This is a genomic window from Fibrobacter sp. UWR3 (genome assembly GCF_900143055.1).
Lineage (GTDB): Bacteria > Fibrobacterota > Fibrobacteria > Fibrobacterales > Fibrobacteraceae > Fibrobacter.
The window spans coordinates 345716-402904 of sequence record NZ_FRCW01000004.1 but is presented as its reverse complement, the minus strand read 5'-3'; the positions used below and the strand labels follow the sequence as shown (position 1 = coordinate 402904).

Genomic DNA, 57189 nt, shown 5'->3' with positions numbered 1-57189 from the left:
AAGGTTCTCTCCCCTGCAGAAAAGCAGGCGGGCTGGGGCGCGAAGGACCTGGATATCGTCATCCAAACAGAAGACTACGTCATCGTGAACAAGCCCTCGGGACTTGCGAGCCAGCCTGGTTCCGGTACGCGCCCGGGCGAGAGCCTTGTGGAATACCTGTGGGAATGGGGCCGCCGCGAAGGTCTCGATTTCAAGCCCACCATCGCGCACCGCCTGGACCAGGAAACATCGGGCATGCTGATTGCGGCCCTCCACGGCGACACGCTGCGCGACTTTACCCGTATGATTCGCGAACACGAGGTGGAAAAGTTCTACTTCGCGCTCGTGAAGGGCAACCTGAAAAAGGAAAAGGGAACGATTTCGGAATCGCTCACCCGCACCGATGCCGCAAAGGGCAGCAAGATGAAGGTCGGCGAGAGCGGCAAGGACGCGAAAGAGGCCGTAACGCACTACCGCGTGAAGCAGCACTACGAAGGCTACGACCTCGTGAAAATCAAGCTCGAGACCGGGCGCATGCACCAGATTCGCGCGCACTTCGCAAGCATCGGGCATCCGCTCCTGGGCGACACCCGCTACGGCGACTTCGCGCTCAACCGCGAAGTGAAAAAGACCCTCGGGCTCCACAGGCTATTCCTGCACAGCTGCAGGCTCGAATTCGTATGGCAGGGCGAACGCAAGGTATTCGATTGCCCGCTCCCGAAGGAACTGCAAAGCGTTATAGACAAACTAAAGCCCATGCGTTTCAGGCACGTAGGCGCCGACCCGCGCGGGGCAAGGAAATAAGACAGCATAGGAAATAAGGTAGCTCAGGAATCAAGATGCGCGCACTTATCCTCTCCGACATTCACGGTTCCGCCATCGCCGCAAGGCAGGCGCTTGCTTTTTTCGAGAAATTCAACTGCGACAAGATTTTTTTGCTGGGCGACACGCTCTATCACGGACCGCGCAACCCGCTCCCGGCGGGCCACGGCCCCATGGGGGTCGTCGATGCGCTTGCTCCCTACAAGGAGCGCATCGTCGCGGTCCGCGGGAACTGCGATGCAGATGTCGACCTGATGATGCTCGACATGCCCATCGAGGATGAATTTGCTGTCGTGAAAGATGACCGCGCAGGCGCTACGCCCGCAGAAAAGACGCTGTTCCTGAGCCACGGGCACATCTTTATGCCGGAATGCTTCCCCGCAGATGCGCTCCACACGCTCGCCCCGAACGACCTGGAACTGAACGGCAGAAGCGTCGACGCGTACGTCTACGGGCACACGCACATCTGGAAATGCGAAAAGAACTTCAAGGGAGTCCTGCTCGTGAATCCGGGTTCCACGAGCCTCCCCAAGGGCGGAAACCCGCCGACCTTCGCCCTCTACGAAAGCGCGACCGCAGCCTCCTCCGCCAAATTCAGCATCCACAGGCTCGATGACGGCAGCGAACTCGCCGCTGCCGAGATTTAACAAGCATCGCCACTAATTATTGTTTTTGCCCCTATCGCAGCAACTTACGGTCTTAGCCATTAACCATCGACCAATGACTAATGACCATTGACCAATGACCAACAACCACTTTTTACTTACATTTACATTATGGTCTTAAACATCATCTGGCTCATCTTCTTCTTTGGCGCGTTTATCGCTTGCATGGTGCAGTGGATCGCCTTCGGCGACACCCAAATCTTCAACAAAACTATCATGGGCGCGTTCGACATGTCGAAAACCGCGTTCGAAATCGCCCTCGGCCTCACGGGCATACTCAGCCTCTGGCTCGGCATCATGAAGATTGGCGAAAAGGCAGGCGCCGTCCAGATTCTCGCAAAAATCGTCTCCCCGCTGTTCAGCAGGCTCTTCCCCGAAGTTCCGAAAGACCACCCGGTCGTGGGCACGATGCTCATGAACATAAGCGCGAACATGCTCGGGCTCGATAATGCGGCCACCCCGATGGGCCTACAGGCGATGAAGCAACTGCAGGAACTCAACCCCAACGAAGACAAGACCGTCGCGAGCAATTCGCAGATTATGTTCCTCGTCTTGAATGCGAGCGGCCTTACGCTCATCCCGGTGAGCATCATGACGTACCGCGCCCAGATGGGAGCGGCAAACCCGAGCGACGTGTTCCTCCCTATCCTCCTCTCTACGTTCTTCAGCACCATCGCGGGCATCATCGCCATCAGCTTTTTCCAGAAAGTAAAACTCAAGGACCCGGTGACGGTTGCCTGGCTCGGCGGGCTTTCCGCCTGCGTCATCGCCATCATGGTCTACTTCAGCCACCTCACTGCCGAAGCCATCGGAACCACGAGCCTCTTCATCAGCGGCATCGTATTGCTCGGCCTGATTGTTGCATTCATGGCCCTCGCCGTGTACAAGAAGGTGCAGGCCTACGAGGCGTTTGTCGAAGGCGCTAAGGATGGTTTCCATACGGCAGTCATGGTCATCCCCTACCTGGTCGCCATCCTCGTGGGTGTCGCCGTGTTCCGCGCAAGCGGGGCGATGGACCTGGTCATGAACGGAATCTCGTGGGTTCTCGCCTGCTTCGGAATCGGCAACGACGTAGTTCCCGCTCTCCCCACAGCATTCATGAAGCCCCTGAGCGGAGGCGGTGCACGCGGCATGATGATTGACGCCATGAAGACCTTCGGTGCAGACAGCTTTGCAGGGCGCCTCAGCTGCATGTTCCAAGGCGCAACCGACACCACGTTCTACATCATCGCGGTTTATTTCGGTTCCGTGGGCATCAAGAAGACGCGCCACGCCCTCACCTGCGCACTCATTTCCGATGCGGTAGGCATCATCTCGGCAATCGCAATCGCGTACCTGTTCTTCCCGCCGGTCTAGAACACACAAGGCATCTTCGCGACCAGCCTCTTCTTCGGGAACAACATTAGTGACAGTTTTGTCGCAATCCAATCGCTAGCAATTTCGTGCGCGTTTCCGTTCCAGTGGGAATCTGTCCTCCAGAATATATCCTTGCCGGCCTTACGCGCCTTGAAGAACGGAACCGTCAGGTCAACGTTCTCGATGCCAGCAGAATCAAGCATATCGTAAAAGTCAAAGTAGTGCCTTGCATCGGGAGATACCAGCGGCAAGCCTGCAGGCAACAACCATTCATTCACATCGTCGCGCCAGAAAAGATTCCTGTTCGGAGCCATCACAAACAGGAGGCGCGCACCGAAGGTTTTTGCCAAGGAATCTAGGTCCTTCAGGTGTTCCACCACAGCCTTGTATTCTTCAGAATTCTTGTTGTAAAGGAGCACTCCGGCAGTATCTTCCGCAAAAGCAAGGAAAGGTTTCTCTTCGTGATAAACGCCAACCCCAGCCCAGCCCTCGTCCGCACCCGGATGCGTATCCTTGTAGAGCGAGTAGCGCCACGTATCCGTGAGTTCCCGCAGGGCGGCCACCGGCGGGAACCTGCGCAACTTAAAGTCGACCGTTCCCGGAGCCTCGAGGAAGGCTCGACGGCGGATGCGCTTGACTTTTGAGCCTAGGCCCTTGCCCTCGTTCCAGGGCGCCACGTCACCGTAATCAAATACCGCATTCGCACCGAAGTTCGCATATACATTGCGTTCAACACATTCCACTACGATAACTTTCGGAACGGGCTTCCCTTCCTTCGCGCGGGCAGCGGCAAGCGCAAACAGCGACTTCGGGGAACCCTGCAGGTCAATGTAATCCACCGCAGCAACCTTCCCGATTCTTTCCGCAGACAGTTTATCCGAAACTTCTTCGGGCAAGGGCTTGTGCCCGAACTGCACGCGGCTAAAACTGTCTCCCAGCCACCACACGATACCCGAATCGAGCGGCGCAGTATGCACGCTTTCGTCGGGATGGTACGGCTCGTCGACATCTTCCTTGAAATTCTTTACGGAAGTGAGCCTGAAGAGGTCTCCCCTGCCGGTAAACCACTGCGGGAACGCCCCGCTAAAGAAAATCCCGAGCAATGCAATGGAAAGCAGGCCGAGCCCGCGAACACACCAGAGAGCGATTTTAGTCTTTGTATCCACCGTCGCCCCCTAGAACTGGAAGTAAATGAAGCCCTGCCCGCTAAAGCGGCCGAGGAAAATGATTGCCAACAGGTAGACAAGGCACCATGTCCAGCGCCACGCACCCGGTTCATCGCCCACCACGCAACCGCGCGTTCCACCGCGAGTCACAAGCGAGCGGATTCCCCATATCAATAGGCCGATTAACACGCTAAATGCTGCAGGGACATGCAAAGCATCGTTATCGACACAGAAAAGCGAATGCACACATGCTCCACCGCACAACATAAGAGGACCATTCAAGTACGCATCGCCGTGAAGAACAATGTACGCTTGCGCCAGGTTTTCAAACGGTCCGAAATTAAATATGCCGACAATGTAGTTGAGCCACGTGCCAAAATCCGGTGCGCGGAACAGCGTGAAAAACAGCACGACAAGCGCAAAAGTCTTGATACGACCGAGCCACGGGTACTTTACCGGGAGCTTACGCCACGGGCGTTCCAGCACATACGCGACACCGTGACACACGCCCCACGCCACGAAAGTCCATGCCGCACCGTGCCAGAGCCCGCTCAAGAAAAATACGACAAGCACGTTCACGATAGCGCGCGGGCGTCCCTTGTGCGAACCGCCGAGGCTAAAGTAAACGTATTCGCGGAACCAGCTCGTAAGCGAGATATGCCAGCGTTTCCAGAAGTCGTAGATGCTTGTCGCAAGCAGCGGCGCATTGAAGTTTTCCATCAAGCGCACGCCAAAAATCCGCGCGATACCGATAGCGATATCCGAATAACCCGAGAAGTCGAAATAAATCTGGAAGGTAAAGAAAATGCCCGCAAGAATCAGTTCTACAGGAGACAGTTCCGACACGTGGCCCGCAGCAACACCATTGAACACGCCATCCACGAATACGCCCAGGTGGTCTGCCAGCACGGCCTTCTTGAAGAACCCCTGCAATATGCGGAACATGCCCGCCTGCAAGTCGCCCAAATCGAAGCGGTGCTCAAGCGCAAGTTGCGGCATCAAGTGCGGAGCGCGCTCGATAGGGCCCGCCACCAACTGCGGGAAGAACGTCACGTACAACGCGTACTGCGCGATGTTCCTGCACGCAGGGATCTTCCCGCGATAAACGTCAATCACGTAGCTCAGGCTCTGGAACGTATAGAACGATATCCCCATCGGGAGCAACAGTTTGGGCAAGTCCAAAGGCTTCCCCATCCACGGGGCGACAATCGCATTCCACGTTTCCTCAAAGAATCCCAGGTACTTGAACGCAAACAGAAGCCCGAGGTCAAAGCTCAGCGAAACAGCAAGCGCAATGCGCCGTTTAATATTCGCGACAGGCACGCCATCAACAGCACCATCCGCACTCCGGCCAAACCTTTCGATAAAGCGCGCCATCGTGTAATCCACGCCGATTGTCGCAAGGATAAGCGCAAGGTACTCGGGTCGCCACACCGCATAAAAGTAGAGGCTCGCAACGAGAATCAGTATGCGACGGAACTTGCCGCCCCAGGCATTTTCCCTGCCCACGGGAACCGCGTAGTATAGCCCTACGACAGCGACCGCAAACAGAATGAAATACCAGGAATGGAAAAGCACGCTACTTCAAGACTCCGGTCGCCTGCGCAATAAGCACGCCGATATAGCCCACGTAGGCAACGAGAAACACGGTACCTTCAAGGCGGTTGATGCGGCCAATGCGCTTGCCATCCGCACCGACTCTGCTCTTGCGGACAGGGAGCCCGAACAACAGCAGGAGAACAGTCAGCACGGCCATAACCGGCAGATCACGACTCAGGATAGAAGCGCTGAAGGAATGCATCGGCGCAATCATCGCTGCGATACCTACCACCATGAGCGTATTGAACAGGTTCGACCCGATAATGTTGCCAATGGCGAGGTCGTTCTCGCCCTTGCGGGCTGCCGCAATGGAACTCGCAAGTTCCGGGAGCGAGGTACCCACGGCGACAATCGTAAGGCCAATCAGCAGGTCACTCACGCCGAGAGCACGCGCAATTTCTACCGCGCCCCACACGAGTGCACGGGAACTTGCCACCAACAGAGCAAGCCCGAGCACAAGCCACAGGATAGACTTTCCAAGAGAAAGCTTTTCGCTCTCACCCGATTCCGATGCAACCGTTTCTTCCGCAGCCACACCCTTTTTCTGGCGAAGTTCGCTCACGACATTGAAGGTCATCACGCCCGCAAAAACGAGCAGCACGACAATGCCGTCGAGCCTGCTGATGGAGCCGTCCATCGCCTGGAATATGGCAACAGCCGTAACGGCAATCAACACGGGCAGGTCACGCACGAGAGCCTTCCGCACCACGATGACGGGCGAAATAATCGCTGTCACGCCGAGAATGAGGGCGATGTTTGCGATGTTGCTCCCGTAAGCGTTTCCAAGAGCAAGTTCAGGAGCATCCTGCATGGCAGAAATCGCCGAGACGACCATCTCCGGAGCGGAGGTGCCAAACCCGACAATAACCATACCGATAAGGAGCGTAGACATGCCGCAAAACTTGGCGACACCTACCGCTCCATCAACAAACTTGTCAGCACTCCATACCAGGACACCCAATCCCAGGACTATAGCGACAATCGGAAGAATCATAAACTATTAGAGGACGTAGAAGGAAATACCGAAGAGGAAGGTGTTCGAGGTGAGCTCGTTGATGCGCCAGCCGGGCACGCCGTCATAGGCATTGGAAATACCGCATTCGTAGCGGATATCGAACGAAAGGTAATTGTTCGCCTTGATGGAGAGACCGAGCAGGAGCGCGAAGTCCATGGAATTGCGGTAATCCAGGTCAATCATGTCGGCATTGCCGTTCACGGGAGTACCGTCAGCCTTCTCGTAGGAATACTTGAACGTATCCTGGACAGGCACGGAGACTTGCATACCAAAATCAAACGAGAAGTTCGAGTACATGGACTTGAGCATGAACAGGAGCGGGATAGTCACGCGGTCCATCTTGAACTTGACATGCGCTTCCTTGGAATAATCGCTACCGTAAGAGTAGGAGGCGCTAGCCTCACTATGGTCGAACAAGGCGCCAATCTTGAAGCCCATCGTGTATTCGTTCAACGGCACCACGGCAAACAAGCCGGCCTTCCATGCAATACCGTCATAGGATTCCTCGAAATCCCAGTTGTTGTCGAAGAGAGTGTTCATGCCGGCAAAGCCCTGCACACCGAAGGAGAACTTCATCGGAATGGGTTCAGCCTTGAGCCTATACACGCGGGTTTCGCGAACAGTAGTTTCGACCGGAGCGGTTGTCTGCGCGCCATACACGGGCTGCGATTCGGCATCTACGCCGCGGACAGCCTTCGGAGCAGGCATGTCGCCTTCGTCGGCAACAGGAGCGGGCTGCGGTTCAGGCTGCGGGGCCGGAGCGGCCGTCTCTACAGGAGCCGTTTCGGTTGCCGAGCCTGTCGAGGCATCCTGGGCAGGAGCAGGTTCCTGGGCAACAGCCTGGGGCGCTTCGGGTGCAGTTTCCGCCGCAGGTTCCGTCGCAGCGGCGGGTTCCTGTGCCGGAACGGCCGGGGCGGCCTCAGCAGGAGCCGCTTCCTGAACGGCGGCTGTTTCCGGTGCGGGTGCTGCAGCTTCCGCTACGGGAGCCGCTTCTTGAGCCATGGCAAAAGCTGTCAGAGCCAGAACAAAACCGAACGATTTCATTTTCGTGTTCATAATTACTCCATTTTGCATTATTTACTTTCTTTGTATCAAAATACAAAAGTTTTGCTATCTTTCCAAACATGAAGTTCAATATAATCGCCACAGAATCGCAAAAAGCGAACGCCTACGCCCTCTTTTTCGTAAAAAAATCAGTGCAGTTTTCCACTATCCTGTCGGAAAACGGCAAAAAGCAGGTCGAATCCGTTCTTAACGGCATGAAGGACGGCCCGTTCGAGGACCTCGAATTCCTTGAAATCGATGGCAAGCCGACGTTTTTCGTAGATGCGGCAAAGGAGCGCGGGCTTTCCGCACTCGACCACCTGCGCATGGCCGCCTACCGCCTGGCTGGCCGCGCCATGAAAAAGCAGGTTCCCAGCGTGAGCATCTTCCTCGCCGATGCGGCAGATGAGCAGTTCAAGGCAATTCTCCACGGGCTTAGCTACGCCGACTACAAGTTCGACGCATACAAGAGCAAGCAGGAGAAGAACTTCCAGGTAACATTCGAGATTGTCGCGGGCGAGCACGTCAAGGATTTCAAGAAGATTGCAGAAGATGTCGCTGTCGAGCAGAAGGCGGTAACGCTTGCAAGGAACCTCATCAACACCTGCGCCAGCGACCTCTACCCCGCTGAGTTTGTTCAAAATGCGAAGACCATCGCGAAATACACGCCGAGCCTCAGCATCAAGGTGCGCGACATGAAGCAACTCGAAAAGGAAGGCTTCATGGGCCACGTGACCGTCGGCAAGGGCAGTTCGCACGAACCGTACATGATTACGCTTTCGTACGACGGAACGAAGGGGGCCAAGCGCACCTCGAAGGACCACCTAGTATTCGTGGGCAAGGGTCTCACGTTCGATACCGGCGGGCTCTGCCTCAAGCCGCCCAAATCCATGCCCGAAATGATTAGCGACATGAGCGGGGCGGCGACCGTACTTGCCGCCATACAGGCTATCGCCACGCTCAAGCTCCCGATTCACGTGAGCGCCGTGTGCTGCCTCGCCGAAAACGCAATCGGCAACAAGTCCGTGCTCCCGGGCGACATCTTCAAGGCCAAGAACGGCAAGACCGTGATGGTCGACAACACCGATGCCGAAGGCCGCCTGGTGCTTAGCGACGGACTTGCAGAAGCAGGCGAAATCGGGGCAACGCACATCGTAGATCTCGCCACACTCACCGGTGCCATGGTCCGCGCACTCGGGTATGCCATCGCGGGCTTCTTCAGCAACGACGACGATCTCGGCCTGAAGGTTATCAACTGCGGCGAAGCGTGCTGCGAAAAGTTCTGGAGCATGCCGCTCGAAGAAGAATACGCCGACGCGCTCAAGGACAAGTTTGCCGACCTCAAGAACACGGGAACCGACGCGGGCGCAATTTCCGCGGCACTGTTCCTGCAGGAATTCGTTCCCGAAAATACCGCGTGGGCGCATTGCGACATCGCGGGTACGGCATTCGTCACCAAGAAGTGGAAGTACACCGAATACGGCGCCACCGGTTTCGGCGTGCAGACGCTTATCGAACTTGCAAGAGAATTTGCACAGGCATAAGGCAACCCAAAACGAGGACGCATAAAATGGCCTGCGCAAACTGCAAAATCCGTGCCCAGTACGACAAGAACCCCAAATCCCTCATCGGGCGGTTCTGGCGATTCCACATCAACTTCTGCCCCGGCTGGAAGGCTTACCTGAAAAGCCTTTCCGAAGAAGAGCGCGCCCAGCTCGCCGAGAAATACGGTCTGAAATAAGTCCGGATTGATAACGCATAAAACCGAGCAAACTATATATTAGCCCGAGCAGACTAAAATGGCCGCAAGCCCTCATTTAGTCTGCTAAAAATTACTTTATACGCAACGAAATCTGCTGTTTTTAGACTTTTGAGCAGACCTTTTCAGATATTTTCGTAAATTTGGTCTGCTGGAAAGCAAATTACTTGCACCTAAAAGTGATTTTTTAGGCCCGCTGGGCAGACCAAGCGGGCAGCACGCATGCATTTGGTCTGCTAGAAGCGTTTACTTGCTTTGCAAATTCTGGAAATAGCACTGCGCAAAATGAGACTCGCCCACTTTCGGCGGGATTTCCTGTGAGCGGCACTTGGCCTGCAGCTCGGCGGAAAGGCTCGCACACTTTTCGCAGCGGTCCGCAAATCGGCAGCCCTTCACAAAGTCGCGCGCATGCGGCACTGACCCCGGGATGGAGCGCAGGTTGCGCATGTCACTGTGGTTTTCGGGGATGGCGGCCAATAGCCCCTGCGTGTACGGGTGCATCGGGTTATCAATCACGTCGCGCACGGGCCCGCATTCTACGATGCGGCCGGCGTACATCACCGCCACGCGGTCCGCGTATTGCGAGACAATGCCCATGTTGTGGGTAATCAGCAGGACCGCGGTACCCGTGCGATTCGCCATATCTTTCAAGACCGCAAGGACCTGCGCCTGCACCGTCACGTCGAGTGCCGTAGTCGGTTCGTCGGCAATAATGAGCTTGGGTTTCGGGAGCAACGCCATCACGATACATACGCGCTGGAGCATGCCTCCCGATAGTTCATGCGGGTAGGCGTTCAGCACGCGGTCGGGGTCGTTAAAGCCCGCGAGAGTCAGCATCTCGCGAATTGCTGCCAGCGGGTCGGCGGCGCCATCCTTGCCCGCAGTTTTCGCGCCGTCCTTGCCCGCAGTTTTCGCGCCGTCCTTGCCCGCAGTTTTTGCGCCGTCCTTGCCCGACTCAGCCTTACCCGCGCCGTTTAAAGCCTTGCCGGTAGGCACAGCAGGCGAACGATAGGGTCCACCGCAGAACTTGAACACCTCGAGCAACTGCTTCTTGATGGTCACGACCGGGTTCAGGGCCTGCATCGGCTCCTGAAATATGCACGCAATCTCGGACCCGCGGATTTTCTGCAGTTCAGGGAGCGGGAGCTTCGCCAAATCAATCGGCGCGCAGTCTTTTTCCACAAGAGAACCCTCAGCGCAGTCCTTACCCGCATTCGAAGCACCCGCGCTGTACAGCACCGAGCCCTCGACAATCTGCGCGCCCGGCCACGGGAGCAGCCGCAGGATTCCCATCGCAGTCACACTCTTGCCGCAACCCGACTCGCCCACCAGCGCAAAGAACTCGCCCGCATTGATTTCGAACGAGACACGGTCCGTCACTTGCAACGGCTTGCGGCCTTCCACCGGCAAGCCTTTCTTATTGAACCCGAAGGCCACCGAGAGCCCGCGCACCTGCAAAACCGGCGAAGAACTAAACATACCTGTCCCCCGACTTCGGGTCCATGGCATCCCGCACGCCCTCGCCCACGAACGTGGTGAGGAGCAGCGTCACGAAGAGTGCGGCGACCGTGCTCACCGAAATCCACGGTGCATACAAATTATTGAGTCCCTGGCTCATGAGTTCGCCCCAGCTGGGCGTGGGCGGCTGCAGGCCGAATCCCAGAAAATCGAGCGAAGTAAGGCTCCCGATACCGCCAATCAGCGTGAACGGGAACAGCGTCACCACGGGCGTCATCGCATTCGGCAGAATTTCCTTGAAAAAGATATGCCTGTGCCCCATGCCCAGAACCTTCGCCGACTGCACGTAGGTCATGCCGCGCAGCTTGAGGAATTCCGCACGCATGTAGTAACTGAGCGAAATCCAGTTGAACGCCGCCATAATCAAGATGAGCAGCCAGAAACTGCGCCCGTAAATGCTCCCGATTAGAATCACCACATAGAGCATCGGGAGCGACGACCAAATTTCAATCATGCGCTGCATGCCGATATCCCAGAACTTGCCGAGGTAGCCCTGGATACCGCCGATGACAATCCCGAGGAACGTCCCGAGCACCGTCAAGAGCAGGCTAAAACTGATACAAATCCTGAACCCGTGAATCAGGCGCGCCAAAACGTCGCGGCCGTTGCTGTCGGTGCCAAGCCAATGCCTTGCACTCGGCGCAAACGGGGGCGCTCCGTCCTCGCTCAGGTCCGCCTTCAGCGGGTCGTGCGCAATCGGGGGCATAATGGCCCAAACCTCGGGGCATCCGCCCGCGCGGGTAAAGCCCTCGGCAGCATCTTCCTCGCACTCGCGAACAGCCTCGAAAAGCTTGCCATAATCGGCTTCCGTCTGGTATTCCCCGCCAAAATCCGCATCGCTGTACCGCACGAACGCCGGGAAATACGTCTTGCCCTCGTAACGCAGCACGAGCGGTTCGTCGTTCACCGTCCACGGGCTCGTGAGTGAAAGCAGGTACGCCACCACGAGCACCACCAGCGACCAGAACGCCCGCTTGTTCTTGCGGAAGCGCTTCAGCCGGTTCAAGGTTTCTGTGGATACGCGGAATTTCATCAGTGCGGAATATAGAAAAAACTCCCTGCAACAGGAAAATTTATTAGTTTAGTTCCATGCGCAAAGGAATAAACACCTTAAAATGCCTGGTCATGGCAGCTTTCGTCGCCCTGTGCGGGTGCAGCGACCCCAATGAGTTGAAAACAGCCAGCAGAGACTTTACCCCCTCCAACGACCTGCGCCTGGAAGACTATATCGACGCCGCGGATTCCATGGCCTTTTTTACATGCACCGAAAGCACACCCCTGCTCGATGAGCAGGCATCCTCGCCCCTCGCCTTCGCAGTGTACCAAACCCGACTAAAGAGGGACTTCGACGACTTGACGAAAGCCTTAGAATACAAGGACCGTAAAAAAAGGAGCGGCATACACTTCGACAAACAATGGAGCGCCTACTATGTAGAACTCTATAGGCAAGGCAAGCCCATCGATACCACTAACATCAATGCAACCTTCGAGACACAGGGATTCACAAAAAACGGGTATGTCTACTATTTCGCCGACAATGACAAAGTTGCAGAATTCTTCGAGTCCCGCAATATCAAGAAAATGCCCTGGGGGTGCTGGCCCGACAAGCGAGGCCCCCAGTCAAAGGCTTTTAAGCCCGCAAAACGCAAGGAACGCATTTCAGAACCGCAACCGATGGTTTTTAGACCCGGGTACCGCAGATACGAACGTTAAAATTTATTTACACAGTTCTACCGGCATTTTTCGCCCCCATACATTCCCCATTTAAGAGAATTTTTCAAAAAATTCCCGTTCTTTCACGCTCAATCTTTATATTTTTCTCTACGGATTTTTGCGCCACGGGTGTGGTACCACATGCCCGGGGTGTATATGATCAGATTTTTTCGAAAAAACCTAAAAATTGGAGACACACATGGCAAAAAAGATGATTGCGTGTGATGGTAACGAGGCCACCGCTAGCGTAGCATTTGCTGTTAGCGAAGTTGCGGCTATTTACCCGATTACACCGTCTAGTCCTATGGCTGAGCACGCCGACAACTGGAGTGCTGCAGGCAAGAAGAATATTTGGGGACAGGTTCCCCGCGTGTTTGAAATGCAGTCCGAAGGTGGCGCTGCCGGTACCGTTCACGGAGCGCTCCAGGCTGGTGCTTTGACCACGACCTTCACCGCTTCCCAGGGTCTTCTCTTGATGATCCCGAACATGTACAAGATTGCGGGCGAACTGACCCCCACGGTCTTCCATGTGACTGCCCGTGCCCTTGCCATGCAGGGCCTTTCTATTTTCGGTGACCATTCCGACGTGATGGCCTGCCGCCAGACCGGTTTCGCCATGCTCGCCTCCAGCTGCGTGCAGGAATGCCAGGACCTCGCTCTCGTGGCCCACGCTTCCACTCTCGAAAGCCGCGTTCCCTTCATGCACTTCTTCGACGGTTTCCGTACCTCTCACGAAGTGATGAAGATCGAAGCTCTCGAAGACGGCGTTATCCGTAACGTCATCGACGAAAAGTACGTGAAGGCATGCCGTGAACGTTGCCTCACTCCGGACCGCCCGACCATGCGCGGTACCGCCCAGAACCCGGACGTTTACTTCCAGGGCCGCGAAACGGTGAACCCGTTCTACCTGAAGGTTCCGGAAATTGTCCAGAAGTACATGGACAAGGTCGCAAGCTACACTGGCCGTCAGTACCACATCGTGGACTACGTCGGTGCACCCGATGCCGACCGCGTGATCATTTCCATGGGTTCTTCGACCTGCACCATCGGTGACACCGTCAAGTACCTCAACGGGAAGGGCGAAAAGGTCGGTCTCGTGAACATCCGCCTGTACCGTCCGTTCCCGATGGAAGCCGTGGTTGCAGCCCTCCCGAAGACCGTCAAGAAGATTGCCGTCCTCGACCGCTGCAAGGAACCGGGTTCCGCTGGCGAACCGCTCTTCCAGGACGCCCTGACCGCTATCTCCGAAGCCGTGATGGCAGGCAAGATGGCTATGCCGAAGATGATCGGCGGCCGCTACGGTCTCTCTTCCAAGGAATTCACCCCGGCCATGGTCAAGGCCATTTACGACGAACTCGCCAAGGCCGACCCGAAGGCTCGCTTCACCGTCGGTATCAACGACGACGTGTGCCACACGAGCCTCACCATCGACCCGAACTTCAAGCTGGAAAGCGACTTCTTCCAGGCCATGTTCTTCGGTCTCGGCTCTGACGGTACCGTGGGTGCCAACAAGAACTCCATCAAGATTATCGGTAACGAAACCGACAACTACGCCCAGGGCTACTTCGTCTATGACTCCAAGAAGTCCGGCTCCATGACCACCTCTCACCTCCGCTTTGGTAAGAGCATCATCGACGCCCCGTACCTGATTGGCGAAAACGAAGCCGACTTCGTGGCATGCCACCACACTCCGCACCTGGAATCCGTGAACATGCTGAAGTACGCGAAGGATGGCGCAACCTTCCTCGTGAATACTCCGCATTCCGCCGACACCGTGTGGGATACCTTCCCGCGTCCGGTGCAGGAAGAAATCATCAAGAAGCACCTCAAGGTGTACGTGATCGACGCCTACGCCGTTGCCGCGAAGACCGGCATGGGCCGCCGCATCAACACCGTGATGCAGACCTGCTTCTTCTCTAAGCTCGGTAACGTGCTCGATGCCGAAACCGCCATCAAGTACATCAAGAAGTACGCCGAAAAGACCTACGCCAAGAAGGGTCAGGAAGTGGTCCAGAAGAACTGGGACGCTATCGACGCCTCTCTTGCTAACCTGTTCGAAGTCAAGGTTCCTGCTACTGTCACCAGCACCAAGGAATTCCGCGCTCCGATCCACGGCAACGCTCCGAAGTTCGTGAACGAAGTCACCGCAGAAATCATCAAGGGCAACGGCGAACTTCTCCCCGTCTCCAAGATGCCTTGCGACGGCGTGTTCCCGACCGGTACCACCAAGTACGAAAAGCGCGACCTCGCCCTCAACATCCCGTCCTGGAATCCGGACGCTTGCGTGCAGTGCGGCAAGTGCGCCATGGTCTGCCCGCATGCAGCCATCCGCGTGAAGGTCGTTGACGAATCCGCAGTGAAGAACGCTCCGGAAGGCTTCAAGTACACCCCGGCCAAGGGCTTCAAGCTCGAAGGTTCCGACAAGCCGGTATTCGCGATTTCCGTGTCCAGCTACGACTGTACGGGTTGCGGCGTTTGTACGCAGGCCTGTATCGGTAAGGACAAGGCCGACGAAACCAAGAAGGCCATCAACATGGTGCCGCAGGAACCCATCAAGGTTCAGGAAGGCAAGTGCTGGGACTTCTTCGTCGATCTCCCGGAATTCGACCGCACCAAGGTCAACAAGAACCTCGTCAAGCAGGCCATGCTCCTCGAACCTCTGTTCGAATTCTCTGGCTCCTGCGCAGGCTGCGGCGAAACCGCTTACGTGCGTCTCGTTTCTCAGCTGTTCGGTGACCGCATGGTTGTCGCCAACGCTACGGGTTGCTCCTCCATTTACGGCGGTAACCTCCCGACCACTCCGTGGGCAAAGAACAAGGAAGGCCGCGGCCCCGCTTGGGCGAACTCCCTCTTCGAAGACAACGCTGAATTCGGTCTCGGTATGCGCCTCGCTATCACGAAGCATGCCAAGCAGGCTTTGAGCCTCCTCGAAGCCGTGAACGTTCCTGCCGAACTCAAGGAAAAGCTCACGACCCAGGAGCAGAATGACGAAGCCGGCATCAAGGCCCAGCGTGAAAACGTCGCCGCCCTGAAGGCTGCCCTCGCCGGTGCAACCGACGAAGCATCCGTCAGCCTCCGCGACGAATTCGCCGACTACCTCGTGAAGAAGTCCGTGTGGATCTTCGGTGGTGACGGTTGGGCATACGATATCGGTTACGGTGGTCTCGACCACGTGATGGCAACCGGCGAGAACGTGAACATCTGCGTCCTCGATACCGAAGTGTACTCCAACACCGGTGGACAGGCTTCCAAGGCCACGAACCGTGGCGCCGTCGCCCTCTTCGCTGCCGCTGGTAAGCGCGCTGGCAAGAAGGACCTGGGCCTTATCGCCATGAGCTACAAGAACGTTTACGTGGGCCGTATCGCCCTCGGTGCAAACGACGCTCAGGCCCTGAAGGTTCTCCAGGAAGCGGAAGCTCACAATGGTCCGTCGCTGATCATCTGCTACTGCCCCTGCATCAACCACGGTTTCGATCTCAACAGCCAGCTTCAGCACCAGAAGATGGCCGTGGATTCCGGTTACTGGACTCTGCTTCGCTACAACCCGGCTCTCGCCGCCGAAGGAAAGGCTCCGCTTATCCTCGACTCCAAGAAGCCGACGATCCCGGTCGCAGAATACATCTACACCGAAAACCGCTACAAGCAGCTCACCCGTAACAATCCGGAAGTGGCCAAGAAGCTCGCCGACGACCTCCAGAAGGAAGTGGACGCCCGCTACGCATTCTACGACGCCATGTCCAAGGATACCGAAGGGCTGATCAGCCTGTAATCGGAAATGTCATCCTGAGCGGAACGCCGCAAGGCGTGAAGTCGAAGGATCTCACACAAAAGACGAGTGATGGACAATCACCCGTCTTTTTTTGTGATGCCAACCGATTACAAGCAGTCTTTTCTCTAAATCCGAAATGACCTGGGCGTTCCCCGGCCCGGGCCATCTAGACAATTTCCCAAATTTTATATATTTTTATTTTTGGGAAATATAAATTCGGGAGTCGACAAATGAAACTGATTGAAAGAACAGAGTATTTGGACACATTGAAAAATGTCAGGGGTACACCCGACATCAAGGTGATAACCGGAATCCGTCGTTCCGGCAAATCAAAATTATTAGAATCCTTTGCAGAATGGATTGCAAAAAATGATAAAAAGGCAAACATCATCAAGATCAACTTCAACTTGACGAAGTTTGAAAAATTACAGAACTATTCCGCACTCGAAGAATATGCAGAACAGGCGTACAAGCCTAAAAAGACAAACTATCTGTTCATCGACGAAGTTCAACTTTGCAACTCGTTCGAAAAGGCATTGAACAGCCTTCACGCCACGGAAAAATTCGACATCTATGTAACCGGCTCAAATGCATTCCTGCTTAGTAGCGATCTGGCAACGCTCTTTACGGGTAGAACTTTTGAGATACCCGTCTTCCCGTTTTCGTTTGCGGAATACACAAAATACTACAAGCCGAAAAAAATGGAAGACTCGTTCGAATCCTACCTTAAAGAAGGGGGGATGGCGGGTTCCTTCTTATACAAGACTGAAAGCGAAAAGTTCCGTTACGTGAACGAAGATGTTTTCAACACGTTGGTTATCCGCGACATCGTCAAAAAATACAAGATTCGGAACAAGGTCTTTCTTGAAAAACTGATTGACTTTTTGATGGACAATGTCGGCAACATCACCTCCATCCGAAATGTCGCCAAGACAATCAGCACCACAGGCGACAAGACGAACCATAAAACCATAGGTTCTTACATCGATTATTTATGCAAGGCATTCGCCTTCTACAAAATCCGAAGATTCGACATTCGCGGAAAAAGATACTTGACCACGGAAGACAAATACTACTTGAGCGACCATTCGTTCCGCTACGCAAGACTCGGGACCCGCAACATGGACTACGGCCACGTGTACGAAAACATGGTTGCCATGGAATTACTTCGAAGGGGTTACCAACTTTACGTCGGAGTCCTATACAAGAAAGAAATCGACTTTGTAGCAATGAAACATGACGAAAAGCTGTATATCCAGGTATCGGACAACATCTCGGACAAGAAGACTTTTGAAAGGGAAACGGCCCCGCTGCTCGGAATAAAAGACGCATACCCCAAAATGCTCATCGCGAGAACAAACCACGAAACAACCCAGTACGAAGGAATCAGAATCGTCGATGTCTCAAGATGGCTTCTTGGCATGGATTAGCCTCCAACGGATTAAGCCCTTCCTTGGGCGTTCCCCGGCCAGGTCCCTGAGCCTGCCGAAGGGCCGGGTCGGGTGCTGCTCGCCTCTCGTCACCCCGGACCTGATCCGGGGTCGGCTCATCGAGCCTTGCCGCTCTGTCACCCTGGAGCGGAGCGATAGGGTCCACGGCAAGTCTCGCCACCGCGTGGCGGTGCGACGCCCCCTAACGCGATTCCAGTTTGGGGTGTGGTGGTCCTGAAATGGGCTAATTTCTCCGTATTTTTTGAGAAAATTAACCTATAAAGCCTAAAAAAATATATATTAATATTAAAGTCACTTGCATTCACACAGAATACATTTGTATATTTTGTAAGTACGGAGGTATGCCATGCAGAGCACATTGCTACAAGTCAGGGTGGACGAAAAGACCCGTTCCGCAGCAGGGAGTATTTTCGAAAGACTCGGTATAGACCTGCCGACAGCCGTCCGAATGTTCCTTGCCCGCACCATTCTCGAAAACGGCATTCCTTTCAGCATGAAACTCCGCCCGACCACACCCGACGATGTCCTTGAAGCCATGAAGCAGGCTTCGCAGTCCGCCGCCGATGCAGGAGTCGCCGACATGTCCCTTGAAGAAATCAACGCCGAAATCGCACAGGCGCGGGCAGGCAAATGAAGTGCTACGCCGTCATTGACACCAACGTGCTAGTTTCTGCGCTTTTGCGGTGGGATTCCGTCCCTGGGCAGGTCGTTCAACAGACCTACGCCCACGAGATTATTCCCGTTTTCAACGATTCCATTTTACAGGAATACGAAGAAGTCCTGTCGCGCAAGAAGTTTCATTTTCCAACAGAAACCGTCGATTTCTTGATTTCTCGCCTGAAATCCATCGGCGTGAACCTTGCTGCCGTTGAAACTCTCGTTGGCGATTTTCCCGATCCGAAAGACGTGGTGTTTTTCGAGGTCGCCATGGAGAAGAACAAGACCGATGAAACCTTTCTGGTCACGGGCAACCAGAAGCATTTTCCGCAACACCCGAAAGTCGTCACCCCTGCGGAAATGCTGAGAATTCTGGACAACCTGTAGTCTGCCTAATGTAAAAACAGGGCGTTCCCCGGCCCGGTCCCTGAGCCTGCCGAAGGGGGGCCGGGTCGGGTGCTGCTCGCCTCTCGTCACCCCGGACCTGATCCGGGGTCGGCTCATCGAGCCTTGCCGCTCTGTCACCCTGGACCCTGGAGCGAAGCGATAGGGGATAGGGTCCACGGCAAGTCTCGCCACCGCATGGCGGTGCGACGCCCCCTAACGCGATTCCAGTGTGAAATGTGAAGTGTGGGGTGTGGAATGACTATTTGACGGCAGCCATGAGTAGGCGAGGTTCGAGTTGTTCAATTTTGAAATTGTTCATTCCGCGATCGTATTTTTCTTGGTCTTATGTCATCCTTATTATGAATTCGTTAGTCAACCTTTACGCAGCGGACTGAAAAGCCATATGTCTTATATTGATCGGAACGAGAATTGCCCGTAGACGATTTTCCCTGTGACCCGGCAACAGCCCCCTCTTGTGCATAATTCTTTGATTCTTCAGGATAAAACCAATATGTGTAATCATTAAGATCCGAAAACTCATATGCCCAATTATATCCAGCGGCAATTAAACTATACCCTGTATAGTTAAGGCCGCCAAAACCCGTTGATCTAACACCTTTCACACCCGCATCATTTCCATCTGCGTGAACTACAATATAAAAATCATTGTATGTAAGCAAACGCCAACCACCTGGGCAAATTCCCTGATGATTCTCTTGAATCAAATGGGCACAACTCTTGGTATTACAACTATCGTTGAAGCCCATCATTTCAGCCCATTGGTAAAGTCCACCATACTTTAGGCATTTTGTGGTATCATTGTCATAGCAGTAGCGTTCAACTTTAGAGTTGTCAGATTGATTCTCAGAGCCATCAATCATTATACCAACATTCAAATTCTCTGCCATAACATTGATTGTTGCCGCTTTATTATTAGTATCTTTTCCTGTCACAGTCAGATACTTGTATATACGCTGTTCATATTCAAATTCACCATACGAAAAATTCGGGGGAAGATCGCCCCATCTTACAAAACTACTACTTGAAGCAACTGATGACGAAGAACGCTTCACGGAAGAACTGGACGGCTTTACGGAACTACTGCTTTGCTTTTCGCTTGAAGACAAATTCACCGACGAACTAGAGTTGTCCTTGTTGCTGCTGGATGAGTCATCGGACTTCACAGAACTGGAACTCTTGGAATCAGAAGAGACTTTTGTTTCATTTGTGGAACTGCTAGACTTATTCTCACTACTCGATGACTTGTCTTTTTCCATATTTTCGTCACTAGACCCATTCGACTCCGCTGACGCTCCGCTCAGGGTGACACTCGAATCAGGCGACTCTACAGACGAACTGGAAACACCTGTTTCGTCGGAACTAGCCGACGAAGAGTCATCGCAAGCCGAAAGGGCGAAGATTGCCGCGAGCACCGCCACCCACAAGAAACCAAGACCCTTGACACACTTCATACCATTATCTCCTGTAAAAATTTTCACCACCCACAAACCAAGCAATGTGAAATATGGAATGTGGAATTTATACCGCAAAATCCATCATCAGGCGGGGTTCGAGTTGTTCAAGTTTGTATTGATCAATACGGTTGTTCATATTTTCTCTCTGCTTGCGGTTCTTGTTTCTGGACATGCTTTACCTTCTAAAACAATTATTCTTGATTGGCCATCACACAGCGAATAGACAAGCCCCATAATTTGGAATCTGACCTTGCTGTATTGGGCGTAAGATCATCTTTGTTGTCATAAGAATATCCTACGCTCGCAAACACATTAGATCTATCGAATTCCTCGCTAGTGGATAATTTTTTATTTTTGTCAATTTCAGTGGGGTAATACCATCCAGCGATACCAAGTCGGCCTTCAAAACCTTTAGAACATCCGCTACACCGATACCCCGCACCTACTAAAGAAAAACCGGTATAATTGGAACCCTTAAAGGTATATTGCGAGCGAATGCCTAACGCCCCCTTATCAGTGCTCCAATAGATTAGTTCATAATCATCATAAGTCATCAACCGCCAACCATTAGGGCAAATGCCCTGATGATTACTCGGATTGCTTATTAAATTGGCACAACTTTTTGTATTGCATTCGCTAGGCAACCCCATCGCTTCCGCCCATTGATATAGTCCACCATACTCGTCGCACCTTATCCAATCATTTTCATAGCAGTATTTCTCAACTTTGTTATCATCGTTCTGATTTTCAGTTCCGTCTATTTGCACACCATAATTAAGGTTTTGAGCAAAAATCGTTACCGAGCCACGAGTTCCATCTTTACGCTTCCCGTTAATTGTCAAGTAATAATATTTTTGTCCATCACGGGAATCTTCATAAATTTTATAGGCACCAGAGCGAACACTATCCGCAAGAAGCGGTAAAGAATGATCAAATGGGATATACTCACCACTACTGCTAAAAATGGTCGAAGAAGATTGATTCACAGAAGAACTGCTACTTTGCTTTTCGCTTGAAGAAGACTTATCCTTGTTGCTGCTAGAAGAATCACCCGATTTCACAGAACTGGAGCTCTTGGAATCAGAAGAATTCTTTGTTTCTTTCGCGGAACTACTAGACATATTCTCACTACTCGATGACTTGTCTTTGGTTTCGTCACTAGACCCATTCGACTCCGCTGACTCCGGAGCCTGTCCTGAACTTGTCGAAGGACTCAGGGTGACACTCGAATCAGACGACTCTACAGACGAACTGGAAACACCTGTTTCATCGGAACTTGCCGACGACGAATCGTCGCAGGCCGAGAATGCGAGCATTGCCGCCAACAAGAAGATGGTTAGAGATTGCTTCCCCTGAAACAAGTTCAGGGTCGCAATGACACGCTGGAAAGACTTCTTCATAAAACATCCCCGTCTATAGTTTATCCTGTTAAATATAGGTAATGCCCCTGCCAAAGTCCATACCCCCCCCCATTGTAAAATTTAGGAAACACACGTCATCCCCATCGTCCCAAACTCCCCCATATGTCCCACAGCGGGATATACGGGAAAACGGGGGGCATTGGAACGGAGAATTACCTTTATATCAGCCTATCCTTCAAAGGAAAGGCTGACATATTCGGTGGCGTATTGAAGAATTTCATTAAGGTGCGGGTTATCGCTTCTTACAAGGAGAAAACTGATGTTACTGAACCCTTCGAATTGGATTGACAAGGGAACTATGGTCAGTTTGCCGTTGTTACAAAGTTTGAACCAGGAGTTATGCTCCGCAGATAGGAACATCCTGTAACGTCCCCTTTGACGACCGTCTACAGAGTCAAGGCTGAGCAGTATCGCCGCTTCAGGCTGATTTGAAAAGACCCTTGACAAGATATCCACGACGGTATTCCGCATTTTACCGCAAACCTTGTCATTATTCGCATTGTTGCGTTTTGCGATGTCAAGGCCGAACTCATACAGTTTTAGTTCCGTTGCCCCAAGAATGCTTCCCAAATCAGAAAAGGTAACGATATACTCGTTACCATAATCAGTGGTGAACCGGTAGCCGGAGTCTGTTTCTTCAAGACTATAACGGCTTGACAAGTCTAATGTTGTCATCTTTGAAATTCTCTACCGATCCATATTTCTTGATATGCGCTGAAAGTCTCCGCTTGGCGGAGATAATGTCTGGCAACCGTTCGACCAGTTTCTTTATATCATTTTTGATCGCTGTTTCCATAGGAGCACCTCACACATAAATATAACAAATTACCTACCCAAAGTCAACACTTGTTATTAGCATTCGCGTTAGGGATAGTGACCCCTTGGGGCGGAGACTTGCGGAGAGACCGAAGGGAACGCAGCAAGGCTCCGTTTTAACAGCGCTGCGGGCGGTTCGATAAGGCCGCCCGAAGTGCGTTAAAATATAGCCCGACCGCACATATATGTGCGGGAACGCCCAAATAGAAAATATCGGTAAGGACAAGACCGACGAAACCAAGAAGGCCATCAACATGGTGCCGCAGGAACCCATCAAGGTTCAGGAAGGCAAGTGCTGGGACTTCTTCGTCGATCTCCCGGAATTCGACCGTACCAAGGTCAACAAGAACCTGGTCAAGCAGGCCATGCTCCTCGAACCTCTGTTCGAATTCTCCGGCTCCTGCGCAGGCTGCGGCGAAACCGCTTACGTGCGTCTCGTTTCTCAGCTCCGTGAGCCGTAGGCGACTCGTCATAACGAGTCGTCGGAGGCGAGAGTGAGCGCCTACCAGAATACCTTACTAGAGTCTAGCGCGAACAGTCTCCATTGTGTGACCGCATGGTTGTCGCGAACGCTACGGGTTGCTCCTCCATTTACGGCGGTAACCTCCCGACCACTCCGTGGGCAAAGAACAAGGAAGGCCGCGGCCCCGCTTGGGCCAACAGCCTGTTCGAAGACAACGCCGAATTCGGTCTCGGTATGCGCCTCGCTATCACGAAGCATGCCAAGCAGGCTCTCAGCCTCCTCGAAGCCGTGAACGTTCCTGCCGAACTCAAGGAAAAGCTCACGACCCAGAAGCAGGACGACGAAGCCGGCATAAAAGACCGCACAAGTCAAATGCAAAAGGGAAATTCCGATAGACTTGTGCTCTCGCCTACGACGACAACTTGATAGTTGTCGCCTCCAGCTCACAAAGGCCCAGCGTGAAAACGTCGCCGCCCTGAAGGCAGCCCTCGCCGGTGCAACCGACGACGCTTCTGTAAGCCTCCGCGACGAATTCGCCGACTACCTCGTGAAGAAGTCCGTGTGGATCTTCTGTGAGCCGTAGGCGACTTGTCTTAACAAGTCGTCGGAAGCGAGAGTGAGCGCCGACCGGAGTGCCACGCAAGAATCTAGCGCGAACGGTCTTCATATTGTGACGGTTGGGCATACGACATCGGTTACGGTGGTCTCGACCACGTGATGGCAACCGGCGAAAACGTGAACATCTGCGTCCTCGATACCGAAGTGTACTCCAACACCGGTGGACAGGCTTCCAAGGCCACGAACCGTGGCGCAGTCGCCCTCTTCGCTGCCGCTGGTAAGCGCGCCGGCAAGAAGGACCTGGGCCTCATCGCCATGAGCTACAAGAACGTTTACGTGGGCCGCATCGCCCTCGGTGCAAACGACGCTCAGGCCCTGAAGGTTCTCCAGGAAGCAGAAGCACACAATGGTCCGTCTCTGATCATCTGCTACTGCCCCTGCATCAACCACGGTTTCGATCTCAACAGCCAGCTTCAGCACCAGAAGATGGCTGTGGATTCCGGTTACTGGACTCTGCTCCGCTACAACCCGGCTCTCGCCGCCGAAGGAAAGGCTCCGCTTATCCTCGACTCCAAGAAGCCGACGATCCCGGTTGCAGAATACATCTACACCGAAAACCGCTACAAGCAGCTCACCCGTAACAATCCGGAAGTGGCCAAGAAGCTCGCCGACGACCTCCAGAAGGAAGTCGATGCACGCTATGCATTCTACGATGCCATGTCCAAGGATACGGAAGGGTTGATCAGCCTGTAAGAGGTATGAGGGTCGCGACTTCGTCGCTTTGAGCGATGAGCGCGGCCCTGCGGGCCTTTGAGGATGTCATCCCCGCTGTCATTCTGGAGCCCTGAAGCGTAGCGATAGGGCGATAGAATCACGGGGATCTCCTTTCAAAAATTAAAGACGAGTGAAGATTTTCTTCGCCCGTCTTTTTTTTCATCAATTTATTGGCGGTTTTACTTTTTGAACAAGTCCGAATGCGTTCCTGTTCTTGTCAAATACAAAATCAGACTTTCTTGTGCGATTTCGTAAATCAGCAACCAGTCAGGTTCAATATGACATTCCCTGCAACCACTGAAATTGCCTGATAAGGAATGGTCGCGGTTGGACTCGGGTAGCGTTTCTCCAGCGGCAAGTTTCTTGATGACATCGGTCATCTTCTGTATGTCATAGCCACGTTTTTGAATAAGTTTAAGGTCTTTCTTAAACTGCTTGGTAGGCTTGACAGAATACATTACGCAAGCAGCTCCTGCATCATCGTATCGACATCCGTATAGGATTTGCCCTTAGACGGGTCAGCCTTCATCTCTTCCACTTCGCGAAGGGCAGCCTTGGTTTCTTCATTCAAATCGTCTTGGGAACTTTCCTTCTCAAAACGGAACAATATGAAATCGAAGAACTCATCGACTTCATCAAAACTGTCTTCAGGCAGCGTTCGCAATTTTTGTTCTAGAAGTTCCAAGGACATAAACTACCCCTTTCAAGGACTTTTCTTCTCTAAATATACTTTTTTCGTGCCGCAGATGCAAGCAACGGCTCTGTTCAATCGGTATTGCGGTACTGAAATATTTAAGAAATTACTCTTTTTTGAAGAAATTTCCGGTGGTAACGGAGCTATTTAAAGTTTTTTATGTTATTTTTAAAGAGTAAAAAGAGTTTAGCTCTTGTTCTCACCTTGAAATCTAGACAGTTTCAAAATGTACGAGGACGAGGCGAACGCTCACGCAGGTATGCCGTTTTACGGTGTATCTCAGTTTGTCGCGTCGGCTTAGAAAGCTGATTTTTGACAACAGCCCTTTTTGGGGCGTGGGTCGTTTGCGTTTATCGTACAAAGGCTAGTCTAGAGCCTCAAGGTGGTAAATGCAACGACTCACGCCTTTTTTTGTATCCATACAAATTTTGGCGATGTTCTTTGCTGAACAAGGCAAACTCCATAGGTGTAAACAATGGAGGTTTGAAATGATTGATTTCAAAAAGTATAGCAATCCAGAAATCGTAAACAACATCGCCGATGTAATGTCTGCTCCGCAGAGAGCTCCCATTCGAGTTGTAAAATGGGGGCTTGTATTTGCCGTTGTTGGTGTTGTAATTGACATTCTTATGATTTCTTTTTCTAATCAGCAATTGTATGTTACAATATTGTCTTCAATATTTCTCTTTTTCCTAATGGCGTTTTCTGGGGTGTTGCTTGGATTGTATTCTTTTTCAAGAGATTTGAATAGGTCTTTGCAGACCATACTGGAATATGCGAATACAATCATTCACTTGGTCATAAACGATGTCTGTCATTCTTTCGATTCGGTAAAATCATCTGTTGAAGGATGCAGAATAAATTTGCCAAGCGGACATGAAATCGTCAGCGGTGTCTTAGTTGATGTCGTAAATCCGGCAGCAACGAAATGTCTTGAAAATAAAATCCCCTTTGTTGGTAAAATCGTTTCCAAAGCCTATTCTATGGCGATTGACGCTCTTTTGAAAATTTCATCTATTTTCTTTGCTAAGGTGGATAAGGAAATAGATAAGGTCGTCAATGAAAATCTGAGTAAAGTCAAAGGGATTGCCGATATGCCATTGAACTTTGTAGAAGCAACTGTTGAGAAGACTTGGATGCCGAAGATTACTGACGGTGCTGATAAATATATCGGAAAGGCAAAAGGATATGTCCATAGAACCTATTTCTTGACATCCGTGCCGATAGTAGCCTTTGCTATAGCATTTATTGTCGCTGCTATTTCTTTGACGTATTTTGCTCTGTAAAGAAGTCTTTTTTGTAACGACATCTATTGTCGTAAATCGAGTTTAAATTTCAACAAACAAAACAACAACCTAAAATAGGAGATAAAAACTATGGCATATTTTTGCAAAAAATGCGGGCAACCTTTTAGTGACCTGTATGTGCTTACCCACAGCGGCTCCTGCACTAAGGGTGGCTGTCATGAGCCTTATGCTGGACATGAAACGGGACCATTCCATTGTAAAAAATGCGGGCAATCTTTTAGTGACCTGTATGTGCTTACCCATAGCGGCTCCTGCACTAAGGGTGGCTGTCATGAGCCTTATGCTGGACATGAAACGGGACCATTCCATTGTAAAAAATGCGGGCAATCTTTTAGTGACCTGTATGTGCTTACTCATAGCGGCTCCTGTAGTAAAGGTGGCGAACACGAACCATTAGACTAGGAGTAAAGACTATGCCTAAATGCGATAAATGCGGCATAGACATTCCTAAAGCAGAACGGAAAACATTTTCCATCCTGCATTTTTCGGGTATTTATTGCGATGTCTGTTATAATCTCCTAAATGGCTTGAATTGGGTGATGGGTGCATCGCTATATGGAAGCATTTGGCATTCACTTTCATTACAAGAAAAATCAGATTTCATCAAACACTACAAAGAAAAACAAGGGTGATTTTAATGAAACCAAACCTTTTCAATTATGCCACATCAGAATTAAGCCAAGATGCTTTCCTGCTTTGGCTTTTAGAATGGGCAAATCCTTCGAACTCCGAATATGATCTCGAACTATACAAGACCGCCTCGGATTTTCTTCGTAAAATAATAGATGTTGATGAAGAGTTTGATATAAAAACTGTAGTTTGCAAAAAGCAACAATATCATATCGATGTTCTTGCTATTGTGAACAATGAAATCGCAGTAGTTATAGAAGACAAAATCAATACGCAAGAGCATGGAAATCAAATCGCAAGATATCGCCAGCAATTAGAAACGGCTTTGGGCACTCAATATGACATAAAGTGCATATATCTAAAAACAGGTAACGAATGCTTGACGAAGTTGCGGGAAAATGCAGATAAAGGGAATTTCAAAATATTTATGCGACAAGATCTTCTCAAGATTCTTGATAAAAGCAATTCCGATAATACAATTTTGAAAGACTTTGTTTTGAAAATTAAGGAAGTTGAAGAATGTTCTAATCAGTATAAGTCGAAACCTTACCATGAGTGGATGCAAAATGGATTCGCATGGCAAGGATTCTATTCTTGGCTAGAAGACAATCTTGGAGATTATATTGAATGGCGCTATGTCAGCAATCCCAACGGCGGCTTTTGGGGATGTTATTGGCATTGGAAATGGTGCAAAACTTTTAATTTTACAATTTATCTACAGATAGAACAAAATAGAATTTGTTTTAAAGCAGATAATAAACCAAACATAGATTGTATAAAAAAATGTCAAGAAAAAATCTTTTCTATTGCATTAGAAAAAAACTTAAAAATAGAGAAATCTCGATTCCATAGAGGGAACTATGTCACAATATGTTTTGTAGACACCTCATATTTATTCGACAAAGGCTTTTTTGAAGAAAAAGAAATACTCGCAAAAATAAGCAACTTGACGAAAATAATCGATTCCATTGCGGATTAATTTGACAAAAGTAATCTTGATATTTTCCCGGCATCTGCGTTAGGGATAGTGACCCCTTGGGGACAAGACTCGCGTAGCGAGGCTTGGTTCTGGGAGGTGAGCGGCAAGCGTTAGCGCAGCCGATTGCCCCCAGAATATAGCCCGACCCGCACGGGCTGTGCAGGGAACGCCCAAAAGACTGCGGTTACGGTGGTCTCGACCACGCTGTGAGCCGTAGGCGACTCGTCATAACGAGTCGTCGGAGGCGAGAGTGAGCGCCGACCGGAGTGTCTTACTAGAGTCTAGTGCGAACGGTCATCATAGGGCCACCGGTGAAAACGTGAACATCTGCGTCCTCGATACCGAAGTGTACTCCAACACCGGTGGACAGGCTTCCAAGGCCACGAACCGTGGCGCAGTCGCCCTCTTCGCTGCCGCTGGTAAGCGCGCAGGCAAGAAGGACCTCGGCCTTATCGCCATGAGCTACAAGAACGTTTACGTGGGCCGTATCGCCCTCGGTGCAAACGACGCTCAGGCCCTGAAGGTTCTCCAGGAAGCGGAAGCTCACAATGGTCCGTCTCTGATCATCTGCTACTGCCCCTGCATCAACCACGGTTTCGATCTCAACAGCCAGCTTCAGCACCAGAAGATGGCCGTGGATTCCGGTTACTGGACTCTGCTCCGCTACAACCCGGCTCTCGCCGCCGAAGGCAAGGCTCCGCTTATCCTCGACTCCAAGAAGCCGACGATCCCGGTCGCAGAATACATCTACACCGAAAACCGCTTCAAGCAGCTCACCCGTAGCAATCCGGAAGTGGCCAAGAAGCTCGCCGACGACCTCCAGAAGGAAGTCGATGCCCGCTACGCATTCTACGACGCCATGTCTAAGGATACTGAAGGGTTGATCAGCCTGTAATGGATGTCATCCCCGCGAAGGCGGGCGGACAGCACTTAGCACTTTAGTGCTTAGTGCGCATGGCCACCAAGGTGGGGATCTCCCTTTACGAAAAAAGGCCCCCGTTCGAAAGAACGGGGCCTTTTTTTGTATTACCCAAAATTACTCTTGCATTCTTTTTACGGAATTGACAATGTCATCGCATGTTTGAGAATCTAGATAATCAAGGAAACAGATAAATTCAAACATGATGGGGAAATTATGTACCACAGGTTCATCGCGAACAACAACTTTTTCAAGACGATTCGACTGTAGCACAACTATTCTTTCCTTATAGGTTTTGCCTTCCCAATACATATTCGTATCAATTTTATTATTGACACTAAACTCTTCGGTTGAGTAAATAGCACGTTCATTTAAGGCGTAAACCGAATTCAAGCCACTACGGATTGTCATTACGGTTTCTCCCTTTTTATTATTCAGAAAAAGAGAACGCCCCTTATCCCAATGGTCTGCAGAATCAACGCTATAAGACTGGGGAATTTCTATTTCTAGGAAGGAAGTCCTGAACGTCTTTGTTTGTTCTTTCCCTTGCACAGACTCTGTTTTTGAGCACGAAAGCAAACAAATAAGGGAAAGAAGAACAAGAATTTCCTTCATTTTACCAACCTCACTATTTATTCACAAGCATCTTTTAGCGAGAAAATTATCTTGCGGCAAATTCCCTCGTCAACGGAATCCGGATAATAATGAAATTCCGCATACCGAGTTGTAACAATCTTAAAATCTCTTGAGTAATTTCTTGCGGCCAAGACCATTATTTTCTTTTTGCCATGTTCATCTAGTGTATCCAATTCCCCTACCAACTTGTAATCAGATGACAGGAATTCCTTATCCGAAAAAAGATGCGAATGCGGGGTTCGATAGTCATTCTTAAAATAAAGGATTGCCTTGCCGCGAGTATCCTTAATCCAGGCAAAACGAGACAACCTATTTTCATACATTTCAACATGCAGATTATTGGGAATCCACAATTTTTCATATTTGTCCTGAAAGACATACCCTTTCTTTACGTCACAAGATGCGATACCAAGCAACGCGAGTCCCAAAGGGAAAATGGCTACGGCCAAGGCCCCAACAATTTGAAACATTTTAGCCTTCATACACCCCAAATCATAGAAATTTTCTAGTCGGGGCATACAAATTCAGAAAAAACGACATAAAAAAGTCCGGAAGTGCTCGCGGCACCTCCGGACTTTGCATTGTTCTATGAAAAATTCGGCGCTAGACTAACAGTATGCTTATACCTGGGCGGTAATGTTAAAGGCCTCGGGATAGGCCTTCGCGGCACATGCATCGCAGAGCACGCGCATGCGGGTCTCGGCAAGCGTGTTCACGCGCACCTGGTCGCCGCAGTGGGCACAGCGGGTAATGAACACCACGGAGCGGTTCTCGGCAACAGGTGCAGCCGCCTGCGCAATCTCGGGTTCGCCGAGCCTGCAGATGGTATTGCGGAAGGTAATCTTGCCTTCGGCATCCTGCACGATTTCGCGGGTAAGGCAGCACTTGAAACTGCGCCCCTTGCGGTTACGCATGCGGAACACGAACTTGTTCTGCGAAAGGTCGCTGCAGTTGCTGAACAGTTCCCAGTCCCTGGGGTAACGGTAGCAGTCGGTAATGTAATGCCAGGTCACCTCGGATTCGTTGAACCCGAACATGCGGCAGAACCGCTTGTTACCCGACAAGATACGGCCGCTCTGATTGACTTCAAAGCAAGCGATGTCAAGAGAATTTTCGTTTTCGGTCATATTGCGCCTCCCTTGATATAGTTAGCGTAAGTACTAAACATTGTCCCCTCCCTTCTTCAAGTCCTTCGTAAGCGGGAAGAGTTGCACATTCAAGCGGTAAATGCGGTTCTCGTTCGTATCCTGCATGGCAATCGCAGTAATGCGGCGGCGGAAATCCGCAATTTCCTTTGTAATGCGCTGGTACGCTTCTTCGGAAACACCGAAGGTCATACCCGAAACGTTACGTTCGTCCACCGGCACCTCGTCGAGCGAGCGGATAGCAAGTTCGCCCATCTGGCGGTGCATCTCGCGGACGGAAAGGCTTGTGAACTCGAGATTACCGGTCGTAATCGCCTTGGACGCCTGCTCGTACTTGCCATCGGCAGTCTTGTTCAGGAGCCCGACCTTCTGGAGCAGCTGCAGGGCCTTCTTGACTTCTGCCGCTTGCGCACCGAAGGTGAGCTTGTCCGCCATCTGCGCGGGTGTCGAGTCCGAGACATACGGAGCCATTTCACGAAGCACCGGGTTCACCCAGGATTCGTAGTAGTCGTACTGGTCCTCGCCCACGAGCGTAATCTCGTTTTCCTTTGTGATGGCACGGAGTTCCTTGAAAATTTCGCGTTTCTTTGCGGCGTCCTTCTCTTGGTTGAAACGTACCAGGGTGCGGAAATACTGGAGGTCCACACCCACGAGACCCATGGCCTCAGCGACGCGTTCCATCCCTGCGTCGCTGAGGTTTGCGGTCCCATCACACACCAACTTCAAGAATACCGGCGAGGAATACCCGGCCTCCCTGGCGAACTCTCGCCAGATAAACCCGGACCGCACTTTGCGTTCCGTATAGAAGTCGCGTATAAAAACGCGAAAATTCTGGTATTCCGTCACGGGTTTCATACAACAAAGAATATAATCATTTTTAGAACGGAATGCAACCATTTTATGATACAAGAGTGCCTAAATTTGTTTAAAATCACACTTTAAACAGCCTTTTTTGACATTTTGTCCAATTTTTTATGATACAAGCGTGTTAAAAAACGTAGACATTCCACACTATGTAAAAATGAAAATGGAATATCGCGTGATTTTTCTCGTTCAAAAACGCACAAACGGCGGACCCAAGTCCGCCGTCATGATACATATATAGAGTCGTTTAAATAGTTGCTTAAAAACCGCGCGACCGGTCGCCTATCCTGCGACGTCCTTCACGACCATGATGCCGCTCTTCTCGATTTTCGGGTAACTGCGCATGCCCTCGCCGCCGCGCCCGCGGTCAAGGATCTCTTCGAGTTCGCCCTTCGCGTTGTAGAGGTGCAGTTCCCACGGACCATTCGGGGCATTGAAGTAGCCGGAGTTCTTCTGCACGTTGCGCTGGAAGGTACGGTTCAGGCGGTCCGCGATACTGCGGGCCTGCACCAGGCTGATATCGGCAAGCGACCACGATATGGGAACGCCGCCCATGTCGAAAATCAGGAGCGCCTCGGGGTCGGTTTCCTCCTTCATGGTGAACTTCCAGCTGAAGTTCTGCCAGCTGGTACTCAGGTCGAGGATACGCCCGTTCGCATACGGAGTGTACTGTTCGGCATCGCGCTTGATGTTCACGTTGAGCGTGCGCGGCTTGTCGGCCTTCGCGCGCATGCTGAAGATGTAGGTGACGCCGTTGCGGAGGGTCAAGTGCTGCTTGAACTGCAGGCCCCAGGTTTCCTTGCCCGCCTGCTTGATATTGAAATGGAGCACGCCGTCCTTGGCGGTCACTTCCGCCTTGCCGCCCCAGAAGTCGGTCGTCCAGCCATCGAGCGCGTTTTCCGCAGAAAAGTCGCCATTCTCGATGATGTTCGCGCCGCCACCGAGCGACCCGGTGGTAAAGTCCTTGTTCTGGATGAATGTCGGGATAACGCTCGTGTTCTGGATACCCAGCGGGCTATCCACCGCAACTTCCTTGCCCCAGCCCACCAGCGTGTTGTACGAGCCATGCTCCGTCATGTCCATCTCGGGACTGTCGGAGTTGCCCGGGCCCCAACTCCAGCAGAGCCACCCGATGTTCAGGCGCTCGCATTCGCCCATGATGTGCCTGTACGGGATTTCGCGTGCACCCGCGACCGCCATCGGGGCAAACTCGCCCACCACCAGCGGGAGCTTGATTTCCACCGACTTCTCGAGGCAGGCGGTAACGCGTTCCTGCACGGTCGCAAACCCGGTCGTCTTCGCGTCGTGGCGTTCGCTCGGCCACCACATGTGGATGGAGAACAGCAGGTTGTGCTCGGGGTCGGCATGCAGAAGGCGCGGGCCCACCGCAAGGATGTTCTTTTCACTCTGGCCCCAGTTGTCGGCATCGATCATGATGGGCACGCGGATTCCCACCGCGCGCATCTTGGTCACAATCATGTTGTACATGCCGAAGAACTCGTCCGGGGCAATCTCCTGCGCGCCCGGCTCGTTGCCCACGTTCAGGATAAGGTATTCCTGGTGGTTCGTAATCATCTGGAGCGTCTCTTCGCGCAGCCAGAAGTCAAGCACCTCGGGCAGGCGCTCCCAGTTGCCCGTCGTGTCGTGCATTTCCACAATCGGGATCATGCCGTTCGAGATGCTCTGCGCCACGATGGAATCAAGGTCGCTCACGCGCCCGCGCATGTTCCACACGATGCGCACGCAGTTCGCGCCGGTCTTCGCGATCTCGGGAATGGTCTTGCCTTCGCGGTCAGTCCAAATGAACATGTGGTTTATGCCACGCAGAATGACCTTCTCGTTGTCCTTGCTGTAAAGGAAGCGGTCCTGAACAAAAAAACCGGGCTTCGCGCTTGTAAAATTCATCATAATCTCCGAAATCTTGTTTTTCAAGTACAAATATATATAAATGGGTCGCAAGAGAGAACGGCTAATTTGGGGCAAAAAAGGCGGGCGCCGCGCAAAAGTGTATAAAGTGCAAGTTGAGCAAGGAAAACACGGGTTTCGAGCGGAGAACCATGAAAAAAAGCCAGTAAACAGGCGAAAAGCGCAAAATTGGGTACCAAAAGGGCCTTTTTGGGGGTGTTTGGTACCCATTTTGTTAACTTGTTCAAAGCTTTTTGGGTGCCGCGCCCGCAACAGTGGGGATAAAAAAGCCTTTTTCGAGGGAATTAATCCCCAAAATCAGCAGAAAAGCGAGTTTGGCCCGGCTTTTTGCGTTAGTTTGTACGTAAAATTGGGTACCAAAATGCGATTTTTCAGGCATTTAGTCCCCATTTTTGCAACTTTCGGGCTTTTTTGAAGGCAAAAAAGGCAGAAACTTGACAAACCTTCCCTTTGGGGCGATAAATTTATATATTTGGGAAAACACCGGGGGTGATCTGGTTTCGACAGGGTTACCGAAGTGTTAGTTGCAAGCCGAGGTCTCAGACGAGGGCACTCGTAAAAAAGTCTGAAAAAAAATAAGTGCTGACGAAAACTACGCACTCGCTGCCTAATTAGCGGCAACGCCGGGCCTCATTCCGCTCCCATCGGGATGAACGTCCGGACGAAATATGGGATAGGATTCTCGCATGCCTGGGGCTAGAGTCCGAGATTCACTAGGCTGGCTGAAATCTGCGCCGACCTTCTTGGGCGTGGACAAGGCGAGACCTTAAATACGAAGGGAAAGCTTGTAGGAATGGACATGGACGTGATTTTGGACAGGGGTTCGACTCCCCTCACCTCCAGAAAATAAAAAGAGGCTCGCATGAGCCTCTTTTTTTTCTGGAGGTGAGTTTTACGAGACCGTTCGTTCGTCGGTTCGGGAGTCAAGACCTCCGGTTTCTCACTCACTCCCACCTAAAGGTGGCCATGTCCACATAAGCGCTGAAGCGCTAAGTGGTCAAAGGTCTCTACAAAGGCTCGTTAATACGAGCCTTTTCCGTTCACATGTGACCGCTCGCGCTAAGTCCCGACATTAAATTGCTCCGGTTTGCGCTCATTCGTTGTTTCGGGCAGAAACCGCATATATACAGAAAACCGGGCGCTTGCGCGTCCGGCCTTCAAATTCGGTTTTAGCGAACCTTAGTTGGCTTCTTCCGGATAGACGGAAACCTTCTGGCGGTTGGCATCGATGTGTTCGAACTTCACCTTGCCGTCAACGAGGGAGAACAGGGTGAAATCCTTGCCCATACCGACGTTCACGCCCTTGTGGAAGTGAGAACCGCGCTGACGCACGATGATGTTACCGGCCTTGACTGTTTCGCCCGCGAACTTCTTCACGCCGAGGTACTTGGCGTTACTGTCGCGACCGTTACGTACGGAACCTTGACCTTTCTTGTGTGCCATGGATTAAGCCTCCTTAGCCTTGCGAAGGGAGTTCTTCTTGACCTTAGCAGGCTTCTGAATACCCTGGGCAATCTTTTCCTTGCGAGTAAGGGGCTTGTTCTGCTCCTTCTGCTTGGCAAGGGCAGCCACGCGAGCGCGGTTGCGGGTAATAACTTTGGGATCTACGACTGCGGATTCGGCGCCGGAGCGGAGTTCCGTGACGAGCACCTCGGTATAGCCCTGACGATGACCGTTACGGCGTTCGTAACGGGTGCGACGCTTCTTCTTGAACACGATGACGGTGTCGTACTTGCCGTGGGCAAGAACTTCAACCTTCACGGAGGCGTCGTTCAGGACAGGGGTGCCGACTTGCACTTCTTTTCCTGCGAAAAGAAGGACGGACTTGAGCTCCAGTTCAGAACCAACAGCGGCGTCAAGAGTGGGGACCTTGTAGGCCTTGCCCAGCTCGACTTTATACTGGAAACCACCTGTTTCAACAATAGAATACATTTTGTAATCCTTTTTTGGTTGCTATTGGGACTCCAAATGTAGTAAAATTTGTGGAATTGTAAAGGGATTTCGGAATTTTTCGACAAATTCGGGCGATTTTCCGATAATAAAATGCACCATTTCCACCATATTTTCTAAATTTTCCACGAAAATTTCATAAAGGACCCTACATGAATAATATTTTGAGTCTCGATGGCGATTGGCAGATGAAATGGGATACCGAAGATTCCGGCATATCCAACCGCTGGTACGCCACCTACCCCGAAGATACGGAAACGGTGACGGTTCCCCACATTTGGGAAAGGACGTTTGAAAAACTGCTTTTGTCCCAGGACTGCGCGTTCTACTTCAAACGTTTCACCATCGAAGACGAAAAGCAGGTCGCCAAGCGCATTTTCTTGCGCTTTGAACGTGTGGCTACACATGCGACCATCTGGCTCAACGGCAAGCTTCTCGGCACGCATTTCGGCGCATACACGCCGTTTGTTCTCGAGACCCAGAAGGCCATCAAGATTGGCGAAGAGAACGTGCTCTGCATCCGCGTGGCAAACATGGGGGCCGCCAACAGCCGCATCGACTTTGGCCGCGACAGCAGCGATGACGCGGACGACCGCTACGTACACCCGAGCGAAGTGCCCGTTGGCCTCCCCTGGACGCAGTACCCGTTCGGCGGCATCTTTGGGCATGTGGACCTGGTGCTCGGCAGCAGCGCCTTCATTTCGGACCTGCACGTGGAACCGGATGCCGACTCCGAGTGCGTGAACCTCGAAATTGCTTTCAACAACCCGCGCGGCTACAGCCCGCGCCTGCGCATCCTCATGCGTAACCCGAGCGGCGACGTTTGCGAGTGGTTCAAGGACTGCCCCAAGCTCGACAAAGAAAACGCCACGTTCCGCATCGGCCTCAACATCAAGGACTGGAACCGCTCCAAGTTCGTCTGGAGCCCCGAAAAGCCCAACATGTTCGCGGTCGAAGTGCAGATGGAACTCAAGAGCGGCAAGGGCAAGGCCCCGGAATACGCCTTCCCCATCATGCGCACGTTCGGTTTCCGCAAGTTCGACTGCCTCAAGGGCGACTTCTACCTGAACGATGCCATCGTCAAGCTGCAGGGCGTATGCTACAACCAGCAGTGGAGCGAAGGTGGCCTCTGGACCACGAACAACCCGGCCCTCAGGAAGGACCTCCTCGCCGTGAAGGCGGCAGGCTTCAACGCCATCCGCAGCTGCGGCGCACCGCTCAGCACCGAAGCTCTCGACATCTGTGACGAGATCGGCCTCCTGGTGTTCCAGGAATTCCCCATCCACACCATGAGGTCTACCCCCGCCGGCCTGGAATACGCGAAGAACCTCATCAACGACATTGTCAAGGAACAGCACAACCACCCCTGCATTGCCGCCTGGGTGATGGGTTCCGAAAACGGCACGTTCATGCTCCAGAACGGCAACAAGCTGCTCAACGCGATTAGCCCGGTCGACATGACCCGCGCCGCAATAAGCAACCTCGACAGCATCTACCTCGATAACGAAGGCAACTTCCACGCCGACACGGGCAAGCTCCTGCCGGTATCTGTCGACCGTATTTCGCAGTTCGCGTCGCTCGCGGTGCGCCCGAAGATGAACCCGGGTGCAGCCTACACGCACTACCTCGCCCACTGCTTCAACAAGGACGAGGAAGAACTCGCGGTACCCGATTCCGGGCTCGGCGACAGCCAGTTCCAGGATAGCGAGGATAGCGACGCCGCCCGCATCGACAACAAGATGCTGGTAACCATCAAGAACCACACGTTGCTCCCGAATTCGGCGACGAACATCAAGGGCCCCCGCTCGGTCAAGAACCAGAAGGCAATCAAGAACGCGTTCAAGGCCATCGACAGCTTCGTGGCAGGTCCGCTTTCCGTATGGAAGGACCTTTCGGAATTCATCGCATGCGCGAACGCCATCGCTACCAAGAGCAAGCTCGACCAGATTACCGCATTCCAGAGCAACCCGCAGATTTCGGGTTTCTTCCTAGAACAGTGGGCGGATTTCAGCACGGACTTCTGCGGCCTTTGCGACGAAAACCGCAAGAGCAAGGGTTTCGACGCGTTCTGCAAGGAAATCAACGCCCGCAGCCGCGCCCTCGTAAGCGAACTGGAACACGTGGTCGCACCGCAGAGCGAAGTCAGCTTCCAGGTGACGCTCCTGAACAACGACCGTCACGAGAACGTCTCTGTCGAAGTGAGCCTGATCGATTCTAACGGCAAGGTGCTCTCCACGCAGACAATGACTCCCGACGAACCGGCCGGCAAGACAAGCCTTACCCAGCTCGGCAACTGCACGCTCAACTCCCCGCGTGCCACGGGCAAGTACAAGATTCGCATTGTGCTGAAGGACGGGAACCAGGAAGTCCATGCCTCCGAAGAGGACCTTATCGTCATCGAGCCGGCAGACGTGAAGAGCGCCATGGAAAAGGTCTGCTTCCTCGACAACAGCGAAGAATCCAGCGACGCGCTCGCCGCACTTTCCGGCCCCGAGAAGATTATCTTCACGGCAAACCTCTGCTCCTGGCCCGATGAAATCATCGACAAGATTGTGGAAGTGACCAAGAACGGCGGGAAGACGCTCCTGCTTTCGGACATGTCGCAGGAAGACATCGACTTCGTGAACCAGAGCCACACCCTTGACTGCACGCTCGAGGCCCACTGGAGCACGGGTGCAAACGGCGCAAGCCTGCACTACCTGCCGGCGGATTCCGCGCTCCTGCCCGTATTCGGCGGTGCAAGCGTGCTCGACCACAATGCGGCTGCGGTGATGCCGGGACTTTCCCTGAACGAACTGCCCGACGCAACGGTCTACGCGCGCTCCGTAAGCCTGAAGGATGGCGAGGTGAAGACCGGCGTCGACCTGCAGATGATTCCGTTCGGCGCAGGCAAGATCGTGTTTAACCAGTTCAGCGTGTTCGAAGGTCTCGAAACCAACGCGCTCGCTGACGCGCTGTTCACGGCCATCGTGAAGTTGCTCTAAGTTTTGCATTTTAACACTAAAGCCTCGCCTCGCGGCGGGGCTTTTCACGTTTTTTTACGGCGGGCTTTTCGCGCGGTTTCTTGATGCGAGGAGTCGCCACGCAAAACATTAAAATAGGGCATTTTGCACGGTTTATAGCGCGGGCGTTTTGCGTTTTTTATGAGGGCATTTGAGCGTTTTGACAGACCAAATCGCGAAAAAGAGCGCATTTGGTCTGCCGAATTTCGAACAAATTCACAAGAAAGAGCCACAAAAAGGCGATTTAAGGTTCATTTTGCCCCCTAAGCGCCCTCCAAAACGACGTTTTCGTTCATTTTAGCACAAACAAACTAACAAAAAGCAGACCAAACACCCTCTGAACAAGCATTTAGTCTGCCTTTTTGAAAAAAAAGCCCAAAACGACGAACGAACGGTCGCACCGCGAGCGGTCGCGCCGTGAGCCGGAGGCGACTCGTCTTAACGAGTCGTCATAGGCGAAAGCGAACGCATACCGGAGTAATTTAACCCAAACGTAGCGTGAGCGGTCGCAAAAAGACTCGGCGTGGAGAGAACACGCCGAGCCTGAACACCCAAGTCCGATATCCTGCGACTATAAGACCTTGTCGCGGATAAAAACAAACCTGTAATATTAAAATATACTCCGGTGCGATAAAAATCAAGTTTCTATATTGTAAAATCATGAAAAACACGTCTATTTCATATTCCAACTTGGAAGAATACTCCGACATCCTGGCCCAGAACGCCAAGAAGGCAAGCAAGAATCTCCGCACCCTCTCGGGTGAAAAACGCAGCGCCGTGCTGAACCTGGTGGCAAAGTTGCTCCGGGAACACAAGCCGGAAATCATGGCCGCGAACAAACTTGACCTGGAGGCCGCCGCCGGAAAGCTCGACGACGCCAAGATGGACCGCTTGACCCTGAACGACGCCCGCATCGAGGCGATGGCCAAGGGCGCCGAAGAAATCGCCGCGTTTACCGACCCGCTGAACCGCGTGCTCGAAAGCCGCGAACTGAAGAACGGTATCAAGATTAGCCGCGTAGCAGTACCTATCGGCGCCGTGTTCTTTATTTTTGAAAGCCGCCCGAACGTGACCATCGACGGCGCATGCCTCTGCTTCAAGGCGGGCAACGCAGTGATTTTGCGCGGCGGCAAGGAATCGCTGAATTCCGCCAAGTGCCTCGCCGGGATTTTCCACAAGGCCCTCGCCGAAAACGGCATTGACGAAGACGCCGTGCAGCTCGTGACCGAAACGAGCCACGACCTGGTGGGCATGCTGTTGCAGCGTAGCGACTGCATCGACCTGGTAATCCCCCGCGGTGGCGAACGCCTAATCCGCGCCGTGGTGGAACAGAGCAAGATTCCCGTCATCAAGCACTTCAACGGCATCTGCCACGTGTATGTGGACAAGTCCGCCGACATGGACAAGGCCGTAAACATCTTGATTAACGCGAAGACACAGCGCACCGGCGTGTGCAACGCCATGGAATGCGTGATTATCGACCGCCACATTGATGCAGCCAACGTGAAAAAGTTGCTCGACTGCCTCGCCGACCGTGGCGTGGAACTCTTCGGCAACAAGGATGCCCAGAGCCACGACAGCCGTATCAAGGACATCGGCGATGACAGCAATTACCACCACGAATACCTGGCCCTCAAGGCAAGCGTCAAGTTCGTCGATAACGTCGCCGAAGCCTGTGACCATATTGAAAAGAACAGCAGCCGCCACACCGAAGCCGTGGTGGCAGAAGACGCAAGCGTGCAGGACTACTTTGTCGCGAACGTCGATAGCAGCAGCGTAATGGTGAACGCAAGCACGCGCTTTGCAGACGGAGGCGAATACGGGCTCGGAGCCGAAGTGGGCATTTCTACCGACAAACTGCATGCCCGCGGCCCGATGGGCGTGGAAAGCCTTTGCACCTACAAGTGGGTCTTGCGCGGCAACGGCCAGGTGCGCGGTTAATACAGAGTTAGGAATTCGGATTTCGGAATTATGAAGTTTGAAGATTTGATTAAAGAAGTAAAATTCGAAGTGGTCGTGGACGGGGTTGCACTTGCGCCGGCAATCGTTCAGGACGCCGACAAGGGCGACGTGCTGATGATGGCATGGATGAACGAGGAAGCTCTCCGCCGCACCCACGAATGTGGCGAGATGGTTTTCTGGAGCCGTAGCCGCAAGGAATACTGGCACAAGGGCGACACCAGCGGCAACGTGATGACGGTGGTGGAATGGGCCGCCGACTGCGACTCTGACGCACTGTTGTTCAAGGTCCGCATGCAGGGCCCGCAAGTCGCTTGCCACACGGGCGCCCGCAGCTGCTTCTTCAAGACGTGCGAAAAGTAAGACAATCAGGTGAAATGTAAGCGGCGTTGCCGCAATGTGTAACGTGTAGTGTGCGATGTGTGATGGGAAACTTCACATTCCTCATTTCACATTCCACACCAATAACAGGTGGTTAGCAGTATGAAAAAAATTCTCGCGCTGTTGCTCACAATGGCGATTTCAGGAATCGCCCAGGACCGTTACCAGATGGGTAGCAACTACTACGCCTACCCCACCCCGAATGCCAAGTACACCAAGGCACCCGCAGGCTACAAGCCTTTCTACCTGAGCCATTACGGCAGGCACGGCAGCCGCTTCCACCAGCCGGCCGACCACTATCACGCGCTGTACAATACGCTCGCAAAAGCCGATTCCGCAGGCAAGCTCACCGACCTCGGCAAGAGCCTGCTAGAACGCGCAAAATACCTGGACGAATACGCCGCCCCGCGCGCAGGCGATTTGACCCAGCTCGGCGTAGCGCAGCATCAGGGAATCGCGAAGCGCATGGTGAAGAACTTCCCCGAACTGTTCAAGAACAACGCCTACATCGAAGCCTATGCCAGCACCTCGACCCGCTGCGTCGTGAGCATGGCGGCATTCCTCGAGGAACTGCGCGCGCAGAAGCCCAAGCTCGACATTCACCAGGAATCGGGCAAGTACCTGATGGCATTTATAAGCCCGCTCGACTTCGGGAAAATCATCGGCGAATCCAACACGCCCGCATGGCAAAAAGAAAACGAGAAGCTCTACAGCCACGTGAACCCCGCGCGCATGATGAATGCGATTTTCAACGATTCGACTTACGTGCAAAAGAATATCGACGCGGGCGACCTCTTCAGCAAGATTTATGAAATCGGCAACAGCCTGCAGGGCAGCCCCGAAATCGAATTCAGCTTCGACGACCTGTGGACAGACGAGGATCTCGCCGCCCGCTGGCACGCGCAGAACGCCTGGTGGTACAGCGTGCTGGGCAACAACCCCTTCGGTAAAAAGGAAGGCCTCGAGAACGCACGCCCGCTGCTGAAGAACTTCCTCGACGTTGCAGACAAGGTAATTACCGCCGACACGACAGCGCCCGCAAAAAAGACCGCAGCAAAGCCCGCGAAAAAGACTACGGCCACACTCCGCTTCGGCCACGACACCGTCATCTTCCCGTTCGCCGTACTGCTGCAATTGGAGAACGGCACGCAGAACACCGGCATTGAGACCGCCGACATGGAAAACCTGCACAAGGTCTGGCGCGACTACGAAATCAGCCCGATGGCAGCAAACGTGCAATTCGTCTTCTACAAGTCCAGCAAGAAGGGCGCCCCCATCCTCGTGAAGGTGATGCTCAACGAAACCGAGCAGAAACTGCCCGTAACCTGCGACACGGCGGCCCTTCGACAAAACTCAGGGACCGTGCAGAACTGCCCCGACGCCCCCTACTACCGCTGGGAAGATTTCCGCGATTTTTATAGTAAAATCGCAACAAACCAATAAAAAAACAACTCCCCCGCAAATAATTTGTATATATTATGGGCATGGAGAAAATGCTCATGAAGTTCCGTCCATTGCCTTTAATCGCGGTAGCGCTGTACGCGGTCGCATTCCTGTTTACGGGTTGCGCAAACCCGACGCACTCCTACCTTCCGACAGATATTCCCGAAAGGTCCAAGGGCGAATACGTCAAGTACGAAGGCGTCAAGATGCAGCCCCAGGGAACGCGCATTTCTTTCGAATCCAAGATGGGCGACAGCCTGACTATGTTCCAGACCACCGGGTTCTGCTACGACCCCCAGAACGACTACCTCGTGTTCCCGACATCCCGCTCAGGCGAGGGATACTACATGATCATCCCCACGGACAGCGTCACGCTCTGCAAGAACGGGGAAGTTTGGAACAACTCCTACTTCTCGAGAAACCACCTGCTACGCGGAATAGTCATTGGAGGCATTCTCGGAGGCGGAATCGGAGCCTTCGCGGGATTCCCGATGGCGGCAATATTTTCCTTAATGGGCGACGGTTCGAATTTTGGACTCCTTTGGGGGATCTTTGCAGGATCGGTCGCCACAATCGGGGCAGCGACAGGAGCGATTGTCGACCCGGCAATCCACCAAAGTTTCGTCGACGACATCAAATTTGGCTGTCCCTCTTACTATACCGAAGAGGAACTGCAGGAATACCTCAACAAGAACCTGTGTTACTAGGAGAATATCATGAAGCACTACATTCTAGGCATTCTCCTTCTAGCGGCATCGCTCGCCTTCGCACAGGATGCTTCGACTGATTCGGCAAGTTCATCAACCGGCTCAGCAACCGTAAAAGAACCTGTCGAGCAAGCCGCGCCTGAAGAACCCGCAGAACAAACTGCACCCGAACGCACGCCGGAAGGCTACCGCATTATCCGCATCGGCGTCCAGGAAACAAAGGTATTCAAGGACAGCGTCGTCAAGGTCCAAAAGGAAAAGGAACTTGAAAACCGCGAACCAGTTCCCTTAAAGTTTTCCGTCGGCCTAATGTCATCTATCGGCTTTAGCGGTGTTTTCGGTCAACGCGACCTGCATTACTACGCGACAGACTCCCTTAGTGGCATGTTCTTCGGATTTCAATTCACGCTCGGGGCAACAGCGCTGATTCCGATAAACCAGTACAACTTCGCCATAAGGACCGGAGTCCTCCTTGATTACGCAGACATGCCGACCCAAACAGACGTATTGGACCGCATCATGATAGACCGCACTAAAAATGGAGGAGTTGAATATAAAGAGGAGTCTGACGGGAACCTTACACGGGCGCTTCTGTCGTTCCCGGTACTGCTCGCAATGAAAACAATGAAAAGCCCCGTAATGTTCGATATCGGGGCCCGCTTCTCGATTCCCCTCATCGAAGAAATCGAGGAAAGAAGCACCAAAGACGACCTGATTGACAATGGCGTTCGCTCGCCGCTTGACATCGCCCTGCTTGTCGGGGGCGAAATCATCGTGAGCCCCAGGTTCCTGGTATTCGCATTTTTCGATGTCCAGATGAACGAGCCCTATAAGGAAGGCTTTTTCGTGGGCATTAAAGACATAGACAACTTCGGGTTGCGCCTCGGGCTCATCTACAACCTGTTATAAACCCGCCCCATGTCGCGCTTACTGTGTCTAGCATTAGCCCTGCTCCTGGCCTCGTGCGCCTCGCTCGAAGAAACGAGACGGCATGCGGAACTGGACACCGTGGAGACAAAGGCTACTCCGGCCCCGGAATTTCGCGGCGCAGGCACGTATGTCGAAAACGGTTCCGTTGTCCTGGAAGGCCACGTAACTTACCGCAACGAACTTAACGCGGAAAAGGCAAGAGAGAAAAAGCAGGAAGACTACAAACTTGTCTACGATCTCGGGAACACGCCCGTCGAAGGCGCTTTCAGCGTGCTGTTCAAGGGCGAAGGGCCCTTTGTCAAGATAACGGCCGGCGCAGATTATTTCCCGTTCGTGGGACAAGTGGCCGCTAGTGACAACGCAGCGCTTTTCGCTGGGCTACAACATTACTCCGAGTTATTCCCTCCGACTAGGCGGGATTCACGTGGCAGGCGACTTTGACGGCACCTACTGGGCGCTATCCGCCGACTTTACCTACAGGTTCTTCCTCCCGAAAAAGAAAAAGTAATCAGGCCGTCAAAAAAGACTTGACAGGACCCCTGATTTAGTATATATTTGTGCAGTAGCACAAAAGTGCATATACAAAAGTTCTATCCGGAGGCTTCATGATCGAGCGCATTCGCGGTATTCTGGCAGAGAAATCCCCCACCTTCGTGGTCGTGGACGTGAACGGCGTCGGGTACGGCGTGAACATTTCCGCATACACGGCTGGCAAGCTGCCCGAGGAGGGTTCCGAGGTCACGCTTTACACGAACCTCGTCGTGCGCGAGGATTCCATGACGCTGTTCGGCTTTGCCGACAAGACAGAGAAGAATATCTTCCTGATGCTGCTCGATGTGAACGGCGTGGGTCCCAAGATGGCCCAGCGCATATTGAGCGGGGTTACACCCGCAGACCTCCTGAACATGATTGCGAGCGACAACAAGGCCGCCCTATCGAAAATCAAGGGACTCGGCAAGAAGACCTGCGAGCAGATGACGCTCAGCCTCAAGGAAAAGGCGGGAGCGCTATTGCAGGCGCTCGGCGACGTGGAAGGTTCGGGCATCACCGGCATGGGAGCCCTCACCGGCGCGAAGATGGAGGCGGTACTCGCCCTGCACACGCTCGGCGTGAAGGGCCCCGCAGCAGAGAAGGCGGTCGTGAAGGCAGCGGAAATACTTGGAGATTCCGCAGACGCGGCGGCACTTATCCCCGAGGCATTAAAGTATCTTTAAAGCAATGAGCCCGATAGATTCTATCGCTACGCTCCAGAATGACAAGCAGGAATCTACGCTCCAGGATGACAGGTCATAGAATGGAAGACAACCGCATCATTTCACCGCAAAAGAGCGCATTTGACGAGAGCGACACCGACCGCAACCTTCGGCCGCCCAGCCTTGCAGAATTTACCGGCCAGGACGATATCAAGGAGAGCCTCTCCATCGCCATCGAGGCGGCCAAGCACCGCGGCGACGCGCTGGACCATTGCCTTTTTGCAGGGCCGCCGGGCCTCGGCAAGACAACCCTCGCGGGCATCATCGCAAAAGAGATGGGCGTGAACATCCACATCACCAGCGGGCCCGTACTCGAGAAGGCAAGCGACCTCGCGGGCCTGCTCACGAGCCTGCAAGAGAACGACGTGCTGTTCATCGACGAGATTCACCGCCTGAACCGCACCGTAGAGGAATACCTCTACCCCGCCATGGAAGACTTCCGGCTTGATATCATGCTGGATTCTGGACCTGCCGCCCGGAGCGTAAACCTGCCGCTCAAGCACTTTACCCTCGTGGGCGCCACGACGCGAAGCGGCCAGCTTACCGGGCCGCTCCGCGACCGCTTCGGCCTGCAATACAGGCTTGAACTTTACAACGAGAAGGACATCGTCAAGATCCTGATGAGGAGTGCGGGTATTCTCGGGGTGGAACTTTCCGAAGACGCGGCCAAATTGCTGGGCGGGCGGTGTCGCGGCACGCCCCGCATCGCAAACCGCGTGCTCCGCCGGTGCCGCGACGTGGCGCAGGTGCGTGGCACGGGAATCATCGACGTGCAAGCGGCAAGCAAGACGCTCGACATGCTCGGAATCGACAGCGAAGGGCTAGACCCGACGGACCGCCGCATTCTCACGACGATGATAGACATGTTCGACGGCGGGCCCGTAGGTATCGGCACCATCAGTGCGGCCATGGGCGAAGAACCGAACACCATCGAGGAGGTTTACGAGCCCTACCTTATCCAGAAGGGGCTTTTAAACCGCACTCCCCGCGGGCGAGTCGCCACACGCAACGCCTACATGATGTTGCACAAGACAATCCCCGCGAACAAGGAAATTGAGGGCGACCAGCTGAACCTGTTCTAGGCAAGCGAGTTCCGCAAACACATAAACTCGCGCGGACCTGCTCAAACGTTGCAGGTTCGTGATGCGCGGGCTTTCTAGCGGAATTCCGGCGCGATGGTAAGCACGAGGTTCACGCCGTGCAGGCCGTGGAACCCGAGCTGAACGCGGAACCAGTACATGTCTGGCCTGCGCACGCGCACACCGAATCCCCACGAGTTGTAGAACCGCTTGAACGACCAGTCCGTAAACCCGGGCGCATGCATCATGTATTCATCGAAAAGCACGCCATCCACGTAATAGTCTATAGGCCAGCGGTATTCGGCGCTCAGGCTCATCACGTGCCTTGCCGCCCACGAATCCTTGTACCCGCGCATGGGGAACCGCGTGCCGATAAACGGGAACGCATCAAAGCTCGCCGAACCCTGTTCCATTTCCCAGATATCGACCAGCCTGTACTGCAACGCAATCACGCGCCTTTCGAACAAGGTTTCGCGCACGTTCTCGGGCCGCCACATGCGTAGCGCCGCATCCCAGTTGAAATCCGTATAGAACCGCCTGTTCAGCCGTGCCTCCTTCTTCGAGAAATGGAAGGTTTCCGCCTTGCCGAAGTAGAAGTAATGTTGCAGCATGAGGTCGGTACGGATGTAGTCGTGGTTCAAGCCCTTGTCGCTCACATCCGCAAAACGGTTATGCCCAATCATTTTTGCGACATCGTCGTTCGAAAGCCCGTCGTAGTCGCTCACGAACACGTACCTTACCCCAAGTTCCATACGGGACCCGCGGCTCGGCGTAAACGGGAAATCCAGGTTGTCGTACAGGAGCGTCATCTTCAGTGGGTATTGCCTGAACTTCTGGTACAGCCCGCGCCCGGAGATATCAAACTTCGGGTCCACGAGAATGCTGTCCTGCGCCTTCTCGGGCAGGCTCCTGTCAATAAACTCGACACTTCCCGAGAATTCCAGGCTCCAGCGTCCATCTTCGGTCAACGGAAAGCCCGTGCGCAAGTCGATGTATGTCGAAGAATCCGGCATCACGAACGATTCCTTGGTGCCGGGAATAATGAAAACGCCATCGCGGTCCAGGTACTGCCTCATGCGCAATCCGCCGAACAGGCGCGTACCGAAGAGTTCGTGTTTCGTATAACGTAAATCGCCGTAGAAGTCGCCATTCGCAAAATACTGCGGGGAGACAACCAGGTAGTCCTTGTTCAGGAAAACGCTCCTGTGACGGTACGTGAAGCCGAGCATCGTGGAGTTGCCCGGTTTCAAGTTCATTATGGGGTACAGGAGCACGTTTTTCTTTTCGCCGAAAGTAATCATGTCCACCGCTGTTTCGATAACGCCGTTATCGAAGGCGTAGCGGATGGGGGCCGCAATCGGGTAGACGACGCCGTTCAGCACGGGCTGGACAATGTGCTCGAAGGGCCAGTAAAAAATGCGCTTCCACCCGCCAGAAGACTGTTCCTCCTGAGCGGCCTGCGAAGTATCTGCAGCAGTCGAATCAACCTGCGCGGAATCGGCAGGAGCGGCAACGGCCGCCGAATCAACCTGCGCGGAATCGCCCGGAGCGGGAGCGTCCTCGGCATGCACTACACAGGGCAACAGGAGCAACGCGAACAGGGCCCGGAGAAGGCAAACCTTCCCAAGGCGCTTATGCATCGTCGTGTTCACTCCCATGCGATTCATCATAAAGCAATTTATAATTATATTGTACACGATGTTTTCGCTTATCAGCAAAATAGTCAAAAGACTGACTCGATTTCCGATAGCCATCCTGGTTATCGGCACAATTTTCGCCATTCTGTCAGTCCCGCCCATCATGAACCTGCGCTGGGATATCCAGCTACAGGACACACTTTCGTACAACGGGGAAGAAAACAGCGACTACAAGAAAATCGAGAAGGACTTCGGCGGGCTCGGTAGCCTTACCGTAGTCCTGCATTCAAGCGACAGCCTGCTCAACTACAATACGGCAAAGGCACTTGCGGACAAGCTCCAGAACGACTCCCTCGTTCACTTCGTGGAATTCGAGACCGAAACGGACTTTTACACCAGGAACAGCCTGCTCTACATAGACGAGAGCGACCTGGATACGATTATCGCCCGCGTGGCCAAACTGAAGAAGCAGGCCATAGAAGAGAACAACCCGTTTATCGTGGAACTCACAAGCGAGGATTCATCCGGAACAATCGTAAGCGATACGGGCCGCACCTCGGAAAACTTCGGCGACCTGCAGAAGAAGTACTTCGACATGATGGCGCAGAGCCATTCCAGCGCCGACGGCACAATCCGCGTCGTGGACATCTACCCCACGCAATCGCACACCGACCTCAAGGCGAGCCGCGCCTTGCTTGCACTCACGCAAGACCACCTGGCCGAAATCAACGCAGGGAACGACATCCAGGTGTACTACACGGGCAAGGTCTACGACACCATCCGCAAGGGAAAAACGCTCCTGCCCGAAGCAAAGCTCGCAGGCAAGCTGACCGCCCTCCTGATTCTTCTCCTGTACGTCATCAACTTCTACAGGCAGCCGCAACTCATCGTCATCTCGTCCATCGCGACGGCACTCCCGATTCTCTACACGCTCGCGCTCGCGGGCTGCATCTACGGCCGCATAAACCTGTTCACGCTGCTCCTCGCCCTCGTGCTCCCCGGCCAGGCATGCCAAGTCGTGAGCCACGTACTCAAGCGCTACTTTATCGAGCGGGCGCGCAACCTGAGCCCGCAGCTCTGCATCGAGAGTGCGGTACTTGGCATCGGGCCTTCGACCGGAGCGTTCACCTGTATCATGGCGGCGCTGTTTGCCTGCATGTTCTTCGTGCCGCTCCCGGGCCTGCAGGAACTTGCCGTACTCGGTTCACTCGGCACTCTGCTCAACTGGTTCGTCACCATCCTAGTCACGTCTTCGCTCCTCCTGGTTTTCCAGAAGCACAAGCCCTTCGCCGTGAGCAACTTCCGTTTCAGTCGCGAATACCAAATCCAGTTGCTCCCGCAAAAACTGAACGTCGTGCTCATCGCAATCATCTCGGTCATAAGCCTCATCTGCCTTATCTATGGCGGCAAGAACCTCAAGTTCTTCTACGACTTCGACAAGACCGAAATCCAGAAGCCGCCTTCTGCAGCAGACTCGCTCATCGCGCAGACGGGGTTCCCCGAATATGACCCCATCATCATCCAGGTGCCGGACGAGGCATCGGGCAAGGAACTCTACCGCAACTTCACGAAACTCAAGGAGCGCGGAGGAATCCCGAACATCAAGAAGATGTACACGCTCGCACAGTTCTCGCCGCACATGAGCGAGAGCCGGGCCGCAAAGCTCGATTCCCTGCAGGCGATGCTCACGCCGAACGTCATCTCGCAACTGGATTCGGGCCAGCTCCGCACATTCACACTCATCCGCGAATCGCTCTACCGCAGGAACCTAGACGCGCACGACCAGCCCAAGAATATCCTGAGCAAGTTCAGCGACAAGAACGGGAACAACGGCGTGTTCGCATTTCTGTTCCACAACATAGACCCCGACGACGGCCTGCAGTGCAGGCACCTGAACAGCGACATCAAGAAGTTGCAGGGCATACAGGACGGCGAATACAGGGTAACGGGCATTCCCGTCATACGCGCGACCGTGCTCGACGTTATCCTCAAGAACCTCGACAAGACCATTACCGTCGGGAGTTTCCTCGTGTGGTTCTTCCTGCTCCTTTACTACAACCGCTTTAGCCGTGCGATATTCACGATTCTCCCATCGCTGTTCGCGATGAGCTGGCTGCTCATACTGATGCGCATCCTGGACATAGAACTTTCCGTGTACAGTTCGCTTGCATTCCCCATCATCATCGGGGCAAGCGTCGACGGCTCATTGCAGTTATGGACCGCATTCTACAACAAGCAAGAAGGCACCGCGCTCACCGTGATGCAGAAAAAATTCTCGGGCATCGCGATTAGCCAGATGGCATCGCTTATCGCCTGCTACGTGCTGCTGATTTCATCGCACCCCGGGCTACGGAGCATAGGCCAGGTCATGCTTGTCGGGCTCATCTGCATATTCACCGCACAGTTTACCATATTCCCGCTTATCGCGGGTTCACTCGACCACTACCGCATCTGGAAAAAGAAACGAGAATCAAGATGACACGCGCTCTTTCTACCCGCACCGAAAACATTGCCGCATCGCTTACAGTCGCCATAGATACCCTAGCAAAACAGATGATTGCCGAAGGCAAGGACGTCGTGAGTCTCGGGGCGGGCGAACCCGACTTCCCTACCCCCAAGCCCATACGCGACGCCGCCTGCAACGCGATAAACGAGGGCAAGACCCGCTACACGGCCCCCGTGGGGATTCTCGAAGTCCGCAAAGCCGTTTGCGATAAACTAAAACGCGACAACGGACTCGATTACGCACCCGAACAAATTATCATGACGAGCGGGGCGAAACACGCCGTATTCAACGCACTTGCCGCCCTCATCAATCCCGGCGACGAAGTGATTATACCCGCGCCCTACTGGGTGACCTACCCCGAACTGGTAAAGTGGCTTGGAGGCCGCCCGGTGTTCGTGCAGGCAGGCATCGAGAACGATTTCAAGATTACCGCAGCGCAACTCGAGGCTGCCGTTACCGAAAGGACAAAGGCCATCCTCATCAACAACCCGTGCAACCCCACCGGGAGCGTCTATACGCGCGATGAACTCGCAGCCCTCGCGAAGGTGATTGTCGAGAAGGATATCTACTGCATCTCGGACGAGGTTTACGAATACTTTGTCTACAACGGCGCGTTCACAAGCATTGCCTGTTTTGAAGGCATGCCGGAACGTTCCATAGTCATAAACGGTTTCTCGAAATCGCACTGCATGACGGGATGGAGAATCGGTTACGATGCAGCCCCCGCACCCATCGCGAAAATCATCGGGAAAATCCAGGGCCAGGCGACGCACCACCCGAGCAACATCGCGCAGTACGCCGCCCTCGGGGCACTCCAGATGGGCATGGGCGAAGTAGAAAAGATGCAGGCAGCATTCCGCAAGCGCCGCGACTTCATGGTATCGCAGGCCTCGCGCATTCTCGGCACGCCTGTCGCAGCACCTGCGGGTGCGTTCTACCTGTTCGCGCCCGTCGCAAAGTACTACGGCAAAAAGACTCCCGCGGGCACAACCGTCAGCGGGTCCATAGACTTCTGCAAGTACCTGCTCGAAACTCAGGGGCTAGCCATCGTGCCAGGCGCCGCCTTCGGCGACGACACATGCGTGCGCTTCTCGTACGCCGCAAGTGACGAGACGCTCGCGAAGGCATGCGAACGCTTCGAGAAGGGGATTCTGGGCCTGCACGAATAAATCCGGCACAAGAAGGTTACGCGAATGTTCCGTATCATCACACCCGATAAGGCAAAGCCGTTTACCATCGGACGCAAGGAAGGCAGCGACCTGCTCTTCACGGAACGTTTCGTATCCCGCGAACACGCCATCATAGAATTTAGCGAAGATGCGGGCGGCAGCGCCTGGCACATCCGGAGCCTCACCAAGAACAGCTTTACCCTCGTGAACGACGTGCAGGTAGAAGAAACCACCCTGCGCGACGGCGACGTTATCGGGATTGGCGTAAAGCAGTTGCACGTGAACCTCAAGGGCAAAGAACTCACCCTGCTCCTCTTTGACGCGAACGACGAGGTGGAGCGCGTGACGCTGGGAGATGCGCCCGAGACGCGGAAGGTGGGCGACGAGGAATCCCCCCGCGAAATTACCGTCAGCAAGAAGGGCGACGGCGCCGAAATCGCATTCCGGCAGGGAGCCGTCGACGAGAACGGGAAAACGCACCGCAAGCTCGTGCTCGCCCCGGGCGAAACCACGCGATACGACCAGACCGAAATCACCGCGAAGGACGGCGAAATCCTGCTCCGCAAGGCATCTGCGGGTTTCGACATCCACGTGCGCGACCTGGACGTTTTCGCGGGCAAAAAGCAGCTCCTCTCGGGCATAGACTTCGACCTCCCCGCGGGCGAAATTCTCGCCATCATCGGGCGTTCTGGCCAGGGAAAATCGAGCCTCCTCAAACTATTCGAGGGCAGTTACCGCAAGGGGGAACGCAGCAGCGTGCTTATCGGCGGTGTAGATTACCGGCACCGGGAAGTCCGCAAGCACATCGCCATCCTGGCACAGGACCCTCCCCTCCGTCAGGACCTTACCGTAGAGGAAACGCTCCTTCACGGGGCGCGCATCTCGATGGACCGGCGGGAATACGCGGCAACCTCAAGCGCAAAGCTCGAAAAATTCTGCGAACTCTTCGGGCTTTCTGCCCGCAGGCAGAACCGCATCAAGACCCTCAGCGGCGGTGAACTCCGGCGCACCGCCCTCGCGGCTGAACTCATGGGTAACCCCGGGCTCATCATCCTCGACGAACCGCTCTCGGGCCTGGACCCGTTCAACTCACGCATACTCTGTTCCCACCTCAAGCAGCTCGCCTTCCTCGGGCACACGATAATCCTCACCACGCACAGTTACGAGGCGCTGCACATCGCGAACAAGGTACTCGTGCTGCACGCGGGCGAGCAGAGTTTCTACGGTACGCCGCAGGCCGCCTACCAGTTCTTCAAGACGAACGACCCCGAAAGCATCCTCTCGGGCCTGAACCAGGATTCTTCCTCCATCTGGAAAAAATCGGGCTCCGTGAGCCGCGATACGGTAGAGAGCCATTACGGGCACATCTATTTCACAAGGCAAAAGGCGAAGGCATCGCTCGCCTACGGCATGGCACTCACGCTCCGGCAGTGGTTCCGCGACAAGGGTAAAACGGCGGCACTGCTGTTACAGCCGTTCATTATCGGGTTCCTCTTCTCGCAGATTTTCTCGAAGACATCCTCCCTCTGGACGGTATCCTTCGCCATCATCCTCTGCGCGAACTGGTTTGCGCTATCGCTTTCCATACGCGAAATCGTGCAGGAGAAGGGCATACTCCGGGGCGAATTCCGCAAGGGCGCGAAGGTTCTCCCCTATCTTGCGGGCAAACTCGCGCTCCCGACCGTAGCCGCGTTCCTGCAGACCGCCATCGTTTACGCGTTTGTCGCCTACCGCATTCCCGTGCACCCCTCGCCCGCCCTGCTCGCGGTAGCGTTCGCCTGCACCGTCGCACCCGCAGTCGCCATGGGCATCCTCGTAAGTTCGCTCTCCCGGAATTCCGGGCAGGCAAACGCGTTCCTCCCGCTGCTCATTATCCCGCAGGTGGCGCTCGCCGGCGCGCTCGTGCCCTTCGACCAGATGCAGCAGGTAGGCAAGTGGCTTTCGACCGTCGTGTGGTCGCGCTACAACCAGAGCACGTTCCTGAACCTGCTGCTGGAACGCCCCGATGACGTTTGGAACAAACTTTCGGCGCTTATACTCGCCCTCATATTTTGTATTATTACCGCATTCATTCTACTTAGATCGAAAAAAGCAAAATGACCGAACATGCTGCACAGAATTTTCCGCGCCCCTTTAACGAGAACTACGACCTCATCGGCACTCTCGGCAAGGGCGGGATGGGACTTGTTTACAAGGCACTCGACAAGAAGCTAAAACGCGAAGTCGCATTCAAGATTCTAGACGCATCCGCCGACGAAGAGGCCATCCAGAGGTTCTACCTGGAAGCCCAGGCCATGAAGGAACTCGACCACCAGAACATCGTACATGTGTTCGACTTCGGTAAGCAGGACAACCAGCTGTTCATCGCGATGACCTACGTTCAGGGGTTCTCGCTTTCCGACGTTCTGCAGCGCCAGAGCAAGCTCCCCTTCGATGCCATCGAGGTCATTATCCGCCAGATTGCCCGTGGCCTCCTCTACGCCCACAGCAAAGGGATTGTCCACCGCGACGTGAAGCCCTCGAACATCATGCTCACCCGCGACAACCGCGTGTACGTGATGGATTTCGGCATCTCGTACATCCAGGAAATGGAAAAGGACAGGCTCACCAAAACGGGCATGACCATGGGAACGCCCGAATACATGAGCCCCGAGCAGTGCCACGGCGACGAGGTGACGCTCCAGTCCGACATTTACAGCATGGGTGTTATCTTGTACGAAATGACCTGCGGTCGCCTCCCCTTCCAGGGAAACCGCCCCGTAGAAATCGCGCTCAAGCACGTGCAGGAACCTCCCCCGGACCCCAAGCAGTTCCGCCCCGACATGCCCAAGGGCCTTTCGGAACTTATCCTCAAGTGCCTCAAGAAAAAACTGAACGAGCGATTCCACGACATGCAGGAATTCCTCGACGAGTGCGACCAGGTGTTCCCGCCCAAGGACGCGCACAACAACACGAGATTCGGCAAAAAACAGTCGCTGCTCAGGCACCCGACCTCCATCGCCGAGGCCGCCACGCGCATACCCGCGAGCGTGCGCGTTATCCGCAGGCGACTCACCGCACTCGCCATCTCGCTGTTCCCGCTGCTGATTCTTTTGATGGTGCTCCTGATGCTCACGTACAAGCCCGAAAGCACGCTCCGCGAAATCGAGTGGGACGACGCCCTCGGCAACTTCGAGCAGTCGGCCATCGAGGCAGACATCTCAGGCGGCTACCCCATCGACAACCTCGTGGATGGCGACCTCAAGACGGCATGGCTCACCGCGATGCCCGCAAAGCCGCAGAACCCGGTGCTCACGCTCTTCTTCGAGAAGAAAACGCTCATCACGCACATCGGATTTGCCGTCGGCTACCAGAAATCCGTCGACGACCCGTTCGGCGACCGCTTCCGCATTTTCAAGAAGCCCAAGTCGCTCACCCTCGAAACAAAGGAAGGATTCAAGCAGAAGATTAAGCTCGAGAACGTGAAGGGAATGCAGTACCCGGTGCTCCAGGCCATGGAAACCAGCGAAATCAAGATATACCTCGACGAAGTGTACGAGGCCGACAACAAGGATTTCGCAATTTCCGAGGTGAGGATGCTCGGCATGGAACTGCCCTAGTCACGAATTGACATAGCCCGCAGGGGCGACCTTATTAGAACATGCGATACGCTCGCGTGTTCTTTTTTTTAAGAGAGGAAAAACATGATAAAAAGAGAAAAACACAATTTGCAAATGATTCGCAAATTTAAAAACAAGCAAAACGGAGGCAATAAGGCCACGAACCGTCCGAAGGGGAACTTCGTAGAGACGCAGGCCGCCGCATACTTAAGCCGCGAAGGCTACCAGGTAATCGCTCGCAACTACGCCTACTGCGGCGGCGAGCTCGACATCGTGGCAAAGCAGGGCGAAACAATCGTGTTCGTGGAGGTAAAGTCGGTGTGGAACGCGGGCGAAGGCAACCCCGCCGCACGCGTGAATGCGCAGAAGCAGAAAAAAGTCTGGAAGACGGCGTGTCACTTTCTGCACACGCACAGGGATGCCGCCCCCAAGGGGTTCGATCAGCCGTGCCGTTTCGACGTGCTCAGCGCCCGCATGTACATAAAGCCCGTGCAGTTTGAACACTTCAAGGGCGCATTCGAGGGCACGCAAGTGATTCCGCAGTGTTGATTCCCACTAGCCGATTTCGCGATCCTTTTTTATATTATCGTCATGCGTTTTGAAGTACATCCCGTAAACCCGCAGGCGAGAATCGTGAAACTCGCCGCAGCCGCCCTCGAAGACGACGCGCTGGTACTCTACCCCACCGAATCCGGCTATGCCATCGGCTGCAATGCAGAATCCCCGAAGGCAATCCACAAGCTTTACGCCCTCAAGAAGCCCATGAAGAAGTTCTTCATGGCGCTCATCGTACCCGACATACGCAGCGCGACCGAATATGCCCGCATCGACAACTTCGCGTTCAACATCATGAAGCCACGCGTGCCAGGGCCCTACACCTTCATTCTGCCCGCCGACCCGCACATCGCCCGCAGGCTCGACGTGAAGCGCCCCGAAATCGGCATTCGCATGCCCACGCACCCGTTTTTCAAGGAACTCTTCCAGCATTTCGACAAGCCCATCCTCAGCACGGCGGCGAAACTCAGCGAAGAGGACATTTTCGATACCGACGTAATCTGGAAGACCTTCGAGCATTCCGTAGAGATGATGGTCGACTGCGGCCCCATCGAGATTAACCCGACGAACATAATAAGCCTCATCGGCGGGAACGTCGAGGTAATCCGCGGCGAATTGTTGGACCCGTAAAGTCGCGTTATTTTTCGTTCCCTTTATACGCAAAAGGCCTCCCATAGGGAGGCGTTTTGCGTATCGGGGTAGCCAGATTGCAAAATGTCGCTTTGCTCCATTTTGCCCTACGGGCTTATGCTAGCGCATAAGCTCAAAAACACCTTTACTTTCGCTTCGCTCAACGGTGTTTTTGTCAAACTGACTCCATCATTTCGATTTGGCGATACCCAAGATACACAAAGGTCCCCATAAAGGGGACCTTTGTGTATCGGGGTAGCCAGATTCGAACTGACGACATTCTGCTCCCAAAGCAGACGCTCTACCAGGCTGAGCTACACCCCGATAGCCCAAATATAGTAAAAACTATAGAAAAAGGCGGGTGGCATAAGTTTTTCGTTTGACTATCCCGAGAGCATCAGCACCCGGAATTGCGGCTAGTCCTGGACACAGCGAACGGAAAAGTCGAAACCCGAGAATACGGCGTCCTCATATACATTGTTTTCATTATAAGAGAATTCTACATAGAACATATTATTTTCATAGTCTTTCGTAGAAGTCCAAAATTTCGCTTTAGTACCGATGCCGCCATAAGCAGGTCCGCTGCTAGTCAAATTTCTATCGCCAGCCGGCTTTACCGAGAAAGGATAAGTACCACTGCCATTCCCGCTGCTACTCCCGTTGTTATTCCATCCACTCGCAGATTTGAGTAAATAACCAGCGTAATCTTCACCTCCAACCGCATCAAACAAGATTCTCCATTCAGCCCTTGTCGGCAAATGCCAACCAGCAGGGCAAACTCTTACCGCCGTCGACCACTCATAAAGTCGACCATATGTATTACAATAACTCGCAATGTCGTTATAGCAATAAGAACCACTGGTTGAATAGTTTAAATTCTCA

53 protein-coding genes, 1 tRNA gene, 1 other RNA gene and 1 pseudogene (2 of these 56 only partly in view) are annotated in these 57189 nt (G+C 53.5%); 34 read left to right on the top strand and 22 right to left on the bottom strand.

Annotated elements, in window-relative coordinates; all coding sequences use genetic code 11:
- From BUA44_RS07570 to BUA44_RS07560, 3 genes are all read left to right on the top strand, one after another.
- Positions 1–783, top strand: the 3' portion of a protein-coding gene (locus tag BUA44_RS07570; protein WP_072810453.1) for an RluA family pseudouridine synthase. 348 nt of this gene lie to the left of the window's left edge; only the last 783 of its 1131 coding nucleotides appear in the window; the start codon falls outside the window, past its left edge; its stop codon occupies positions 781–783.
- 35 nt (positions 784–818) lie between these two features.
- A complete protein-coding gene (yfcE, locus tag BUA44_RS07565) occupies positions 819–1448 on the top strand; it encodes a phosphodiesterase (protein WP_072810396.1) in 630 nt (209 codons plus the stop codon).
- A gap of 129 nt (positions 1449–1577) precedes the next feature.
- Positions 1578–2822 carry a nucleoside recognition domain-containing protein gene (locus BUA44_RS07560; RefSeq protein WP_072810393.1) on the top strand — a complete coding sequence of 415 codons (1245 nt, stop codon included), beginning with the start codon at positions 1578–1580 and terminating at the stop codon, positions 2820–2822.
- On the opposite strand, the gene BUA44_RS07555 is transcribed toward BUA44_RS07560, so the two are convergent.
- The 4 genes from BUA44_RS07555 to BUA44_RS07540 are packed head-to-tail and all read right to left on the bottom strand — an operon-like array spanning position 2819 to position 7658.
- Positions 2819–3988 (bottom strand): alginate O-acetyltransferase AlgX-related protein, encoded by a 1170-nt coding sequence (locus BUA44_RS07555; RefSeq protein WP_072810390.1) that lies wholly within the window; start codon positions 3986–3988, stop codon positions 2819–2821. The genes BUA44_RS07560 and BUA44_RS07555 overlap by 4 nt on opposite strands.
- 9 nt (positions 3989–3997) lie before the next feature.
- Positions 3998–5566 (bottom strand): MBOAT family O-acyltransferase, encoded by a 1569-nt coding sequence (locus BUA44_RS07550; protein ID WP_072810388.1) that lies wholly within the window; start codon positions 5564–5566, stop codon positions 3998–4000.
- A gap of 1 nt (position 5567) precedes the next feature.
- Positions 5568–6581, bottom strand: coding sequence for a calcium/sodium antiporter (locus BUA44_RS07545; RefSeq protein ID WP_072810386.1), 1014 nt, complete (start codon positions 6579–6581; stop codon positions 5568–5570).
- A 6-nt stretch (positions 6582–6587) separates the two neighbouring features.
- The gene (locus tag BUA44_RS07540; RefSeq protein ID WP_072810384.1) at positions 6588–7658 is read right to left on the bottom strand and encodes a porin family protein; all 1071 of its coding nucleotides are present in this window, start codon (positions 7656–7658) and stop codon (positions 6588–6590) included.
- 68 nt (positions 7659–7726) lie between these two features.
- Between BUA44_RS07540 and BUA44_RS07535 the strand changes: the two genes are divergently transcribed.
- Together BUA44_RS07535 and BUA44_RS15665 are read left to right on the top strand one after the other, a co-directional pair.
- Positions 7727–9190 (top strand): leucyl aminopeptidase family protein, encoded by a 1464-nt coding sequence (locus tag BUA44_RS07535; RefSeq protein ID WP_143151907.1) that lies wholly within the window; start codon positions 7727–7729, stop codon positions 9188–9190.
- A gap of 26 nt (positions 9191–9216) precedes the next feature.
- On the top strand, positions 9217–9387 hold the full coding sequence (locus tag BUA44_RS15665) for a hypothetical protein (RefSeq protein ID WP_175547249.1): 171 nt from the start codon (positions 9217–9219) through the stop codon (positions 9385–9387).
- A 264-nt stretch (positions 9388–9651) separates the two neighbouring features.
- Here the strand turns inward: BUA44_RS15665 and BUA44_RS15045 are convergent, their stop codons facing one another.
- Both BUA44_RS15045 and BUA44_RS07515 read right to left on the bottom strand, forming a co-directional pair.
- Positions 9652–10884 carry an ABC transporter ATP-binding protein gene (locus BUA44_RS15045; protein WP_255370485.1) on the bottom strand — a complete coding sequence of 411 codons (1233 nt, stop codon included), beginning with the start codon at positions 10882–10884 and terminating at the stop codon, positions 9652–9654.
- Positions 10877–11956: an ABC transporter permease gene (locus BUA44_RS07515; protein ID WP_072810381.1), complete on the bottom strand. Its 1080-nt coding sequence runs from the start codon at positions 11954–11956 to the stop codon at positions 10877–10879. Before BUA44_RS07515 ends, BUA44_RS15045 begins: the two co-directional genes overlap by 8 nt.
- Before the next feature lie 92 nt (positions 11957–12048).
- Between BUA44_RS07515 and BUA44_RS07510 the strand changes: the two genes are divergently transcribed.
- From BUA44_RS07510 to BUA44_RS07490, 5 genes are all read left to right on the top strand, one after another.
- On the top strand, positions 12049–12636 hold the full coding sequence (locus tag BUA44_RS07510) for a hypothetical protein (RefSeq protein WP_143151906.1): 588 nt from the start codon (positions 12049–12051) through the stop codon (positions 12634–12636).
- Between the two features lie 199 nt (positions 12637–12835).
- Positions 12836–16405: a pyruvate:ferredoxin (flavodoxin) oxidoreductase gene (gene nifJ / locus BUA44_RS07505; RefSeq protein ID WP_072810376.1), complete on the top strand. Its 3570-nt coding sequence runs from the start codon at positions 12836–12838 to the stop codon at positions 16403–16405.
- 230 nt (positions 16406–16635) lie between these two features.
- Complete coding sequence (locus BUA44_RS07500; RefSeq protein WP_072810374.1) at positions 16636–17835, top strand: ATP-binding protein; 1200 nt, start codon at positions 16636–16638, stop codon at positions 17833–17835.
- A 367-nt stretch (positions 17836–18202) separates the two neighbouring features.
- Positions 18203–18490, top strand: coding sequence for a type II toxin-antitoxin system RelB/DinJ family antitoxin (locus BUA44_RS07495; protein WP_072810372.1), 288 nt, complete (start codon positions 18203–18205; stop codon positions 18488–18490).
- Positions 18487–18900, top strand: a complete 414-nt coding sequence (locus tag BUA44_RS07490) for a putative toxin-antitoxin system toxin component, PIN family (protein WP_072810370.1) — start codon at positions 18487–18489, stop codon at positions 18898–18900. Before BUA44_RS07495 ends, BUA44_RS07490 begins: the two co-directional genes overlap by 4 nt.
- Before the next feature lie 259 nt (positions 18901–19159).
- On the opposite strand, the gene BUA44_RS16130 is transcribed toward BUA44_RS07490, so the two are convergent.
- Positions 19160–19219 (bottom strand): LEPR-XLL domain-containing protein, encoded by a 60-nt coding sequence (locus tag BUA44_RS16130; RefSeq protein ID WP_083579534.1) that lies wholly within the window; start codon positions 19217–19219, stop codon positions 19160–19162.
- Between the two features lie 49 nt (positions 19220–19268).
- Positions 19269–19973, bottom strand: coding sequence for a fibrobacter succinogenes major paralogous domain-containing protein (locus tag BUA44_RS15660; protein ID WP_178348767.1), 705 nt, complete (start codon positions 19971–19973; stop codon positions 19269–19271).
- 79 nt (positions 19974–20052) lie between these two features.
- Between BUA44_RS15660 and BUA44_RS15655 the strand changes: the two genes are divergently transcribed.
- Positions 20053–20598: a hypothetical protein gene (locus tag BUA44_RS15655; protein WP_178348766.1), complete on the top strand. Its 546-nt coding sequence runs from the start codon at positions 20053–20055 to the stop codon at positions 20596–20598.
- Here the strand turns inward: BUA44_RS15655 and BUA44_RS07480 are convergent.
- A complete protein-coding gene (locus BUA44_RS07480; RefSeq protein ID WP_178348765.1) occupies positions 20567–21496 on the bottom strand; it encodes an FISUMP domain-containing protein in 930 nt (309 codons plus the stop codon). The two genes, BUA44_RS15655 and BUA44_RS07480, sit on opposite strands and share 32 nt — an antisense overlap.
- Positions 21497–21593: 97 nt before the next feature.
- Here BUA44_RS07480 and BUA44_RS15650 point away from each other — a divergent pair, with 97 nt between their 5' ends.
- Positions 21594–21731, top strand: coding sequence for a hypothetical protein (locus tag BUA44_RS15650; protein WP_178348764.1), 138 nt, complete (start codon positions 21594–21596; stop codon positions 21729–21731).
- Positions 21732–21964: 233 nt separating this feature from the next.
- On the opposite strand, the gene BUA44_RS07470 is transcribed toward BUA44_RS15650, so the two are convergent.
- Positions 21965–22471 carry a DUF6169 family protein gene (locus tag BUA44_RS07470; RefSeq protein ID WP_072810360.1) on the bottom strand — a complete coding sequence of 169 codons (507 nt, stop codon included), beginning with the start codon at positions 22469–22471 and terminating at the stop codon, positions 21965–21967.
- 350 nt (positions 22472–22821) lie between these two features.
- On the opposite strand from BUA44_RS07470, the pseudogene BUA44_RS16125 reads away from it, so the two are divergent.
- Positions 22822–24386, top strand: a pseudogene (locus BUA44_RS16125) (hypothetical protein); the annotation flags it as partial.
- A 200-nt stretch (positions 24387–24586) separates the two neighbouring features.
- Here the strand turns inward: BUA44_RS16125 and BUA44_RS07450 are convergent.
- A complete protein-coding gene (locus tag BUA44_RS07450; protein WP_072810349.1) occupies positions 24587–24865 on the bottom strand; it encodes a type II toxin-antitoxin system YafQ family toxin in 279 nt (92 codons plus the stop codon).
- Positions 24865–25098, bottom strand: coding sequence for a hypothetical protein (locus tag BUA44_RS15795; RefSeq protein ID WP_218587597.1), 234 nt, complete (start codon positions 25096–25098; stop codon positions 24865–24867). Before BUA44_RS15795 ends, BUA44_RS07450 begins: the two co-directional genes overlap by 1 nt.
- 491 nt (positions 25099–25589) lie before the next feature.
- Here BUA44_RS15795 and BUA44_RS07440 point away from each other — a divergent pair, with 491 nt between their 5' ends.
- The 4 genes from BUA44_RS07440 to BUA44_RS07425 all read left to right on the top strand — a co-directional run bounded on the left by BUA44_RS07440 (position 25590) and on the right by BUA44_RS07425 (position 28912).
- A complete protein-coding gene (locus BUA44_RS07440) occupies positions 25590–26387 on the top strand; it encodes a hypothetical protein (protein WP_143151904.1) in 798 nt (265 codons plus the stop codon).
- 434 nt (positions 26388–26821) lie between these two features.
- Positions 26822–27040 carry a hypothetical protein gene (locus BUA44_RS15315; protein ID WP_143151903.1) on the top strand — a complete coding sequence of 73 codons (219 nt, stop codon included), beginning with the start codon at positions 26822–26824 and terminating at the stop codon, positions 27038–27040.
- 5 nt (positions 27041–27045) lie between these two features.
- On the top strand, positions 27046–28017 hold the full coding sequence (locus tag BUA44_RS07430; protein ID WP_072810341.1) for a PD-(D/E)XK nuclease family protein: 972 nt from the start codon (positions 27046–27048) through the stop codon (positions 28015–28017).
- Positions 28018–28267: 250 nt separating this feature from the next.
- Positions 28268–28912, top strand: coding sequence for a thiamine pyrophosphate-dependent enzyme (locus BUA44_RS07425; protein ID WP_255370483.1), 645 nt, complete (start codon positions 28268–28270; stop codon positions 28910–28912).
- Between the two features lie 141 nt (positions 28913–29053).
- Here the strand turns inward: BUA44_RS07425 and BUA44_RS07420 are convergent, their stop codons facing one another.
- The 5 genes from BUA44_RS07420 to BUA44_RS07400 form a co-directional block, all read right to left on the bottom strand.
- On the bottom strand, positions 29054–29551 hold the full coding sequence (locus BUA44_RS07420) for a hypothetical protein (protein WP_072810337.1): 498 nt from the start codon (positions 29549–29551) through the stop codon (positions 29054–29056).
- A 17-nt stretch (positions 29552–29568) separates the two neighbouring features.
- Positions 29569–30054: a hypothetical protein gene (locus BUA44_RS07415; RefSeq protein ID WP_072810335.1), complete on the bottom strand. Its 486-nt coding sequence runs from the start codon at positions 30052–30054 to the stop codon at positions 29569–29571.
- Between the two features lie 138 nt (positions 30055–30192).
- Positions 30193–30699, bottom strand: coding sequence for a PAS domain-containing protein (locus BUA44_RS07410; protein WP_072810333.1), 507 nt, complete (start codon positions 30697–30699; stop codon positions 30193–30195).
- Between the two features lie 33 nt (positions 30700–30732).
- Positions 30733–31572, bottom strand: a complete 840-nt coding sequence (locus tag BUA44_RS07405) for a TIGR02147 family protein (RefSeq protein ID WP_072810331.1) — start codon at positions 31570–31572, stop codon at positions 30733–30735.
- A gap of 291 nt (positions 31573–31863) precedes the next feature.
- Entirely contained in the window at positions 31864–33489 is a 1626-nt protein-coding gene (locus tag BUA44_RS07400; RefSeq protein ID WP_255370482.1) for a cellulase family glycosylhydrolase, read from the bottom strand.
- 40 nt (positions 33490–33529) lie between these two features.
- Here BUA44_RS07400 and BUA44_RS07395 point away from each other — a divergent pair, with 40 nt between their 5' ends.
- Positions 33530–33922 (top strand): hypothetical protein, encoded by a 393-nt coding sequence (locus BUA44_RS07395; protein WP_072810328.1) that lies wholly within the window; start codon positions 33530–33532, stop codon positions 33920–33922.
- Between the two features lie 70 nt (positions 33923–33992).
- Positions 33993–34352, top strand: a transfer-messenger RNA (tmRNA) gene (gene ssrA / locus BUA44_RS07390).
- 334 nt (positions 34353–34686) lie between these two features.
- Here ssrA and rpmA read toward each other — a convergent pair.
- Together rpmA and rplU are read right to left on the bottom strand one after the other, a co-directional pair.
- Complete coding sequence (gene rpmA / locus BUA44_RS07385) at positions 34687–34950, bottom strand: 50S ribosomal protein L27 (protein ID WP_072810326.1); 264 nt, start codon at positions 34948–34950, stop codon at positions 34687–34689.
- A 3-nt stretch (positions 34951–34953) separates the two neighbouring features.
- The gene (gene rplU / locus BUA44_RS07380; protein ID WP_072810323.1) at positions 34954–35439 is read right to left on the bottom strand and encodes a 50S ribosomal protein L21; all 486 of its coding nucleotides are present in this window, start codon (positions 35437–35439) and stop codon (positions 34954–34956) included.
- A 170-nt stretch (positions 35440–35609) separates the two neighbouring features.
- Between rplU and BUA44_RS07375 the strand changes: the two genes are divergently transcribed.
- From BUA44_RS07375 to ruvB, 9 genes are all read left to right on the top strand, one after another.
- Positions 35610–38441 (top strand): glycoside hydrolase family 2 protein, encoded by a 2832-nt coding sequence (locus BUA44_RS07375; protein ID WP_072810321.1) that lies wholly within the window; start codon positions 35610–35612, stop codon positions 38439–38441.
- A 678-nt stretch (positions 38442–39119) separates the two neighbouring features.
- On the top strand, positions 39120–40400 hold the full coding sequence (locus BUA44_RS07370) for a glutamate-5-semialdehyde dehydrogenase (protein ID WP_072810318.1): 1281 nt from the start codon (positions 39120–39122) through the stop codon (positions 40398–40400).
- Positions 40401–40430: 30 nt separating this feature from the next.
- The gene (gene hisI, locus BUA44_RS07365) at positions 40431–40781 is read left to right on the top strand and encodes a phosphoribosyl-AMP cyclohydrolase (RefSeq protein ID WP_072810315.1); all 351 of its coding nucleotides are present in this window, start codon (positions 40431–40433) and stop codon (positions 40779–40781) included.
- Positions 40782–40901: 120 nt separating this feature from the next.
- Positions 40902–42242 carry a histidine-type phosphatase gene (locus BUA44_RS07360; RefSeq protein WP_083579527.1) on the top strand — a complete coding sequence of 447 codons (1341 nt, stop codon included), beginning with the start codon at positions 40902–40904 and terminating at the stop codon, positions 42240–42242.
- 41 nt (positions 42243–42283) lie between these two features.
- Positions 42284–42949, top strand: coding sequence for a hypothetical protein (locus BUA44_RS07355; protein WP_143151902.1), 666 nt, complete (start codon positions 42284–42286; stop codon positions 42947–42949).
- 9 nt (positions 42950–42958) lie between these two features.
- Entirely contained in the window at positions 42959–43858 is a 900-nt protein-coding gene (locus BUA44_RS07350) for a hypothetical protein (RefSeq protein ID WP_072810309.1), read from the top strand.
- Positions 43859–43867: 9 nt separating this feature from the next.
- The gene (locus BUA44_RS07345) at positions 43868–44320 is read left to right on the top strand and encodes a hypothetical protein (RefSeq protein WP_072810307.1); all 453 of its coding nucleotides are present in this window, start codon (positions 43868–43870) and stop codon (positions 44318–44320) included.
- 164 nt (positions 44321–44484) lie between these two features.
- The gene (gene ruvA, locus BUA44_RS07340; protein ID WP_072810305.1) at positions 44485–45093 is read left to right on the top strand and encodes a Holliday junction branch migration protein RuvA; all 609 of its coding nucleotides are present in this window, start codon (positions 44485–44487) and stop codon (positions 45091–45093) included.
- 80 nt (positions 45094–45173) lie between these two features.
- Positions 45174–46214: a Holliday junction branch migration DNA helicase RuvB gene (gene ruvB / locus BUA44_RS07335; RefSeq protein ID WP_072810303.1), complete on the top strand. Its 1041-nt coding sequence runs from the start codon at positions 45174–45176 to the stop codon at positions 46212–46214.
- A gap of 74 nt (positions 46215–46288) precedes the next feature.
- Here ruvB and BUA44_RS07330 read toward each other — a convergent pair whose 3' ends face one another.
- Positions 46289–47881, bottom strand: a complete 1593-nt coding sequence (locus BUA44_RS07330; protein WP_083579526.1) for a BamA/TamA family outer membrane protein — start codon at positions 47879–47881, stop codon at positions 46289–46291.
- Positions 47882–47909: 28 nt separating this feature from the next.
- On the opposite strand from BUA44_RS07330, the gene BUA44_RS07325 reads away from it, so the two are divergent.
- The 6 genes from BUA44_RS07325 to BUA44_RS07300 all read left to right on the top strand — a co-directional run bounded on the left by BUA44_RS07325 (position 47910) and on the right by BUA44_RS07300 (position 56307).
- Positions 47910–50327, top strand: a complete 2418-nt coding sequence (locus tag BUA44_RS07325) for an MMPL family transporter (protein ID WP_072810301.1) — start codon at positions 47910–47912, stop codon at positions 50325–50327.
- Positions 50324–51523, top strand: coding sequence for a pyridoxal phosphate-dependent aminotransferase (locus tag BUA44_RS07320; RefSeq protein WP_072810299.1), 1200 nt, complete (start codon positions 50324–50326; stop codon positions 51521–51523). Before BUA44_RS07325 ends, BUA44_RS07320 begins: the two co-directional genes overlap by 4 nt.
- 24 nt (positions 51524–51547) lie before the next feature.
- On the top strand, positions 51548–53623 hold the full coding sequence (locus BUA44_RS07315; RefSeq protein ID WP_072810297.1) for an ATP-binding cassette domain-containing protein: 2076 nt from the start codon (positions 51548–51550) through the stop codon (positions 53621–53623).
- Positions 53620–55122 carry a serine/threonine-protein kinase gene (locus BUA44_RS07310; protein WP_072810295.1) on the top strand — a complete coding sequence of 501 codons (1503 nt, stop codon included), beginning with the start codon at positions 53620–53622 and terminating at the stop codon, positions 55120–55122. Before BUA44_RS07315 ends, BUA44_RS07310 begins: the two co-directional genes overlap by 4 nt.
- Positions 55123–55236: 114 nt before the next feature.
- Entirely contained in the window at positions 55237–55671 is a 435-nt protein-coding gene (locus tag BUA44_RS07305) for a YraN family protein (protein WP_072810292.1), read from the top strand.
- A gap of 42 nt (positions 55672–55713) precedes the next feature.
- Complete coding sequence (locus BUA44_RS07300; protein WP_072810289.1) at positions 55714–56307, top strand: L-threonylcarbamoyladenylate synthase; 594 nt, start codon at positions 55714–55716, stop codon at positions 56305–56307.
- 250 nt (positions 56308–56557) lie between these two features.
- Here BUA44_RS07300 and BUA44_RS07295 read toward each other — a convergent pair.
- Positions 56558–56631 (bottom strand) — tRNA-Pro (locus tag BUA44_RS07295).
- Positions 56632–56723: 92 nt separating this feature from the next.
- Positions 56724–57189 carry the final stretch of an FISUMP domain-containing protein gene (locus BUA44_RS07290; protein ID WP_083579524.1) on the bottom strand. 3389 nt of this gene lie beyond the right edge of the window, so only the last 466 of its 3855 coding nucleotides appear in the window; the start codon falls outside the window, past its right edge; the stop codon is at positions 56724–56726.

What these genes read in the sequence shown, in the direction of transcription:
- yfcE (WP_072810396.1), top strand. Translation starts at nt 819, where the DNA reads ATGCGCGCACTTATCCTCTCCGACATTCACGGTTCCGCCATCGCCGCA.
- BUA44_RS07560 (WP_072810393.1), top strand. Translation starts at nt 1,578, where the DNA reads ATGGTCTTAAACATCATCTGGCTCATCTTCTTCTTTGGCGCGTTTATC.
- BUA44_RS07545 (WP_072810386.1), bottom strand. Translation starts at nt 6,581, where the DNA reads ATGATTCTTCCGATTGTCGCTATAGTCCTGGGATTGGGTGTCCTGGTA.
- BUA44_RS07540 (WP_072810384.1), bottom strand. Translation starts at nt 7,658, where the DNA reads ATGAACACGAAAATGAAATCGTTCGGTTTTGTTCTGGCTCTGACAGCT.
- BUA44_RS07535 (WP_143151907.1), top strand. Translation starts at nt 7,727, where the DNA reads ATGAAGTTCAATATAATCGCCACAGAATCGCAAAAAGCGAACGCCTAC.
- BUA44_RS15665 (WP_175547249.1), top strand. Translation starts at nt 9,217, where the DNA reads ATGGCCTGCGCAAACTGCAAAATCCGTGCCCAGTACGACAAGAACCCC.
- BUA44_RS15045 (WP_255370485.1), bottom strand. Translation starts at nt 10,884, where the DNA reads ATGTTTAGTTCTTCGCCGGTTTTGCAGGTGCGCGGGCTCTCGGTGGCC.
- BUA44_RS07515 (WP_072810381.1), bottom strand. Translation starts at nt 11,956, where the DNA reads ATGAAATTCCGCGTATCCACAGAAACCTTGAACCGGCTGAAGCGCTTC.
- BUA44_RS07510 (WP_143151906.1), top strand. Translation starts at nt 12,049, where the DNA reads ATGGCAGCTTTCGTCGCCCTGTGCGGGTGCAGCGACCCCAATGAGTTG.
- nifJ (WP_072810376.1), top strand. Translation starts at nt 12,836, where the DNA reads ATGGCAAAAAAGATGATTGCGTGTGATGGTAACGAGGCCACCGCTAGC.
- BUA44_RS07500 (WP_072810374.1), top strand. Translation starts at nt 16,636, where the DNA reads ATGAAACTGATTGAAAGAACAGAGTATTTGGACACATTGAAAAATGTC.
- BUA44_RS07495 (WP_072810372.1), top strand. Translation starts at nt 18,203, where the DNA reads ATGCAGAGCACATTGCTACAAGTCAGGGTGGACGAAAAGACCCGTTCC.
- BUA44_RS07490 (WP_072810370.1), top strand. Translation starts at nt 18,487, where the DNA reads ATGAAGTGCTACGCCGTCATTGACACCAACGTGCTAGTTTCTGCGCTT.
- BUA44_RS07480 (WP_178348765.1), bottom strand. Translation starts at nt 21,496, where the DNA reads ATGTCTAGTAGTTCCGCGAAAGAAACAAAGAATTCTTCTGATTCCAAG.
- BUA44_RS07470 (WP_072810360.1), bottom strand. Translation starts at nt 22,471, where the DNA reads ATGACAACATTAGACTTGTCAAGCCGTTATAGTCTTGAAGAAACAGAC.
- BUA44_RS07450 (WP_072810349.1), bottom strand. Translation starts at nt 24,865, where the DNA reads ATGTATTCTGTCAAGCCTACCAAGCAGTTTAAGAAAGACCTTAAACTT.
- BUA44_RS15795 (WP_218587597.1), bottom strand. Translation starts at nt 25,098, where the DNA reads ATGTCCTTGGAACTTCTAGAACAAAAATTGCGAACGCTGCCTGAAGAC.
- BUA44_RS07440 (WP_143151904.1), top strand. Translation starts at nt 25,590, where the DNA reads ATGATTGATTTCAAAAAGTATAGCAATCCAGAAATCGTAAACAACATC.
- BUA44_RS15315 (WP_143151903.1), top strand. Translation starts at nt 26,822, where the DNA reads ATGCCTAAATGCGATAAATGCGGCATAGACATTCCTAAAGCAGAACGG.
- BUA44_RS07430 (WP_072810341.1), top strand. Translation starts at nt 27,046, where the DNA reads ATGAAACCAAACCTTTTCAATTATGCCACATCAGAATTAAGCCAAGAT.
- BUA44_RS07420 (WP_072810337.1), bottom strand. Translation starts at nt 29,551, where the DNA reads ATGAAGGAAATTCTTGTTCTTCTTTCCCTTATTTGTTTGCTTTCGTGC.
- BUA44_RS07415 (WP_072810335.1), bottom strand. Translation starts at nt 30,054, where the DNA reads ATGAAGGCTAAAATGTTTCAAATTGTTGGGGCCTTGGCCGTAGCCATT.
- BUA44_RS07410 (WP_072810333.1), bottom strand. Translation starts at nt 30,699, where the DNA reads ATGACCGAAAACGAAAATTCTCTTGACATCGCTTGCTTTGAAGTCAAT.
- BUA44_RS07405 (WP_072810331.1), bottom strand. Translation starts at nt 31,572, where the DNA reads ATGAAACCCGTGACGGAATACCAGAATTTTCGCGTTTTTATACGCGAC.
- BUA44_RS07400 (WP_255370482.1), bottom strand. Translation starts at nt 33,489, where the DNA reads ATGATGAATTTTACAAGCGCGAAGCCCGGTTTTTTTGTTCAGGACCGC.
- BUA44_RS07395 (WP_072810328.1), top strand. Translation starts at nt 33,530, where the DNA reads ATGGGTCGCAAGAGAGAACGGCTAATTTGGGGCAAAAAAGGCGGGCGC.
- rpmA (WP_072810326.1), bottom strand. Translation starts at nt 34,950, where the DNA reads ATGGCACACAAGAAAGGTCAAGGTTCCGTACGTAACGGTCGCGACAGT.
- rplU (WP_072810323.1), bottom strand. Translation starts at nt 35,439, where the DNA reads ATGTATTCTATTGTTGAAACAGGTGGTTTCCAGTATAAAGTCGAGCTG.
- BUA44_RS07375 (WP_072810321.1), top strand. Translation starts at nt 35,610, where the DNA reads ATGAATAATATTTTGAGTCTCGATGGCGATTGGCAGATGAAATGGGAT.
- BUA44_RS07370 (WP_072810318.1), top strand. Translation starts at nt 39,120, where the DNA reads ATGAAAAACACGTCTATTTCATATTCCAACTTGGAAGAATACTCCGAC.
- hisI (WP_072810315.1), top strand. Translation starts at nt 40,431, where the DNA reads ATGAAGTTTGAAGATTTGATTAAAGAAGTAAAATTCGAAGTGGTCGTG.
- BUA44_RS07360 (WP_083579527.1), top strand. Translation starts at nt 40,902, where the DNA reads ATGAAAAAAATTCTCGCGCTGTTGCTCACAATGGCGATTTCAGGAATC.
- BUA44_RS07355 (WP_143151902.1), top strand. Translation starts at nt 42,284, where the DNA reads ATGGAGAAAATGCTCATGAAGTTCCGTCCATTGCCTTTAATCGCGGTA.
- BUA44_RS07350 (WP_072810309.1), top strand. Translation starts at nt 42,959, where the DNA reads ATGAAGCACTACATTCTAGGCATTCTCCTTCTAGCGGCATCGCTCGCC.
- BUA44_RS07345 (WP_072810307.1), top strand. Translation starts at nt 43,868, where the DNA reads ATGTCGCGCTTACTGTGTCTAGCATTAGCCCTGCTCCTGGCCTCGTGC.
- ruvA (WP_072810305.1), top strand. Translation starts at nt 44,485, where the DNA reads ATGATCGAGCGCATTCGCGGTATTCTGGCAGAGAAATCCCCCACCTTC.
- ruvB (WP_072810303.1), top strand. Translation starts at nt 45,174, where the DNA reads ATGGAAGACAACCGCATCATTTCACCGCAAAAGAGCGCATTTGACGAG.
- BUA44_RS07330 (WP_083579526.1), bottom strand. Translation starts at nt 47,881, where the DNA reads ATGATGAATCGCATGGGAGTGAACACGACGATGCATAAGCGCCTTGGG.
- BUA44_RS07325 (WP_072810301.1), top strand. Translation starts at nt 47,910, where the DNA reads ATGTTTTCGCTTATCAGCAAAATAGTCAAAAGACTGACTCGATTTCCG.
- BUA44_RS07320 (WP_072810299.1), top strand. Translation starts at nt 50,324, where the DNA reads ATGACACGCGCTCTTTCTACCCGCACCGAAAACATTGCCGCATCGCTT.
- BUA44_RS07315 (WP_072810297.1), top strand. Translation starts at nt 51,548, where the DNA reads ATGTTCCGTATCATCACACCCGATAAGGCAAAGCCGTTTACCATCGGA.
- BUA44_RS07310 (WP_072810295.1), top strand. Translation starts at nt 53,620, where the DNA reads ATGACCGAACATGCTGCACAGAATTTTCCGCGCCCCTTTAACGAGAAC.
- BUA44_RS07305 (WP_072810292.1), top strand. Translation starts at nt 55,237, where the DNA reads ATGATTCGCAAATTTAAAAACAAGCAAAACGGAGGCAATAAGGCCACG.
- BUA44_RS07300 (WP_072810289.1), top strand. Translation starts at nt 55,714, where the DNA reads ATGCGTTTTGAAGTACATCCCGTAAACCCGCAGGCGAGAATCGTGAAA.